The organism is Myxococcus virescens (assembly GCF_900101905.1).
GTDB lineage: Bacteria > Myxococcota > Myxococcia > Myxococcales > Myxococcaceae > Myxococcus > Myxococcus virescens.
Map to the genome: position 1 here is coordinate 57,672 of NZ_FNAJ01000016.1, position 57,671 is coordinate 115,342.

Genomic DNA, 57,671 nt, shown 5'->3' on the forward strand with positions numbered 1-57,671 from the left:
GTAGCTGCACAGGTAGGTCGGCACCCCGTAGCTCTGGCCAGCGATGGAGACGGCTTCTTCCGCCGCCGGATGCGCGGCCCCCGCCTCCAGGGCGACGGGCTGCACCCAGCCCTTCGACACGAGGTCACCCATGATGAGCGTGTCGATCTCCACCACCTGCGCGGCACCTGCTCCCGGACCGAGGAGTTGGTTCAGGGTGCCTCCTTCATCCAGGTCATAGAGGTCCAGCTTCGCGTCGAACACGATGTCCAGGTCGATGTCCGAATGCTCCTGCTCGAAATCCGCCTCCAGCCGCTGCTTGAGGCTGGCGAAGCCATCCCCTGCTGAATCCGGAATGTAGGGGAAGAGGACGACCTTCAACGGCCGCGGGGCCTCGGGTTCGGGGTCCGAGCAGGCCCCCAGGGACAGGGCGAGAACGCAGGGCAAAGCTCTCCATTGCATGGCGTGGCTCCGGCGAAATGAGGGGGGACCGCCCCGCACGGATGCGGGAGCGGCATTGCGCCTCAGTCTACCGTTTCCGCCCGACGAGGCCTGGGCAGCACGCCTGCGTCTGTCTTTGGAGCCGGTGGGCACCGACCGGGCCGGTCGATGCCCAGGTCTTCACCGCCCCCCGGGCGCGGCCAGGAAGCCACGCTGCACCAGCGAGGAGAGATACGTCGAAATCAACGTGGCATCCACGGACGGACACGACGTCCCTGTTCCCCCCAGCGCCTTCAGCGTGTGACCACTGTCGCAGACCACCATGCGCGGCCCACCCACGCTGCGGTCCTCGGGCGGCACCTGCTGGAGGAACAGGAGCAGGTCTCCCAGCTCACTATCAGACGGCGCCGCGAGGCCGAGCTCGGCGAGCCACTCGTCATAGGGGAGCACGCGCAGCCCGTAACCAAAGGCTCGCATGTGGCTCCACATCTCGTCCGCTCGCACGAACTGCGGGTTGACCAGGTGGAATGTCTGACCAGTGGACTCGGGACGCAGGGACAGGTCCACGATGGCGCTGCTCACGTAGTCCACCGGCGTCACGTCCAGCAGCGCGTCCACGCTGGGCGCACTCCCCAGTTGGACGCAGCCCTTGAGGGTCCTGCACACCAGGTCATCCGTGTTCCACGCCCCCGTCTGGCTGTGCCCCGTCACCCGTCCCGGCCGGTGAATCGTCACGGGGAGCCCTCGCCGCGAGGCCTCACGCACGAGCTTCTCCGCCACCCACTTGCTCTGGGCATAACCGCCCATCAGGCTCTCAGCCGCTTCCAACGGCTCATCCTCGCGGAAGGGAAGCTGGCGCCCCACCGGCAGCACCGACACCGTGGAGACATAGTGCAGGGGCTTGATGCGCGTGCGCATGCACAGGCGAAGAATCTCCCGCGTTCCGAGCACGTTCGCGGCGCGCATCGACTCATAGGGATAGATGAAATTGACGAGCGCACCGTTGTGGTAGACGGCGTCCACCTCCTCCGACAGCCGCTGGAACTCCGCTTCCGACAGGCCCAGCAGGGGCTGGCCGATGTCCCCTCGGACAGGGACGATTCGCGACACCAGGTCGTCGCGCCACAGCGAGTAGCTCTCCAGGTTCTTGCGAATCCGCTGCATCCCCTCCTGCTCCGACTTGGAGCGGACCAAACAATGAATGCGCGCCTGCGTCTTCCGGCAGAGCTCCTCGAGCAGAAAGGCGCCGAGGAAGCCCGTGGCGCCCGTCAGCAGCACGGCGCGCGCGGGTCCGGAGGTGGGCGGAAGCGCCGCTCCCGGCAGCAGCCCGGCCTCCAGCACGGCGTCCGCCTCCAGCTCCGCCACCACGTCGTGGACCGGCAGCGAGCCCGTCTTCGCGGCCTCGATGGCGCGCGCCATCTCTTCCAGCGTCGGCGACTGCAACAGGGCCCTCAGCGGGATGTCCGCGCCCGACGCGGACCGCGCGAGGACGAGCACCCGGTAGAGCAGCAGCGAGTGGCCTCCGAGCTCGAAGAAGTGGTCGTGCACGCCCACCTGCTCCACCCCGAGCACCTGACGCCAGATGTCCGCCAGCGTGGCTTCCCCAGGTGTTCTCGGCGCGACGTGGGCCTTCGCCGTCCCGGAGCCCACACGCTCCGGCGCGGGGAGCGCGGCGCGGTCCACCTTCCCATTCGGCGTGAGCGGCAGGGCGTCCAGGCTCACGAACACGAAGGGCACCATGTACTCGGGCAGCCGCGACTTGAGGTGGTCGCGCAGCTCACCCGGCTCGGGGGCCTTCCCTTCGCGGCCCACCACATACGCCACCAACTGCTTGTCCGCGCCCGGGCCTTCTCGCACGACGACGACCGCATCGCGGATGCCTGGGTGCTCCTGCAGCGCCGCGCCAATCTCACCCAGCTCGATGCGGAAGCCGCGGAGCTTCACCTGGTGGTCCATCCGGCCCAGGTATTCGAGTTGCCCGTCCGGCAGCCACCGCGCCAGATCCCCTGTTCGGTACAGGTGCGCGCCCGCGTCCCCGGCGAAGGGAGACGTAACGAACCGCTCCGCCGTCAGCTCCGTCCGGCCCAGGTAGCCCCGGGCGACACCATGCCCGCCGATGTAGACCTCGCCCGGCACCCCCACGGGCATGGGCTCCCGGTTCGCATCCAGCACGTAGACCTGGGTGTTTCCGACGGGCCGGCCGATGGTCGGCGTCTCGCCCCGGTTCACACGGGTGAACGTGGAATAGGTCGTCGTCTCGCTCGGGCCGTAGAGGTTGAAGACATCGCGCACGTGGCCCAGGGCGTAGATGGAGTCGACCAGCGCTCCCGCCAGCGCCTCACCCGCCAGGTTGACGGTGGTGACCGACGCCGGCACCCCACCCCCTCGCAGCAGCGCGCCCATCGCCGAGGGCACGGTGTTGATGAGCGTCACCTCCTTCGCGGCGAGCAGCTCGGGCAGCTCCAGCGCGTTCTTCGCGACGATGACCTTCGCCCCACAGCACAGGGGCGTGAAGATTTCGAAGACGGACAGGTCGAAGCAGATGGACGTCGACGCCAGCGTCCCCGCCAACGACTCCGGCGAGAAGACACTCTGGGCCCACTGCAAGAAGGCCACGGCGTTCCGGTGGTCAATCATCACGCCCTTGGGCTTGCCGGTGGAGCCCGAGGTGTAGATGAGATACGCGAGCGAAGCGGGCGTCGTGACACGCCCGGGGTTCACCTCCGGCTCGGCGCCGAGGGCGGCGGCATCCGCGTCCAGGCACACCACGCGTGCCTCGGTGGCGGGAAGCTCCGGGAGCAGCCGCTGCTGCGTGAGCAGCACGGGCACCTGCGCGTCCTCGAGGATGAGCGCCAGCCGCTCCTTCGGATAGGCCGGGTCCAGTGGCACGTAGGCACCGCCGGCCTTGAGGATGGCCAGCAAGCCGATGACGAGCTCCTCCGTCCGCTCGACGCAGAGCCCCACGCGCGCCTCGGGCCGCACGCCCAGCCGCCGCAGGTGATGGGCCAGTTGGTTCGCCCGACGGTTGAGCTCGGCGTAGGTCAGCGTCCGCGTTCCGCTCACCACGGCCATGGCGTTCGGCGTCCGCTCCACCTGCGCCTGGATGAGTTCGTGCATGCACAGCGCCGGGACGCCGAGCACCGGGCCATTCCAGGCCGTGAGCAGCCGCGTCCGCTCTTCCGTCGACAGCACGGGCAGCTTTGACAGGGGCGTCTCTGGTTTCGCGACGACGGCCTCCAACAACACCTGGAGGTGGCCCACCATCCGCTCCGCCGTCGAGGCGTCGAAGAGCTCGCGCGAGTATTCGAGCATGCCAGCCAGGCCCTGTTCGCCGGAGGCCAGGATGAGGGACAGCTCGAACTTGGCGACGCCTTCCACGCTGCCGTCGGGTGCACCGCCCAGGAATGACCAGCGCGTCCCGGGCAGGTCCAGCGTGGGCGCGGGGATGTTCTCCAGCGTGAAGCAGGCACGCACCAACGGGTTGAGCCCGCCCTCACGCGATGCGCCGACCGCCTTCACCACTTCGCTGAAGGGCAGCGCCTGATGGTCCTGGGCGTCGAGCACCGTCTTGCGCGCCCGGGCCAGCCACTGCGAAAAGGTCGGGTCTCCGGACACGTCACTCCGGAGCACCAGCGTGTTGGCGATGAAGCCGATGAGGTCCGGCGGCACGCTCCCCCGGTTCGCGGTCACCGTCCCCACGCCGAAGTCGAGCTGCCCCGAGTAGCGGTGCAGGAGCGCGGCGAACGCAGCGTAGAGCACCATGAAGAGGCTGCACCCTTCACGTTGGCCGAGCTCGCGCAGCGCCTCGCTCAACCCGGGCGAGAAGGCCACGGGCACGGTCGCACCTCGGTGGCTGGTGGCGCTGGAGCCCCCCCGGTCCACGGGGAGCTGAAGCGGCGGCAGTCCCTGGAGCTTCTCCTTCCAGAAAGCCCGCTCCCGGGCGCCCGAGGCCCCCGCCAGCCATGCCTGCTCACGCAGGGCCGACTCGGCGAACTGCATGGACACGGGTGGCAAGGACGCGGCCTGTCCCCGTACGAAAGACGCGTAGAGCGCCGACAGCTCCCGGACGAAGACGCCGAGCGACCAGCCATCCGTGATGATGTGGTGCTTCGTCACGAAGAGCGCGGAGTCCTCGGCGTCCAGGGACACCAGCGTCACGCGGAACAGGGGGCCCTGGGCCAGATCGAAAGGCTGCTGGGCCAGGGCCTCCGAACGCCGTTGGACCTCCTCGTCGCGCTGCGCCTCCGTCAGCCCCCGCACCTCCACGACGCTCAGCGTCGCGCCCACGTCGGGCGACGCGATGATCTGCCTTGGACTCCCGTCCACCTCCGGGAAGGACGTCCGGAGGACCTCATGCCGGCGGACCAGTTCGTCCAGGCTCCGGCGCAGCGCCACCGTATCCAGCGCGCCACGTACCCGCAGCCCCAGGTGGACGTTGTACTGCGCGGTGCCCGGTGACAGCCGGTCCAGGAACCAGAGCCGCTCCTGCCCGCTGGACAGCGGGATGACCTGGGGCCTCGTGACGGGCCGCTCAGGGCCGCTGCCTACCTCGTCGTGGGCGGTGTGCTTGCGCAGGAACGCGAGGATGTCGGCCTTGTTCGCCGCCAGCTCGGTCCGCAGCTCCGGCGTGAGGACGGCCTTGCCCGCCTCCACCACCAGCTTGTCACCGTCGACGCGCAGGCGAACGCCCCTGGCCGCGAGGGTGCCCAACAGCTCCCGTACACTCATAGGACGAAGACCTCGTTGTCGTTGGTTGCGACCGCCTCTGCCTGGATTGCGAGCGTCTCGGCCAGGGCGCGATCCATGACTTCACTCTGGAGATGCGCACAGAGCGCATCCAGCGTCGGGTGCTTCCAAACCAGCGACGCCGGGAGCGACAGCCCCAGTCCCGACGCCAACCGGTTGCGCAGCTCGAGCCCCATCAGCGAGTCGAGCCCGAACCCTTGGAGCGGCGCTTCGGCGTCGATGCGCGCGGAGTCGAGCCGGAGCACCCGGCCCAGCTGCTCGCGAACGAACTTCTCCAGCGCCACCCGCGCATCCCGAGGTGTCGCCGTCCGCAGGGCTTCAAGCAGCGCCACATCCCGGGCGGCCTGCGCGCCCTCCCCCGCGCTGGCCGGGACGAGCTCCGACAACCAATGCGAGGACTTCGCTCGCGGATAGAACTCCACCCACTTGCGGAGGTCGAGCGGCATGACCGCCATCTGCGTCACGTCGCCATCCAACAGCCGGCCCAGGATGGCGTTGCCTTCCGCGGGCGTCAGACTGTCGGAGCCCCGCTGAGCCAGGCGCTCTCCCCGGTTGGACTGCGCGGCGGCCAGACCGACCTCGGAGAAAGGTCCCCAGTTGATGCTCAAGCCCGGCAGCCCCAGGCCCCGGCGGTGATGGGCCAGCGCGTCGAGGAAGGCATTGGCCGCCACGTAGTTTCCCTGCCCTGGAGCGCCGAACAGGGAGGCCGCCGACGAGTACAGCACGAAGAAGTCGAGCGGCAGGTCGCGCGTCAGGACATGCAGGTTCCAGCCCCCGAGGACCTTGGGCGCCATCACCCGGCGGAAGCGCTCCACCGTCTGCTGCAACAGGACGCCGTCGTCCAGCACACCCGCCGCGTGGATGACGCCTCGGAGCGGTGCTCCACCCTTGGCGCTCTCCGCGAGGACCCGGGCCAGCTGAGCCCGGTCGGACACATCCGCCGCCATCACCCGCACGCGCGCCCCCGCCGCTTCGAGCGTGGCCACGTCCGCCTGTTGCGCTGGCGTCAACGAGGCGTCACGCCCAAGGAGGACGAGGTGCCGTGCGCCCTGCTCCACCATCCACTTCGCCACCGCGAAGCCCAGTCCTCCCAGGCCACCCGTCACCAGGTACGTCCCATCCACGCGGAGTCGCCGAGCCCCCGTGGCGGGCACCACCACGCGTGCCCCGGGATGTTTCAGGGTGAGCGTGCTCACCTCCTTCACGATGGAGGGCAGGCCCCCGGCCTCGGAGGCGTCCTTCACCTCGCGCCACAGCCGGGCGAACCGGTCGGGCTTTCGGCGCGCGAAGGTGTGCACGTCGACTACGCACCACGCGACGTTCGCATCCCCGGCCGAAGGCGCTTCGGACGTCCCTCTCAGGTCGATGACGCGAGCCCCCTCCGCCAGCACGGCGAGGCTCGGCTCAAGGCCGACAGCGCCCGGCGCGATGACGGCCAGGTCCAGCCCTCGGCCTCCCGTCGCATCCAGCAGCCCCGTGGCGAATGAGGCGTCCGTGGGGTCCACGACGTGGGCGGCGCCGAGCTCCCGCAAGGAGGCTCGCTGCTCATCCGTCGTGGCTTCGGCGAAGACCTCCGCCCCCATGCGCCGTGCCAGCTGGATGGCCGTTCGCCCGAGCCCGCTCGAAGCCCCCAGGACCCATACGCGGTCTCGCTTCTCCAAGCGTCCCAGGTGGAACAGGCCATACCAGACAGGCAGCACAGTCGCTGCCATCGCCGCGGCCTCTTCATGCGACGACGAGGGCGGACGCGGCGCGGTGTGCCCAACGGGCACGCACAGATGTGACCCGAGGCCCGACGTCACGAGCGCGATGCGCTCCTCGCCCACGGTGACGTCCTTCACACCCTCTCCCACCGCCACGATGCGCCCACTGCATGCGGTGGCACCCCCTTCGTCCCAGCGCTCCGGGCTCGACGCCCCGCCGAGCCCCGGACGCGCCGCCACTTCGACTTCGAGTTCGACCTCTCCAGGCCCCGGCGGACGGCGGGCCGCGGACCAGTACTCCTGGCGCCCCTGAGCATCACGCTCGACTCGGAAGGATTGGCCCTCGGCGGGGACGATGGCCTCATGGGAGGCCCTGCCGGGTGTGCCACGAACGATGCGGCCGACATGTCGCCCATCCGGCCGGAGGGAGATTTCCTCCTCCGCATCCGCCACGAGCAGCTCGCGCACCAGCGCGCCGGTGGCGTCCTCGGTGCTCATGACCGCGGACACGTCCACCCGTGTGCACTTCAGCTCGGCGTGCTCCTGCGCGAGCGTGCGCCCCAGGCCCCACAACGGCGCCTGCACGACGTCCGAAGCGGAGCGGCTGTCCGAACCATGGTGGACCCCCTTCGTGACCATCCACAGACGTGGCGGACTCGACAGGCCCATCCGGGAGAGCCCCTGCACGAGGTGCAGCACGCCGCCGCAGCCCATCAACGGGTCCACGTCGCCCGAATCCAGGCCCGTCAGGTGAATCACGCCGCGCGCAGCGGCCCCCTTGCCGAACGTCTCCGCCAGCACCTCATCGAAGGCCATCGGCGACGACGCGTCCACGGTGCGGCGGCCCGGCTTGGAGCCACCCAGGTCGATACGGGTGACTTCGCCCTGGCGCGCGCGGAGCTGTGACTCCACCGTATCCGCCAGCTCGTTGCCATCCGTGATGAGCAACCAACGTCCGCCTGCCTCGGTGCCCTGTGCGGGGAGCTGCTCGACGGAGGGGACATGGCGCCACGCCTGGGCGAAATAAAGGTCCCTGCCCTCCGCATCCGCCACGGGAGCATCCAATTGCTGAACCCGCAGCCCCAGCGCCTCCAGCAACAGCGTGCCGGACGCATCGCGCAGCACGAGGTCGAACTCGTAGACGCCCCGGCGTGTGCCCTCGGGTGTCCGCATCCGGACGTGGCAGAAGCCCTCCGTTGGGGGCGGTGCGTGAAGCCGCAGGTTCTCGAGTGCTACCGGGACGGCGGGCCCCGCGTCCTGCGGCACGTCCTCCGGAGGCACCGCGGCGGACACCAACTGGAAGCAGGCGTCGAGCAACGCGGGATGGATTCGATACGCCGAGGCCCGCGCGACCAATGACTCCGGGAGGCGGAGATGGCCGAGCGCCTCCCCTCGTCCTCGCCAGACCTGCTGCACGCCCTGGAACGCGGGCCCGTAGGCTACGCCGTTGCGTGCCAGCGTCTCGTAATGCGCTGCCTGGGTCACGACGTCGGGGCAGCGCTCGCGGATGGCCTCCAACGATTCGGACGCAAGCCCCGCCTGCCCTGCATCCAAGAGGCGGAGCCTGCCCACGACGTGCGTCATCCACCCCGCCGCTTCCGCCGTCTGGCTCGAAAGCTGAAACGTGAGGGTGCAACCCTGCTCGCCGTGCAGCGCCAGTTGGACGGTGCGCTCCTGGCCCTCGGGCAGGAGCAGCCCCTCCTTGAAGGAGGTGTCGACCAGCTCGTGCGCGGTGCCTCCTGACATCGCATGCGCCGCGGACAGCGCCATCTCCAGATAGGCCGCGCCCGGCACCACCACCGAGCCCGCCACGCGATGGTCCGCGAGGAACGGGGGCTCGCTCGCGCTCAGTGTGGATTCCCAGAAGCGGGTCTCCTGCTGCACGGAGGTCGTGAACGAAGTGCCCAGGAGCGGATGGCCCCCCGAGCGCACGAAGCGGCCTCGCGCTGCACGCGTGGGCCTCAGCTCCAGCCAGTGCCGTTCCCGCTGCCAGGGATACGCCGGCAGTGCGACTCGCCGCCGCTTGTCCGGATGCAGCCGGAGCCAGTCCACGCGGTCCACGCGGGTGGCCAGCGCGCCCAGTGACGCGAGCAGTGACGGCCACTCCTCCTGTTCCCGGAGGAGGCTCGGGACGACCAGGCCTCGGCCGGAGGCGTCGCCTTCCCGCAGCATCGCGTCCACGAAGGGCACCAGGATGGGATGTGGGCTCAGCTCGATGAACAGGACGTTCCCGTCCAGGATGAGACGCTGCACCGCGTCCGCGAACAGCACGGGCTGCCGCAGGTTGCGCACCCAATACGCGGCGCTCAGCTCCCGGCCGTCGATGGGGGCGCCCGTCACCGTCGAGTAGAGCGGCACCGTGCTCCCCGTCGGACGGATGCCAGCCATCCGCTCCAGCAGGTCCTGCCGAAGCGGGTCCATCTGTGGGCTGTGGGATGCCACGTCCACCTTGACCCAACGGCAGAAGACCTCGCGCTTCTCCAGGCGCTCCAACACCTCCTTCAGCGCCGCCGGGTCTCCGGAGAGCACCGTGGCCTTCGGGCCGTTGCTGACGGCGATGGCGATCCGGTCCTCCGCGCCCCGAATCTCCGCCTCGGCCTGTTCGCGCGAGAGGTCCACCACCGCCATGGCGCCCTGACCGCTGACCCGCCGGAGCAACTTGCTGCGCTCACAGATGATGCGCGCGGCGTCGTCCAGCGACAGCGCCCCCGCGACGTGGGCCGCGGCGACCTCGCCCATGCTGTGCCCCACCACCGCGTGCGGCTCCAGGCCCAGTGAGCGCCACACCGCCGCGAGCGACACCTGCAAGGCGAACAGCGTCGGTTGGATGACGTCGATGTCATTCCAGCGCGGCTGCTGACCGGGGTTCGTCAACAGCTCGCGCAGCGACCAGTCCGTGTAGCGGCCCAGTGCATCGTGGCACCGGTCGATGGCCTCACGGAAGGTCGTGTCCTGGGCGTACAGCTGCCGTCCCATGCCGAGCCACTGCGAGCCCTGGCCGGGGAACACGAAGACCACCTTCTGGCTGTTGCTCCGGCGCCCCACGGACAGACCGGGGTGGCTCTCTCCGGCGGCAAACGCGTCGAGCTGCGCGACCAGTTCCTGGGGGGACTTCGCCGCGAGCGCGAGCCGGTGGTCATGGTGCGTGCGGCACAGGGCCGCCGTGTAGCTGAGGTCCGCGAGCGCTCCCACGTCCTCGCGCTTCAGGAACGAGCTCCACGTCCGGGCCAGGTCGGCCAGCGCTGGCGCCGTCTTGGCGGACAGGACGACGAGCTGCGCGGTATCGACCTCGGAAGCGGCGGGCGTGGCCGCGGGCGCGGGGGCTTCCTCCAGCACCACGTGCGCGTTGATGCCACTCAGCCCGAAGGAGCTCACCCCCGCGATGCGCCGTCCCTCGTGGGCCGGCCAGGGGATTCGCTCGACGGGGACACGCGCGGGGATGCGGTCCCATTCCACGTGGGGATTGGGCGTGTGGAAGTGCAGGTGCGGCGGTATCTCCCGGTGCTGGAGCGACAAAATCGTCTTGATGACGCCGGCGATTCCGGCCGCCGGCTCCAGGTGGCCGATGTTCGTCTTCACCGAGCCGATGAAGAAAGGCCGGTCCTCCGGACGTCCCTTGCCCAGCACCGCCCCCAGTGCCCGGAGTTCAATGGGGTCGCCCAGCGGCGTGCCCGTGCCGTGGGCTTCGATGTAGCCCACGAGGGCCGGCGGCACGCGCGCGTTCTCCAGCGCCTTCGACACGACGGCTTGCTGCGACGGTCCGTTGGGCACCGTCAGTCCGCCGCTGGCCCCGTCATGATTGACGGCGGAGCCACGAATCAACGCGAGGATGTCGTCGCCATCGCGCTGCGCGTCCGACAGGCGCTTGAGCACGAGGATGCCGCAGCCCTCCCCGCGCACGTACCCGTCGGCCGCCGCATCGAAGGTCTTGCAGCGGCCGTCGCTCGCGAGCGCCTGCATGCTGCAAAGGCAAATCGTCGTCTCAGGGGACAGGATGAGATTGACGCCGCCCGCGAGCGCGAGGTTGGACTCGCCGCGCCGGAGGCTCTCGCAGGCCAGGTGGAGCGACACCAGGGACGACGAGCACGCCGTGTCGACCGGCATGCACGGCCCCTGCAGGCCCAGCACGTAGGAGATTCGCCCCGGGACGAAGCTGTAGCCGTTGCCCGTCGCCATGTACCCGTCGAAGCGGGTCGCGTCGTCTTCCTTGAGCAGGCGCGCCATGTAGTCGCTGGACATCACGCCCATGAAGACGCCCGTCCTGCTGCCCATGAGCTGACCCGGCGCCACGCCCGCGTTCTCCAGGGCCTCCCACGCCACTTCCAGGGCGATGCGCTGCTGCGGGTCCAGGCTCGCCGCTTCGCGCGGCGCGATGCCGAAGAACTCAGCGTCGAAGTGCTCCACGTCATCGAGGAAGCCACCGCGGGTGCCGTACATCTTCCCCGGCATCCCGCGCGTCGCGTCGAAGTAGCCCTGCACGTCCCAGCGGGACTCGGGCACCTCGCGCAGCGCATCCACGCCGTCTCGAAGGATCCGCCAGTAAGACGGTCCATCGACGGCGCCACCGGGGAAACGGCAACCCATGCCGATGACGGCGATGGGCTCGGTCCGGGCGCGTTCCACCGCATCGAGGCGGGCTTGCATCTTCTCCACGAGCAAAGCGGCGCGCTGCAACGCGGAGGGCTCAGCTGACTTTGGCGAGTGACTCATGTTCCTTCTTCCATCAGTGCGGCGAGCTTCGCTTCGAGCGAGGCGGCAAGCTCATCCGGCGACAGCTCCATGATTCGATCGAGAAGCGCCGTGTCCTGAGCCGCTCCCTGTCCTTCCTCGGCCGGCTGCGCCTCCTGGCCGAAGACTTCGCCCAGCAGGTAGGCCGCGATGGCCTCCGCCGTCGGGTAGTCGAAGACGAGCGTCGAAGGCAGCGACGCACCGACGGTCTTCTGCAGCCGGTTGCGCAGCTCCAGCGCCATCAACGAATCCATGCCCACTTCGAACAGCCGCTGCCGTGGCTCCAGCGGCGTGGATGCATCCAGGCCGAGCACCCTCACCGCCGCATCCAAGACGTGCTCCAGCAGCAGCGCCATGCGCTGTCGGGGTTCCGCGGTGTCGAGCCGGCGCCGCAACTCCGAGGCCGACGGGCCGTCCGCCTCGGACTCGGCACGCACCTGCCCTGCCACGTCGGCGAGCAGCGTGGGCGCCGCCCCCCGGGGGAACTGCGCCAGGTAGCGCGACCACTGCACCTGCAACAGCGTGAGTTGCGGCTGCGCACGGCTGAAGGCCTTGCCGAAGGCCTCCAGCGCCTCGGCCGGGGTGAAGGCCTCCACCCCTTGCGCCTGGTAGCGGGACGCGAGCTCCGCGGCCATGCCCACCTCGGCCCAGGGCCCCCAGTTGATGCTCAGCGCCGGAAGTCCCAGGGCATGTCGGTGATGCGCCAGCGCGTCCAGGAAGGCATTGGCCGCCGCGTAGCTTCCCTGCCCCGGCGCGCCCAGCAGGGACGACGCCGACGAGTACAGGACGAAGAAGTCGAGCGGCTTGCCCTGCGTCAGCGTGTGCAGATGCCACGCCCCGTCCACCTTGGGCGCGAGCACTCGGGTGAACCGCTTCCAGTCCTGTTGCAGGAGGACGCCGTCATCCAGCACGCCCGCCGCGTGGACCACGCCGCGCAGAGGCGCCAGCTTCTCCGCTTCATCCAAGGTGCGACGGACGTCCTCCTGCTTCGACACGTCCTCCTGGAGCACGAGCACCCTCGCGCCCGCCGTCTCCAGCGCGCGGATGGCCTCTTGCGCTTCCGGCCTGGGTCCGCCACGCCCGATGAGCACCAGGTTCCTGGCGCCCTGCTCCACCATCCACCCGGCCAGCGCGAGGCCCAGGCCGCCAAGCCCGCCCGTGAGCAGGTAGCTCGCCTCGGGGCTCAGGCGCGGCAACTCCGCCCGCGCCACGTCCCGCGAGGCGCGAAGGCGGGCCACGTGCCGTTGCCCTTCGCGAATCACCACCTGCCGCTCACCGTCGGTGGCGCCCAGCTCGCGCCAGATGGCGGCGGCCGCGTCACCCGGTCCAGAGGGCTCCAGGTCGATGAGCGCGCCAGCCAGCTCGGGGTGCTCCTGCGAGAAGACGGCGCCCAGGCCCCAGAGGGGGACCTGCTCCATCGCCAGCTGCGTGGGGCGCGTGTCGAGCGCGCGAGCGCCCCGCGTCACCCACCAGATGCGCGCGGTGAAGGCGGAGTTCGCCAGGGCCTGGGCCAGGGACAGCGCGCTGCCCGCCCCCAGTTGGTGCGCCTCTCGCAGGGCATCCACATCCTCGCCACCGGGCCCACGCAGCGCCCAGAGGTGGACGATGCCGCCCAGGGACTCGCCGGGAAGCACCGCCTCCTGGAGCAGCCGCGCGTAGTCCTCGGGCCGCTGGGCATCCAGCGTGAAGCGCCCTTCACCATGACGGACGAACGCCGCTCCCGGTTGGACCAACACCGGGCGGCCGCCTTGCTTCAGGATGCGCTCCGCGAGCGCCTCCGCGGTGCCCGAGGTATCGGCGAGCACAATCCAGCAGCCGGCTTCGGGCGAGGCCTCGGGCACGGGCTGCGGCTTCCAGCCCAGCTCGTAGAGGGAGTCCCGCTGGCCGTGGCGCAGCACCGCCATCAGGGCCTCTCGCGGCGCTCGCTTGTGCTTCAGCCCCTCAATCTCGATGAGCACCTGACCATCCGCGTCGACCACCAGGACGTCGCCGGTGATGACCTCGCCCACCGCCTCCTCCGCGTCCCGCCGCACGGCGTAGGCCCAGACGGAGCCGGTCGGCTGCGCGTGGAAGCAGAAGCGATCCACGGAGATGGGGACGTAGACGGTGCTCAGCATCGCGTCCTCGCGGATGAGGTCCGTTCCCATCGCCTGCAGGAACGAGTCGACCAGCCCCGGGTGGACGTACAGGCTCCGGTCATCCAGGTCCGTGGGCAGGCGCATCTGACACAGCGCCTCGCGGCCCCCACTGTGGATGCGCTCAATCCAGCGGAACGCGTGCCCCAGGTTGAAGCCGATGTCCCAGTTGCGCTCGTAGAGCCCTCCGTCGAGCTGACGCGCGCAGCGGGCCTCGATGTCCTTCCGCGAGAGGGGCGCGGGGCGTGCGGGGCCGTCTCCCACCACCAGCGTTCCCGTGCCATTCAGCAGCCATCCCTCGGTCTCCTCGTCGGCGGTGGCGGAGAGGCTGTAGAGCTCGAAGTCGTACCGGCCCTGTCCCTTGGGCGCGAGCACGAGCTGGACGAGCTGCTCCTCGTCGTCCGCGAGCACGATGGGCTGAGAGAAGACGCACTTCTCGATGGTGTACGGCCCCGCTCCGAACGACTGCGCCGCCGTCGCGATGATGCGCGCGATGTGACACGAGCCGGGCACGACGATGGTGCCGTAGAGCCGGTGGTCCTCCAGGAACGGCAGCGACTGCGCGCTGTAGCGTCCCTCGAAGACCAGCGACTTGCTCAAGGGCGAGCGCACCCGCCGACCGACGAGCGCCTGCGCGGTGGTGAGCGTGGAGGCCGTGCGGGGCGTCTTGGGGGCCTCCAGCCAGTGTCGCTGGTGCTGCCACGGGTAGACGGGCAGCGCGACACGGGCGCGGCGGCGCTCGCCATTCAGCGAGCTCCAATCCACCTCCACGCCCTGGGTGTAGAGCGCGGCCAGGCTGGAGAGAATCTGCGCCTGCTCGGGCTGTCCCTTGCGCAGCGACGGCAGCCAGGTGCCCGCGTCGTCCCCAAGGCCCTTGAGCGCCATGCCCATGAGCGTCGGATGCGGGCCGACCTCGACGAAGACGGTTCCCCCCAATGCCCGCAGCGCCTTGAGGCCGTCGTGGAAACGCACGGCCTCTCGGACGTGGCGGCGGAAGTACCCGGCGTCGAGCACCGTGCCCTCCTCGAGCACCTGCCCCGTGACATTGGACGCCACGTGGATGCGCGGCGCCCGGAAGGTGAGGTGTCCCGCCGCCATCTCGAACGCATCCAGCATCGGCTCCATCAGCGGCGAGTGGAACGCGTGGGACACGGTGAGCCGCCGGGCCTTGAGGCCCTGCGCCTGGAACGCGGAGGAGAGGGCCTCCACTGCCTCACGCTCGCCCGCGATGACGGTGTCCGCGGGCCCATTGATCGCGGCAATCGACACCCGGTCCGCGTACGGAGTCAGCGCTTGCGCGACGACCGCCTCGCTCGCCGTGATGGACACCATCTCCCCATTGCGAGGCAGCTCTTGCATGAGCCGCGCGCGCCTGGTGATGAGCCGGAGCGCATCCTCGAGTTCCAGCACCCCCGCTACACACGCGGCCACGTACTCACCCACGCTGTGCCCCAGCACCGCCCAGGGCTCGACGCCCCAGGAGCGCCACAGCTCGGCCAGGGCGTACTCCAGCGCGAAGAGCGCCGGCTGCGTGTACCCGGTGTCGTCGATGCGCGCGTCCGCCCCGTGCATCACGGAGAGGAGCGAGTCGCTCCACTCCCCCTCGAGCAGGGCATTGCACCGGTCCAGGGCCGCGCGGAAGACAGGCTCCGTTTCGTACAACTCACGGCCCATGCCCGCGTACTGCGCGCCCTGTCCCGTGAAGACGAAGACGACCTTGGGCGCCTCGCCCTCGAAGCGGTGCTGGGCCAGCCGGGGGACTTCCTCCCCTCGGGCGAAAGCCTGCAGCCGCTCCCGGGCCTGCTCCGCCGTCTCCACCACGAGCGCCATGCGGTGAGAGAACGACGTGCGCTGCGTGTTCGCCGCGTGGGCGACATCCGCGAGCGACAGCTCCGGCCGTTGAGCGATGTGCTCCCCGACTCGGACCGCGAGCTGCGCGAGCGCCCCCTTCGTCTTCGCCGACAGCGCGAGCACCTGCGCGCCGCGCTCGGCCTGCGCCTTGACGGGCTCCGGCCGAGGCGCCTCCTCCACGAGGATGTGCGCGTTGGTGCCGCTCAAGCCGAAGGCGCTGATGCCGGCGATTCGTGGGCGCGTCCGCTCCGGCCAGGCGGTGACTTGCGTCGGGATGTCCAGCGGGAAGCCATTCAGCTCGATGTGCGAGTTGAGCTTCTTGAGGTGCAGGTGCGGCGGAATCACGCCGTGCCGGTGCGCCAGGACGACCTTGATGAGCCCGGCGATGCCCGCCGCGGCCTCCAGGTGACCAATGCTGGTCTTCACCGAGCCCATCAGCAACCGCTGCTCGGGCGTGCGTCCCTCGCCGAGCACGTTGGCCACGGCGCGGACCTCAATGGGGTCACCGAGCGACGTGCCCGTGCCGTGCGCCTCAATGTAGTCCACCTCCGAGGGCGCGACGTTCGCGTTGGCCAGGGCGGCGCGGAGGACCTGCTGCTGGGCATCCCCGTTCGGCACGGTGAGCGCGCTGCTCGGACCATCGTGATTGACGGCCGAGCCACGGATGACGGCGAGGATGTCATCGCCATCCCGCTTCGCGTCCGACAGGCGCTTGAGGACGACCATGCCGCAGCCTTCGCTGCGCACGTAGCCGTCGGCGGATTCGTCGAACGTCTTGCACCGTCCGTCCGCAGACAGGGCCCGGAGTTGCGCCAGGTAGATGGTGGAGTGCGGCGCGAGCGTCATGTTGACGCCACCCGCCAGCGCCAGGTTCGCCTCGCCACCACGCAGGGCCTGGCAGGCGAGGTGCACGGCCACCAGTGACGACGAGCACGCCGTGTTGAGGCTCATCGCCGGCCCCTGGAAGCGGAGCAGGTAGGCCAGCCGGCCCGCGGCGAAGCTCGCGTCGTTGCCGGTGGCGATATAGGCGTCACCCGCCGCCGACGCGCTCCCCACGCCGTTGAGCATCGCGTACTCGTTGCTGCCGATGCCGACGAACACCCCCGTCTTGGTGTTGGCCAGCCGCGCGGGCGCGAGTCCCGCGTGCTCCAACGACTCCCAGGCGACCTCCAGCAGCAGACGCTGCTGTGGGTCCATGTTCGAGGCCTCGCGAGGCGCAATCCCGAAGAACTGGGCGTCGAACTGGTCGGCGTCGTCCAGGAAGCCGCCCCAGCGCGTGTACGTCTTGCCAGGGACGCCCGGCCGCGCGTCGTAGTAGTCGTCTACCTTCCAGCGCGAGGCGGGGACCTCGCGGATGGCATCCACGCCGCCCTCCAGCAGCTTCCAGAAAGCGTCCGGGCCAGAGGCCTGCGGGACACGGCAACCGATGCCGATGATGGCAATGGGCTCCGTCGCGTTGCTGACGACGCGGCTTGCCTCCTCCTTCGCCTCCACCTCCAGCCGGAGCACGTCCTTCAGCAGATACGTGGAGAGGGCCAGGACGGTCGGACGGTCGAAGGCGATGGTGGACGGGACCTGGACACCGAAGCGCGCCACCAGCCGGCGACGCAGCTCCACGGCGGTGATGGAGTCCATGCCTGTGTCGAAGAAGCCCTGCTCCAGCTTCACCGCCGCGCTGGAGGCGAAGCCCAGCACTCGGGATACCTCCTCACGCACCCACGACGTCACCAGCTCCTTGCGCCGCGCGGGCGTGGCGTTGCGCAACTGCGCCAGCGCCTCGCTGCCGTCCACCGGTGCCACCGGCGTAGGCATGGCGGGAGCACCGAGCCCTTCGAGGAGCGGCCGGGGCGCCCGCGACTCGTACACGGACTTGAAGAGGCTCCAGTCAATCTGCGCCACGCTCCGCTGCGTCACGTCCATGGCGAGCAGCGCTCCGAGCAACTGGAGCCCGCCCTCCACGGTGACACCGCGCACGCCGATGCGCTCGAACCAGCGCAGTCCTTCCTCGGCGACCATGCCTTCGGCCGCCCACGGACCCCAGTTGATGCTCAGTGCATGCTGGCCCCGCGCGCGGCGGTGGTGCGCCAGCGCGTCGAGGAACTGGTTACCCGCGGCGTAATGGGCCATCTGCGCCGAGCCCCACACGGCCGAGCCCGACGAGAAGTAGACGGTGAAGTCCAGGTCCAGCCCCTGCGTGAGCTGGTGCAACACCCAGCCACCCGCCACCTTCGGGCGCAGGATGGAGGCGAGCGCCGCCTCGTCCATGGCCTCCAGCGATACCTGCGTGGAGACTCCCGCGGCGTGAACGACGCCCTTCAGCGGAGCGGGTCCCCGCTGGACGGCGTCGATGACCTCCGACATGCGCGCCGCATCCGCCACATCCGCGCTGAGGGCGTGGACGACGGCGCCCTCCGCTTCCATGGCCTCGATGGCGGAGACCTGCCGGCCCACATCACTGTCGCGGGGAATGGCGGCCCACGCATCGCGGCTCGGCAGCCCCTTCCGGCCCAGCAGCACGAGGTGCCGCGCGCCCTGGGAGACGAGCCAGCGTGCCACGTGGAGTCCCAATCCGCCCAGGCCCCCCGTGACGAGGTACGTCGCATCCGCGCGAAGCGTGAGGCGGGCATCGCCAACCGCAGGCGCCGAGGGAACCAGCCGCGCCACGTAACGGGTGCCATCACGGAGCGCCGCCTGGTCCTCGCCATCCGCTCCGGACAGCTCGCGCCACAGCGCTTCCACCTCCCCCTCCGGCGCGGCGGGGTCCAGGTCCAGCAGGCCGCCCCAGACCTCCGGGTGCTCCAGCGCCAGGACACGGCCCAGGCCCCACAGCGGCGCCTGTACGGGCGAGCCGCTCGTGACGCTGCCCACCGGCTGGGTCCCCCGCGTGCACAGCCACAACCGGGCACCGCTCGCGGACGGTGACTTCACCAGCGCCTGCACCAGCCGCAGCGCCGCGTGGACGCCTCGTTTCTGCGCGGACTCCACCTCCACGAGTGGGGGCTCCGCGCCGGACACGGTATCCGCGCCCCACAGGTGCACCACGGCCTTCACGGGGCCCACGTCCTGGAGCAATTGCGCGTAGTGCTCCGCGTTGTCCGGGTGGAGGGACCGCACCTTCTGGCCTTCGACGGCCGCGACCTCCCCGGGAACGACCAGCCAGCACGGTTCGCCCAGGGCTTGCAGATGGGCCGCCAGCGCGGCACCAACGCCCTCACGGTTCCCGAAGACGAGCCAGGCTCCCTCGCCCCTGGGCGCACGCAGCGAAGGCGCCCCCCGCTCACGCGCGTGCCAGGTGATGTCGTAGACCCAGCTACCCGGACTTTGGACACGCGACGTGTCCGAGCTCCGGGCCACGGGGGCCCGGGTCAGCGCCTTCACGGGGGCATCGTCAATCCAGTACCGCGAGCGCTGCCACGGGTAGAGCGGCAGCGACGCGAGACGACCGCCATCCGGGAAGAGCCGACTCCACTCCACGGGGTAGCCCTTCACATGGAGCCCGCCCAGCGCTCCCAGCATCACCATCTGGCCAGCCCGCCCCTTGCGCAGCGACGGCACCACCGCGCCTTCCAACTCACGGCGTCCCAGCGCCTGCGTCACGTACCGGCCGAGCGCGGGCTGCGGCCCCAACTCGACGAAGAACCGGTGCCCTTGTTCCAGCAGCGCTTCCACCGCCGCTGAGAACCGCACGGGCTCTCCGACGTTGCGCGCCCAGTACGCCGCGTCGAGCGCCGTGCCGTCGATGGCCTCGCCACTCACCGTGGAGAACATCGGGACGGACGTCGGCCGCGCTTCGATGTGCCCCAGGACCTGGGTCAGCTCGGCCTGGAGCGGTGCCATCTGGTGGCTGTGGAAGGCGTAGTTGACGCCCAGGTCCCTCGTGGCGACACCTCGCGCACGCAGTGTTTCGAGCACCGCTCCGAGCGCCGCCGGCTCACCCGACAAGACGACGCTCCGAGCGTCGTTGATGGCACCTACCGACAGCCGGCCCGCGTAGGGCGCCAGCTCGCGCTGAGCCTCGTCGGGCGACAGCTCGACGGAGGCCATGCGGCCCTGCCCCGTCGCCTTCTGCATGATGCGGCTGCGGTGCGCCACCAGCCGAGCGGCCTCGGACAGGCTCAGCGCTCCAGCCACATGCGCCGCGGCCACCTCGCCCACGCTGTGCCCCACGACCGCGGACGGGACGACGCCCAGGGCACGCCATGCGGCCGCGAGCGCGACCTGGATGGCGAAGATGGCGGGCTGGGCCACCTCCGTCTCCTCCAGACGGGACTCGGGCCCGTCCGCCATCAGCGCGTCGATGATGGAGTTCCGGGTGTGCGGAGCCAGCGCCGTGTCCACGTCACGCATCGCGGCGGCGAAGTCTCCGTTGCTCGCGAAGAGGTCACGCCCCATGCCCTGCCACTGGGAGCCCTGGCCTCCGAAGACGAACACCACCTGTTCCCGGCGCCCCTCCGCGACGCCCGTCGTCAGGTACGGCGGTGCCCCGCCTTCGAGGAACGCCAGGAGCTGCTCGCCCCACTCCGCCGCCGTATGACCGGCCACCGCCAGCCGGTGTTCGTGGGGGTTGCGCCGCAGCGCCGCGGTGTAGGCCAGGTCTTCGAGACGCGGCGCCACATCCCCAGGTTGAGCCAGGAGTGCGTGGTACGAGCGAACCAGGGCTCGCAGCGCGCCCTCACTCCTCGCGGACAGCGTGAGCAGCCGCGCGGCGGTCTGGGTGGCCTCGGGCACGGGCGAAGACGCGGGGGCCTCTTCGACAATCACGTGCGCGTTCGTCCCGCTGATGCCGAAGGAGCTCACCGCCGCGTAACGGCGCCGCTGGGAGACGGGCCACGGCTGTTGCTGCGTCGGGATGGCGAAGGGCGTGTCCTCGATGGAGATGCGAGGGTTGAGCGCCTTGAAGTGCAGGTGCTTCGGAATGGCCTCATGCCGGAGCGCGAGGAGCACCTTGATGAGGCCCGCCATGCCGGCCGCTGCCTCCAGATGACCGATGTTCGTCTTCGCGGAGCCGAGGAAGCAGCGCGAGTCATCCTCGCGCTGGTGGCCATACGTCTCCCGAAGGGCCTCCACCTCTATCGGGTCGCCGAGCGGCGTGCCGGTGCCGTGGGCTTCGATGTAGCCAATGTCCTTGGGCGACACCCGGGCCGCTGTCAGTGCCTCGCGAATCAGGGCCTGCTGAGACAGGACGTTGGGCGTCGTCAGGCCGGTGGAGCCGCCATCCTGGTTCACCGCCGATGCGCGAATCACGCCCAGGACGTTGTCTCCGCTGGCCAGCGCATCGGAGAGCCGCTTCAGCACCACGACGCCGCAGCCCTCACCCCGAACGAAGCCATTCGCCCGCGAGTCGAAGGTCCGGCAGCGCCCATCCGGCGACAGCGCCGTCAGCTTGGAGAGCCAGGAGCTGGGCCGCTGCGACAGGAGCAGGTTGACGCCGCCCACGAGCGCCGCGTCGCACTCGCGGTTGCGCAGACTCTGGCCAGCCAGGTGCAGGGCCACCAGCGAGGACGAACAAGCCGTGTCCACCGACATGGCCGGCCCCCGCAGGTCCAGCAGGTACGAGAGCCGCCCGGCGATCACGCTGTTGGAGCAGCCGATGACGGAGTAGACGTCGCCCTCCACGTCGCGCTCCGCCTGGAGCATCGCGTAGTCATTGCCGCAGACGCCGACGAAGACGCCCGTCCGAGTGCCCGACAAGCGCGCCTTCGGCAGTCCCGCGTCCTCCAGCGACTCCCACGCGACCTCGAGCAGCAAGCGCTGCTGCGGGTCCATTGCCACCGCTTCGCGTGGCGCAATCCCGAAGAACTCCGGGTCGAAGCCATCCACCCGGTCCAGGAAACCACCCCAGCGCGTGCCCTTGTGCTCCGCCGCGTCCGTGCTGCTCTTCCAGCGGTCGGCGGGCACCTCGCGGACTGCGTCCACGCCTTCACTCAGCAGCCGCCAGTACGCCTCTGGGTCATTCGCGCCGCCCGGGAAGCGGCAGCCCATGCCGACAATGGCGAGCAGCTCGTGGCCCTGCGCCGTCGTCCCCACCGCCGGAACAGCCTGCGCCTCCTTCGCCACCGGACGCACCGTGACGCGCGACTCGGCGTCGAGGACGGGCTCCAGTTTTCCGAACAGGTGCGCCGTCAGCGTCTGCACCGTGGGATAGGCATAGGCCAGCGTCGCGGACAGCGTGAGCTTCAGCCCGGACTCTAGCCGGTTGCGCAGCTCCAGCCCGGTCAGGCTGTCCATTCCGAGGTCGCCAAACGGCTGCTCGGGGTCGATGCGCGCCGGCTCCATGCGGAGGATGCGTCCCAGTTGCTCGCGCAGGTAGCCCTCCAGCAATCCCCGCCGCTGGGAAGGCTCCGCCGCCGCGAGCATCTCCCGCGCGGTCCCCTTGCGCGAAGCCGGCGTGCTCACCCGTTCCTGCATCAACGCGGAGAGGAAGGGCGACTGCGCCGCGCTCAGGTAGAACTCGCGCCACTGTCGCAGGTCGAGCGGCACCACGGCCACCTGCGCGGCCTCCTTCGCCAGCAGGCGCCCCAGCGCATCCAGGGCTTGTGCTGGCGGCATGTTGCCCACGCCGCGCAAGGCCAGGCGGTCGCCCCGGTTCGTCGCCACCGCGGCCAGGCCCACTTCGGCCCAGGGGCCCCAGTTGACGCTCAACGCGGGGAGTCCCGCCGCACGCCGGTGGTGCGCGAGCACATCCATGAAGGCGTTGGCCGCCGCGTAGTTTCCCTGCCCCGGCGATCCGAGCATCGACGCGGCGGAAGAGAACATCACGAAGAAGTCCAACGGCCGGCCCAGCGTCTGGGCATGCAGGTTCCACGCGCCCTGGACCTTCGGCGCCAGCACCGTGCGGAGCCGCTCCGCGTCGAGCTGCGCGAGCACACCGTCGGCGATGACACCCGCCGCATGGACGATGCCGCGCAGCGGCGGCAGCTCCGCATCCATCGAAGCCAACAGGCGCGTCACGTCGTCGGCGCGAGTGACGTCCGCCGCGTAGACGCGCACCTCGGCGCCGCTCGCCCGAAGTTCGCCCAGCGTCCGGTTCGCCTCGCCGGCGGGCGCGCTCCGGCCGGTGAGCGCCAGGTGCCGGGCGCCCCGCCGAATGAGCCACTTCGCCACTTCCAGGCCGAGCCCGCCCAGGCCGCCGGTGATGAGGTACGTCCCCTCCGTCGAGAGCTCACGGGGCTCCGTCGTCTTCCCACCAGCGACACCCCGACCCAACCGGGCGACGTGGCGCTGACTTCCGCGCAACGCAATCCGGTCCTCCGCGCTGTCCGCGAGGAGTTCCGCGGCCAGCGACGTGACTTCCTCCGGGGACGGCTGCGCGCTCAGGTCCACATGGGCGCAGCGCAGCTCCGGGTGCTCATGGGTGATGACTGCCGCGAGGCCCGCGAGAGGAGCAGCCGCCGAAGCACCCGGCGCCGAATCCCGGACGGGGACGTGCAGACCTGACGTCACCAGCCACAGACGAGGTGCGTCGCGCCAGCCCCGTTGTGCCCACGCCTGGAGCAGGGACACGACGCTGGTCCCGCACAGCGTCACGGCCTGCTCGAAGGTCTCTGGCTCCGCCACGCTGGGCGCCACGTCGAGCCCGTACAGGTGCACCATGCCCTTACACGGTGACTTCTCGCTGAAGGCGTCTCGGAGGAGCGCCTGGAAGTCCTCCAGACGCGACGGGTTGACGCGGTAGTGGTCTTCGGAGAGCCGTGCGTAGCCAGCCCCCGCCTCCACCACGACGCTGACCTCGGCGTGCTCCGCGAACTGCCGGGCCAAGGACTGTCCGACGCCACGCGCATCCGCGAAGACGAGCCACCGGCCCGCCCCCCGCCCAGCCACGGCATCCTCCCGAGCCACACGAGGCTGCGGCTGCCACTGGACGGAGTACATCCAGCGGTCCACTTCATCGCCGGGCTGGCTGCCTGCGGAGACCTTCTTGCAGACCAGCCGTCGCACCTCGGCCACCACCCGGCCCTGGTCATCCAGGAGGGTGACGTCGCACTCGATGGCGCTCGCCCCCGAAGCGGCCCCATTGACGATGCGGACGTGACTCCAAAGCGCGGCCTCCGCCGGGGCCAGGGCGCGCAGCCGGGAGAAGGACGAAGGGACATACACGCCGCCTTCGCCGTCCACGCCGCCCAACGCCGCCGCCAGGACCTGGAAGCAACCGTCCAGCAATGCGGGGTGCAGGCTGTACCGGGCGTCCTCCGCCGTCCGCTCGCCCGCGAGCTGCACGCGGCCCAGTGCCTCACCCTCCGCGCGGTAGAGCTCCGTGACGACGCGGTAGCTGGGGCCATAGTCCAGGCCGATGTCGCGAAGGCCCTGGTAGTGCGCCTCCACCGACACCGGGGTACTCAGCCGCGCACGCAACGCCTCCAGCCCGGCGGGCTCCGCGATGGCCGAGTCGCCCTGGCGGAGGGTGCCTTCCGCGTGGAGCGTCCAGTTCAACTCATCTGACGGCGTCTCCCGCAGCACGGGCGCGCTGAAGAGCCGGAACGCGTGCGGACCTGAACGCTCCGTGGAGAGCCACAGCTGGAGCACCCGTTCCTCGTCCTCCGGGAACGCCATGAGCGCGCTGAAGCTCACCTCCTCCAGGGATACGGGCCCCCCCAGCGTCTGGCTGGCCGCGCTCAGCGCCATGTCAGCCATGGCCGCCGCGGGCAAGGCGGGCACGCCCTGGACGCGATGCTCCGACAGCAGCGGGAAGTGCTTCGGGCCCAGTTGCACCTGCCACAGCCGGGAGACATCTCCCTGCGCGGACAGGTCGATGCGCTCACCGATGAGCGGATGCCCAGAGGTGGACCTCCGCGTCCGCGCCTCACGGGACACGGGCTCCATCCAGAAGCGCTCGCGCTGCCAGGGGTACGTGGGCAGCGGCACGAGCTGGCCCTTGCTCGGGTACAGCCGGCTCCACGCGACGCGGTGGCCCGTCGCGTAGAGGGCGCCCAGCGAGGACAGCATCGTGTGCCGTTCGTCCGCTCCACGCCGCAGGGACGCCAGCACCACGCCCTCCGCGTCCGCGGCGCCCAGGGTCTGCTCGACGGCCGGGAGCAGCACGGGGTGCGGACTCACCTCGATGAACACGGAGTGCTCGCTCGCCAGGAGCCGCCGTGTCGCGGCCTCGAAGCGCACCGGGAGGCGGAGGTTGTTGCCCCAGTGGGCGGCGTCCAGCTTCGCGCCATCCAGGAACTCACCCGTCACGGTGGAGCAGACGGGCACCTGTGCGGCACGCGGGGAGATGCGCGCCACGCGGCCCTCCAGCTCGCGGCTGATGACCTCCACCAACGGCGTATGCGACGGCACGTCCATCTTCACCCAGCGGGTGAAGACACCGCGCTGCCCCAGCGCCGCGACTGCTTCCTGGACCGCTTCCGGCTCCCCCGACAGCACCTGCGACCGGGGGCCATTCAGTCCGCCCAGCCAGAGCTTGCCGCTCCAGGGACGGATGGCCTCCTCTGCCTCCTCCACCGACAGCTCGACCAGCGCCATGGTCGCGCCTCGGCCCCCCAGGCTCCGCATCAGCTTGCTGCGGTGGCATATGATGAGGCAGGCATCCTCCAGGCTCAGCGCGCCAGCGACGTGCGCGGCGACGACCTCGCCCATGCTGTGCCCCATCACCGCGTCGGGCTCGATGCCCCACGAGCGCCACAGGGCGGTCAGCGCCACCTCGACGGCGAAGAGGACCGGCTGGTTGATGTCAATCTCCGCCAGGCGCGAGCGCTGCTCGTCCGCGGCGATTTCGTCGAGCACGCTCCAGCCCAGATGGGGCCGCAGCGCCAGGTCCACCTGGACGAGCGCGTCCCGGAACACCGGCTCCTGCTCCATCAGTGCCCGGCCCATGCCTGCCCGCTGCGCGCCCTGCCCCGGGTAGACGAAGACGAGCTTCCGGCGCGCGCCGAACGCCTTGCGGCCCGTCCAGGTGCCCTCGGGCAGCTCGCCTCGCGCGAAGGCCCGGAGCCGCTCCGCCGTGCGCTCGGGAGCGTCCGCCAGCACCGTGAGCCGATGGGTGTGATGCGTGCGATGGGATGATGCCGTGTAGCAGACGTCAGAGAGGCTCGCCGCCCCACCCCGGCCCAGGCGCTCAGCATGACGCGCCGCGAGGGACTGGAGGGCTTCACGGCTACGCGCGGACAGGGGCAGCAGCTCCGGCCGCTGTGGCAGCGCCTCCTTCGCCGCCGGAGCGGGCGCCTCTTCGAGGATGACGTGGGCGTTGGTGCCGCTGATGCCGAACGAGCTGATGCCCGCGCGGCGGGGCTGTCCGGCGGCCGTCTCCCACGGGGTGAGCCGCGTGGGGATGGTGAGCGCGCTGCCCTCCATCTGGATGCGCGGGTTCACCTGCTTGAGATGCAGGTGCGCCGGGATGCGCTGGTGACGCATCGCGAGGACGACCTTCATGATGCCCGCCACGCCCGCCGCGGACTCCAGGTGTCCCAGGTTCGTCTTCACCGAACCGATGCCACACACGCCACCATCCGCGCGAGGCGCGCCGTACGTCTCACGCAGCGCCTCCACCTCGATGGGGTCACCGATGGGCGTCCCGGTGCCGTGCGCCTCCACGTAGCTCACCTGCTCTGGCTTCAGCCCCGCGCTGTCCAACGCCTGGCGGATGAGGGCCTGCTGCGAGAGCACGTTGGGCGTGGTGAGCCCGGTCGACTTGCCATCCTGGTTGATGGCCGAGCCGCGAATCGTCGCCAGGATGTGGTCGCCGTCCGCGAGCGCATCCGACAGCCGCTTCAGCACGACGATGCCGCAACCCTCGCCACGGGTGAAGCCGTTGGCGGAGGCGTCGAACGCCTTGCTCCGGCCGTCCGGCGCGAGCGCCTGGAGCTTGGCCACGAGCTGCACGGACTGCGGCGAGAGAATCAGGTTCACGCCACCAGCGAGCGCCATGTTGCACTCGCGCGCCCGCAGGCTCTGGCAAGCCAGGTGGAGCGACACGAGCGAGGATGAGCACGCCGTGTCCACCACCAGGCTCGGGCCCTGGAAATTGAAGAGATAGGACAGGCGGCCGGAGAGGACACTGGCGGCAACGCCCGTGGCGCTGAACGCGTCCCCTGTCTCCGGCTGCTCCACCTGCATGCAGTGGTAGTCGTCGTTGCAGGCGCCGATGAAGACGCCGCTGCGGCTGCCCGACAGCTTGTCGACGTCCAGGCCCGCGTCCTCGAGCGCCTCCCACGCCACCTCCAGCAGCAGGCGCTGCTGGGGGTCCATCCGCACGGCCTCGCGGGGGGAGATGCCGAAGAAGCCCGGGTCGAAGCCGTCGACCGCGTCCAGGTAGCCGCCCCAGCGCATCGCGCCTTCCGTGAGGCCGGAGACGTCCTCCCGAGGCCAACGGTCGAGCGGAATCTCCCGCACGGCGTCGACGCCCCCTTCGAGCAGACGCCAGTACGCCTCCACGTCGTCCGCCTTCGGGAAGCGGCACGCCATGCCCACGATGGCGATGGGCTCCTTCGCGGCGCCCTCCACGGCATTCAGCCGCGACTGCATCTTCTCCAGCGCCACCAGCATGCGCTTGGCGGGAGACAGCTCGTTCGACTCGTCAGTGCGATTTGCCATGTTGGAATCTCTTCAATCGGCCAGCGCGGCGAGCTTCTCCGCGAGCAGCGCCTCGGCTTCGTCGTCCGAGAGTTGCTTGACGTTGTTGACGATCGCGGCTTCGAGCGCGGCGGCTTCATCCCGCGGCGGCTCCGCCTGGGTCGTGATGGGAAGTTGCAGTTGTTCAGCCAGGTGCACGACGAGCGCCGCCACCGTCGGGTGCCGCCAGACCAGCGTCGCGGGGAGCCTCAGGCCCAGGCTGGCTTCGAGCCGGTTGCGAATCTCCAGCCCCATCAGGGAATCCAACCCCATGTTGCCCAGGGGCTCCTGCGGGTCGATTCGCGAAGGCGCCAGCCGGAGCACATGGCCGGCCTGTTCGCACAGGTGCGCCTCCAGCAACGACGCTCGCTTCAGCACCTCCGCGGCCCGGAGCGTCTCCACGAAAGCACCGCGAACAGCGGGAGTCTTCGCGGCGCTGGCCTGCTCACGCGCCAGCCGTGACAGGAAGGGCGAGCGCGCCGCCGTCAGGTAGAACTCGCTCCACTGCCGCAGGTCGAAACGCATCACCACCACGCGCGACAGAGGGCTGCTCAGGATGCGGCCCAACGCCTCCAGCGCTTGCGACGGTGGCATGGTGTCCACGCCGCGCTGGGTGATGCGTTCCCCGCGCGCCTCGGCCGCCGCGGCCAGACCCACACCGGCCCAAGCCCCCCAGTCAACGCTCAGCGCCGGCAGGCCAAGCCCACGCCGGTACGCCGCCAACGCATCGAGGAAGACGTTGGCCGCCGCGTAGTTGCCCTGCCCCGGCGAGCCCAGCAGCGAACCCGCCGCGGCGAACAACACGAAGTGCTCCAACGGCGCGGATGCCGTCAGCGTGTGCAGATGCCAGGCGCCGTGGACCTTGGGCTCCATCACCGTGCGCAGACGCTCGGCGGTGAGGTTCACCAGCACGCCGTCATCGAGGACCGCCGCCGCGTGGAAGACACCCCGGAGTGGAGGCATCTCCGCCTCCACCTCTCCCAGCACCCGCTCCAGGTCCGGGCGCGCCGCCACGTCCGCCTTGAACACCCGGACTTCGACGCCGCCGGCACGCAGCGCTTCCAGCACCGGCTGCGCCTCCGCGGACGCGCCCTTGCGCCCCAGCAAGGCCAGGTGGCGGGCACCCCGGTCGACCAGCCACTCCGCGAGCTTCAGGCCCAGGCCACCCAGGCCACCGGTAATCAGGTACGTGGCATCGGCTCGCAACTCCGCCGGCACCGCCGTGCTGCGCTCCATGCGCGACAGCCGCGCCACGAACCGCGTGGAGCCCCGGAGCGCGACCTGCTCTTCCGGACTCGACGCGAGGAGCTCGTCGGCCAGCGCTCGAGCCTGGACCTCATCCCGAGCCCCCAGGTCCACGCTGCAGCACCGGAGTTCGGGATGCTCCAGCGTGAGCACGCGTCCCAAGCCCCAGAGTGGCGCCTGCTCGACATGGGCCACCTGCTCACCCGGATTGACGGCCTGGACACCTTCCGTCACCAACCACACCCGAGGCATGTCCCGGAAGCCCGACGCGACCAGGGCCTGCGTGAGGTGGAGCGCGCTCGCCGCGCCAAGCGTGCGTGCCTTCACCAGCGCATCCGTGCCGGCCTCGAGACCGGGCACGTCCAGGCTGAAGAGGTGCACGACGCCACGGCACGCGGGACGTCCGGCGCCGAACTCCGCGTCGAGAATCCGCGTGAAGCCCTCCGCTCGTGACGGGTCCACCACGTAGTGGCCGGGCTCGACGAGCCGGGTCTCCTCGCCGTGGGAGACGAGGATGCAACGCTCCCCGCGCTCGGTCAGCGCGGCGCGCAGCTTCCCGCTGAAACCCGCACGGTCCGCGAGCACCAGCCAGGGGCCGGGCGTGGACTCCGAGACGGCCGTGGGCGTCTCACGCGGCGCTTCCTGCCAGTCCACCCGGTACATCCACTGGTCGATTTCATCCGCGGACCGGCGCCGCACCGCATCCAGACGGCGCGCCATCAGGCCGCGAGCCTCCATCAGGACGTTGCCCTCCGCGTCCAGCAACGTCACATCGGCTTCAATCGAGCCCGGGCCACTGCCCGTGCCCGGCCGGACACGAGCGTGACTCCACAGCGCACGTCCGGGCCGCCCGTGCATGCGCAGCGAGTCCACCGCCACCGGGACGAACGTCTCTCCCCTGCGGTCCCCCAGCCCCGCGCCGTTGATGGCTTGCAAGCACGCATCCAGCAGCGCCGGATGGAGCTGATGCGCCGTCATCTCCGCCGCGACGGAAGGTGACAATTCCAGGCGCGCCACCGCCTCGCCCTCCCCCTTCCACATCTCCTTCACCAGGCGGAAGCTGGGACCAAAGTCGACGCCCCGCTCCAGCATGAGGTGGTAGTGCTTCTCGCCCTCCAGAAGCTCGGGGCACCGCGCCCGCGCCTCGTCGAGCGCGAACGGCTCCGCGCTCGTGCTCTCACTCAGGCGCCCTTCAGCGTGCAGTGTCCAAGCCCCGGCGCCGTCCACCGGACGGCTGAAGACCTGGAAGCGACGGGTGCCATCCACCTCTGGGATGACGCGCATCTGAACCGACAGCGCCTCTTCCCGAGGGAGCACCATCATCTCCTGGAAGATGACGTCCTCCAGCGCGAGCCGCGCCGGCCCGAAGGCCTCGGAGGCCCCCGCGAGCGCCATCTCCAGGTACCCGGTGCCAGGGAGCACGACCTCCCCATGGACGACGTGGTCCGCCAGATATGAAGGGCTGTCCGCGTACAGCTCCGTCTGCCACAGGTGCGCGCCGTCCTGTCCCGCCAGGGACAGGTGCGTGCCCAGCAACGGGTGGTGGCCCGCGTCCCGGGCACGACGGGTCCGCGTGGACGACTCAATCCAGAAGCGCTCGTGCTGCCACGGGTACGTGGGCAGCGCCGCGAGCCGGCCTCGCACGGGGTGCTGGCGCGCGAGGTCCACCTCGTGCCCCACGGCGTAGAGCGCCCCCAGGGACGACAACATTGCCCCGCGCTCGTCTTCGTCACGGCGGAGCGAGGGCAGCACCGTCCCCTCTCGCCCGAGGTGCCGCAGGTGTTGTTCCACCGCGGGCAAGAGGATGGGATGCGGGCTCAGCTCGATGAAGATGTCATGGCCGTCGACCGCGAGCTTCTCGATGGCCTTCGAGAACAACACCGGCTCGCGCAGGTTGTCCGCCCAGTAGCCAGCACGGAACTCCGCGCCATCCGTCATCCGTCCCGTCACCGTCGAGCAGATGGGCACACGGGACGCACGCGGCGCGAGGTCCTGGAGCGCCGCGAGCAGGTCGGGCCGCAGCGGGTCCATTTGAGGACTGTGCGAGGCCACATCCACCTTCACGAAGCGGCAGAAGACGTCCCGTTGCTTGAGCCGCTGGGCGATGTCCTCCAGGGCCCCAGGAGCGCCCGACAGCACCGTGGAGCGCACGCTGTTGCTCACCGCGACCGAGACCTGCGACTCCCAGCCGTGAAGGGCCTGCTTCGCCTCTTCCAACGTCAGGTCCACCAGCAGCATGGAGCCCTGCCCGCTCACGCCTCGAAGCAGCCGGCTGCGGCGGCAGATGACCTTCGCCGCGTCCTCCAGACTCAGCGCTCCGGCCACGTGCGCCGCGGCCACCTCGCCCATGCTGTGCCCCACCACGGCGTCGGGCTCGATGCCCCAGGCGCGCCACAGCTCCGCCAGCGCCACTTCCATGGCGAAGAGAACGGGCTGGATGACGTCGATTTCATGGAGGCGGCCCTTGCCCTCTTCAGCGGCCAGCTCCGCCAGGACACTGAAGCCCGCGCACGCCTGGATGGCCGCGTCGCAGCGCTCCAGGGCCTCGCGGAACGCCGGCTCCTCCGCCAGCAGCTTCCGGCCCATGCCCAGCCACTGCGAGCCCTGGCCCGGGAACACGAAGACGACCCGGCGCCGGGTCTGCCCCGTTGCACGTCCCGTGGCCGCGCCCGGCACGGGCTCTCCACGCGCGTACGCCCCCAGCTTCTCCTCGAGTTCAGCGTGCGTGTGGCCCGCGAGCGCGAGGCGGTGCTCATGGTGAGAGCGCGACAGGGCCGCCGTGGCGCAGACGTCGCGGAGTGACACCTCCGGATGCGCGGCGAGCCAATGCGCGTGGCTCCCGGCCATGGCCTGGAGCGCCTCCGGACTGCGCGCCGACAGCACGAGCAACTCCGCGCCACGCGCGGGGACGGCAGGCCGTGATGACGGCACCGGCGGCTCCTGCAAGATGACGTGGGCATTGGTGCCGCTGATGCCAAACGCGCTCACACCGGCGATGCGAGGCTGGTCCGCGCGGGGCCACGGCTGAAGCGCCGTGGGAATGACGACGGGCGCGCCGTCCAGGACGATGTCCGGGTTGAGGCGGTGGAAGTGCAGGTTCGGAGGAATCGCCTCGTGGCGCAGTGAGAGGGCCGTCTTCAGGATGCCCGTGAGCCCCGCCGTCGCTTCGAGGTGCCCGACGTTCGTCTTCACCGAGCCGACGTACAGTGGCGTATCCGAGCGCCGTCCCGCGCCCAGCACCCGCGCCAGCGCTTGCAGCTCGATGGGGTCCCCCAGCGACGTGCCCGTTCCGTGCGCCTCGACGAAGGAGACCTGCGAGGGCTTCAGCCCCGCGCTCGCCAGCGCCTGCTCAATGACCCGCTCCTGCGCCGGCCCGTTGGGCACCATCAGCCCACTGCTGGCGCCGTCCTGGTTCACCGCCGAGCCCGCGACGAGCGACAGAATCTCATCGCCGTTGGCCAGCGCATCCGAGAGCCGCTTGAGCACCAGGACGACGCAGCCCTCCGCGCGCACGAAGCCATTGGCGGCGGCATCGAAGGTCTTGCACCGTCCGTCCGGCGCCAGCCCTCGGCTGCTGGAGAGAGCAACGGTCGGGTCCGGCATCAACATGAGGTTGACGCCCGCGGAGAGCGCCAGATCGCACTCGCGGTTGCGCAGGCTCTGGCAGGCGACGTGGAGCGCCACCAGCGACGACGAGCACGCCGTGTCGATGGACATGCACGGCCCCTGAAAGCCCAGCGTGTACGCCAGACGGCCCGCCGCCGCGTTCAGCGAGGTCCCCGTCAGGTGATAGATGTCCGGCGCATCGCCGAGCTGCCGCGCCTGGAGCTGCGCGTAGTCGCTGCCGATGATGCCCAGGAAGACACCGGACTTGCTTCCCGCGAGCTGGTCCGGCGGCTGGCCCGCGCGCTCCAGCGCTTCCCACGCGACCTCCAGCAGCATCCGCTGCTGCGGGTCCATGCGCGAGGCTTCCCGGGGCGAGACGCCGAAGAAGGCGGCGTCGAACTGGTCCACGCCGTCGATGAAGCCGCCCCAACGCGCATAGGTGCGGCCCCGCTTGCTCGGGTCGGGGTCGAAGAGCGCCTCCACGTCCCACCGCTCGCGCGGTACCTCGGTGATGGCGTCCACCCCCTGGCTCAGCAGGCGCCAGAAGGCCTCGGGTGTCCGCACGCCTCCGGGAACGCGGCAGGACGCACCGACGATGGCGATGGGCTCCGAGCGCGCGCGCTTGAGGGCTTCGCTCTCCGCGTGCAGGTCGAGCGCCAGCAACGCGAGCCTCTTGGGAGAGAGGCTCGAAATCTTCTCGTAGAATTCCTTGCTCATCGCAGTCGTCCGATTCAGCTCAGCTTCTGGGCAATCAACCGCTCGACTTCGTCGTCCGACAGCTCCGTGACTTGCGCCAGCCGCTCCGACAGGTCGCCGAGGTCCGAAGCCACCGGGGCTGACTTCTGCACCGGAGCCGCCGCCACCGTGGGCAACGGGATGTCCACCGCGGTGACGCTCCCCGCCAGACGCTTCGCCAGCGCCACGACGGTGGGGTGGTCGAACGCGAGGCTCGCGGGCAGCTCCTTCTCGAGGCCGCGCTGCAACACGTTGCGCAGCTCCACGGACATCTGGGACGTCATCCCCATCTGGAAGAAGCCGCGGTCCACGGGAGGCAAGTCGGTGGGCGCGAAGCCGAGAATGCGCCCCACCTCGCCCTGGATGCGCTGCACGAGCGTGTCGAACCGGCGCTCAGCAGGGAGCGCCTTCAACTCCGAGAGCAAACGTGCCCGCGAGGTGGCACCACCGTTCGTGGCTGGCGACGCCGCGCCCATGTTCAGCAGGAAGGGCCGGCGACGCCGCGCCTCCCAGATGGGCTTGAGCACGGACCAGTCCACGGAGGCGACCGTCTTGTGGCTCGCGCCCGACCGCAGCACCTGTCCCATCGCATCGAGCGCGCGCTCCGAGGCCATGGGGTTCAGCCCGAAGCGGGCATAGCCCCGCGCGTTGTCGGCGCGCTCTCCGCCAATCTCGTCCCACGTCCCCCAGTGAATGGTGGTCGCGGGCAGCCCGTCGGCCCGACGGTGATGCGCCAGCGCTTCCAGGAACTGGTTGCCCGCGGCGTAGTGCGCCAAGCCGGAGGCGCCCCACAGCGTGGACGTCGACGAGAACATCACGAAGAAGTCGAGCGAGAGGCCGCGCGTCAGCTCATGCAACACCCAGCTCCCGAGCACCTTCGGACGCATCATCGCCGTCGTGGCGACGACATCCAGGTCCTCCAGCCGGCACTCCGTGATGAGCGCAGCGGCATGAACCACGCCGCGCAACGGAGGCAGCGTCGCCGCCATGTCGCGCAAGAGCGCCGCCATTCGCTCTCGGTCCGCCACGTCCACGGCCATGGGCGTGACAGTCGCCCCGAGCGCTCGGATCGACTCGAGCGCCTCGCGGCGCCGCACCGACGCGGCATCGTCCGCACCGGAGACCCCACTGCGGCCCAGCAGCACCAGGTGCCGCGCGCCCCGCTCCACCAGCCACCGCGCCACCTTCAGCCCCAGCCCGCCCAGGCCGCCTGAGACGAGGTACGTCCCATCCGAGCGCAGGCGCAGTGCCTCCTCGACCGTCCCTGTTCTTCCCCGTGTGAGCCGGGGGACCAGCGAGCGCCCATCGCGGAAGGCGAGCTGGTCCTCACCATCCGTTCCGAACGCGGAGACTTCCCGCAGCACCGAGGTGACTTCATCCGGCGACCGAGCCGGCGGCAGGTCGATGAGGCCACCCCAAACGCCCGGCTGTTCCAGCGAGATGCTCCGGCCCATGCCCCACAGGGGTGACTGGGCCAGCGACACACGTTCGGTCCCCACGCCCGTGACCTGCGCGCCCCGCGTCACCACCCAGAGCCGAGCACGCCCTGGCGCCTCCATGAGGGCCTTCACCAGGTGCAGCGCCGCCACTGTGGACGCGGGCACTGCCGTCTGCCCATCCAACGTTTCGTCGAGGCCCCACAGAAAGAGCGCCCGGCCTTCGTGCCCAGCAGCGGGCGCTGGAAGCTCTCGCAGCAAGCGCGCCATGTCCTCCGGCCGCTGCGGGTCCACCTCGAAGCTCCGCGTCCCCAGGCGCTGGAAGGCGTCCCCCGCGGTCACCGTGACAAAAGGGGTGCCCTGGCGCCGCAGCTCCTCGGCGAATGCCGCGCCCCAACCACCCCGGTCCGCGAACACAAGCCAATCTGCGGGAGCCGGCTGGGGTGTCCCCGTCGGCCGCGGCTCCCACGACACGTCGTGGAACCAGTCCTGCGCGCGGACCTCTCCCAACACCTCGAGCAGCCGCTCCACCGCCACGTGCCGCAACCGGACACCGCGCGCCACCGCGACCGGGCGCCCCTCCGCGTCCAGCAGGGACAGTGTGCCCAGCCGCTCCTCAGGACGAGACGCAGGCGAAATGGATACGTGCGCCCAGTGGACGTCCGCGCTGCCAGGGACGCACTCGAAGGATTCGAGCCCCAGGGGCATGAAGAGCGCCGCCTGCCCCGGTTCGGCCGCCAGCGCGAGCGCCAGCGTCTGGAGCGCGGCGTCCAGCAACGCGGGATGAACCTGATACTGGGGCGCCTCCTGAAGTCGCTCCGCGCCCAGCACCACCCGGCCCAGCGCCTCCCCCGGACGCCGCCACGCCTCGCCCAGTGTCCGCAGCGGCTCGTCGTATTGGACGTTGCAGCGCTCCAGCTCGCCGTAGACCGCCGCGCCCGGGACATGCTCCACACAGCGCGCACGGACCGCGTCGATGGACGCCAACGCGCCCATCGATGCACTGAGCGCCTGGACATGGCCCCGGCAATGGCGTACCCAGCTCGCCTCGGACGAGGCCCCGCCCACCGCGCGGCTGTGGATGTGGAACTCGTGCTTGCCTCCTGCCTCGGAAGAGAGGTGGACCTGCACGAGCCGCCGTTGGGTCTCCGGCAGCACCAGCGCCCGCTCGAACTCGACGCCGGACAGCACCCGTCCCCCGGCGCCCAACGCATCGGCGGCGGCGCTCAGCCCGAGCTCCACCAACGCCGAGGCAGGAACGACCGCGACGCCACCCAACCGGTGCGCACCAAGCCACGGCAGCGAGTTGCTCCCCAGCTCCAGCTCGAAGACCTGGCCATCGACGCCGTGAGCCACGCTCACCGGCCGGCCCTTGAGGGACGTCACCGGCTCGACCATCGCCGCCACGGGCGTGGCCACTGCGTCCAGCCAGTACCGCTTGTGTTGCCAGGGATAGGTGGGCAGCGGGAGCGGCGCCCCACCCTCCGGGAAGAAGCGCTTCCACTGCACGGGGAATCCCGCGCGGTACAGCGCGCCCACGGACTCCAGCAGCACGGTGCGCTCTGCCTCCTCGCGGCGCAGGGACGGAAGCGTCACGCCCTCGCGGCCCGCGTGCTGCAGGCATCGCTCCACGGCGGGCAGCAGAATCGGGTGCGGGCTCATCTCCAGGAAAACGGAGTGCCCAGCCTCGGCGAGTTGCAGCACCGATGAGGAGAAGAGCACCGGGTCGCGCAGGTTGCGGACCCAGTAGGCGGCATCGAAGCCGGAGCCGTCACAAGAGGCGCCGGTCACCGTGGAGTGAATGGGCACGCTGGAGCGTCCGGGCCGCACCGCCGAGAGCACCGAGAGCAGCTCGTCACGCAACGGGTCCACCTGCGGACTGTGCGAGGCCACGTCGACCTTCACCCAGCGGCAGAAGACGTTGCGCGACTCCAGCTCGGCGCGAATCGCTTCGAGCGCGGCATTCTCCCCCGACAGCACCGTGGAGGTCGGACTGTTGCTGACCGCGATGGCCACGCGGTCCTCGCGGCCCGCCAGCGTCTTGCGCGCGTCCTCCAGGGTCAGCTCCGTCGCGAGCATGGCCCCCTGGCCGCTGATGCGGCGCAGGAGCTGGCTGCGCAGGCAGATGACGCGCGCCGCGTCCTCCAGGGAGAGCGCGCCCGCGACGTGCGCCGCGGCCACCTCGCCCATGCTGTGCCCCACCACCGCGTCCGGCTCGACGCCCCAGGAGCGCCAGAGCGCGGACAGCGCCACCGCCATGGCGAACAACACCGGCTGCACGACGTCGATGTCCTGGAGCCGGGAGTCCTCGGCGGGTGCGCGCAGCACGTCGTTCAGACGCCACGTGACGTGGGGCCGCATGGCCGCGTCGATGCGCTCCACGGCCTCACGGAAGACAGGCTCCTGCTCGAGGAGCTGCCGCCCCATGCCGGCCCACTGCGAGCCCTGCCCCGGGAACACGAAGACCGCCTTGCGCCGGTTGTCCGTGTCCGTCGCCGCCGGAGCGGGGCCCTCCAAGGCGAACTCCCGAAGCTGCCGCGCCACCGCCTCCGCCGAGTCCCCCGCGACCGCCATCCGGTACTCGTGATGGGTCCGCCGCAGCGCCGCGGTGAAGCAGACATCCCGGAGCGATATCTCCGGGGACGCCGTGAGGACGTCCGCGTACTTCCGGGCCAATGCCTGAAGCGCGGAGGGTGAGCGCGCGGACAGCGGCAGCAGGTACGCCCCGCGAGAAGGCGCGGCGGGCGCCGCCGCGGCCACGGGGGCCTCTTCGAGAATCACATGGGCATTCGTGCCGCTGATGCCAAACGAGCTGACCGCGCCTCGGCGCTTGCGCGTCTCCCGCGCGGGCCAGGGGTGCAGCTTCGTGGGGACGGTGAGGGCCTCACCGCCGAAGTCGATGCGCGGGTTGAGCCGCTGGAAGTGCGCGAGCGGCGGGACAGCCCCGTGTTGCATCGACAAGACCAACTTGATGATGCCGGCGATGCCGGCGGCCGACTCCAGGTGGCCGATGTTCGTCTTCGCCGCGCCCACCACCAGCGACTGCTCCCCGGTGCGCCCCTGGGCGTACACTTCGTGGAGCGCCTCCAGCTCGATGGGGTCACCCAGCGACGTCCCGGTGCCATGGGCCTCGACGCAGTCGATGTCGGCGGGCTCCAGGTTCGCGCTCTGGAGCGCCTGACGGATGAGCGCCTTCTGCGCGAGCACGTTGGGCGCCGTCAACCCCGCCGACTTGCCGTCCTGGTTGACGGCGGAGCCCCGGATGAGCGCGAGGACGGTGTCCCCCGCCGCCAGCGCATCCGACAGCCGCTTGAGGACGACTACGCCGCAGCCCTCGCCCCGCACGAAGCCGTTGGCGCGGGCATCGAAGGTCTTGCAACGTCCATCCGGCGCGAGCGCCTGGGCACGGGACACGCGGCTGGACGACAGCGGCGACAGGATGAGGTTGACGCCGCACGCCAGCGCCATGGTGCACTCTTGCTGCCGGAGGCTCTGCGCGGCCAGATGCAGCGCCACCAGGGATGACGAACACGCGGTGTCCACGGACAGGCTGGGCCCCTGGAAGTCCAGGAGGTACGACAGCCGTCCCGGCACCACGCAGTTGATGGCGCCCGTCACGCTGCTGGAGTCACGCGCCGCCGGATTCCCCATCTGCAACAGCGCGTAGTCATCGCTGTACACGCCCACGAACACGCCCGTGCGGCTCCCCGCCAGCCGAGACATGTCCTGACCCGCGTTCTCCAGCGCCTCCCACGCCACTTCCAGGAGGATGCGCTGCTGCGGGTCCATCCGGTGCGCTTCGTGCGGAGAGATGCCGAAGAAGTCCGCGTCGAACTGGTCCACCGCGTCGATGAAGGCGCCCCACTTCGCGCCCAGCTTCTCCTGGGCCTCGGGGTCCATCCGCGCCATGTCCTCACGGGTCCACCGCGAGGATGGCACCTCGGTGACGGCATCCACCCCGTTGCACAGGAGGTTCCAGTACGACGCCGGGTCGTTCCCTCCGCCCGGGAAGCGGCAGCCCATGCCGATGATGGCCACGGGCTCCGACCGGCTGCCCTCCACCGCGTCGAGCCGCGACTTGAGGTCCATCGCCAGCAGCGCGAGCCGCTTGGGGGAGTACTGCGCAATCTTCTCCGCGAACGTCGTCATGAGCCTTGCGCCATCCTCTGAGCGAACAGCCGCTCGACTTCTTCTTCCGACAGGTCGTCAATCTCGCTGGCCGTCACATCCGCATGGGGGGCCTTCGCCGGTGCCACCTCCAGCGCGGGCTCGGGGCGGGAGTCCTCCAGCGGGAGCGCCAGCTTCTCCGCCAGGAACGGCGCCAGCGCGGCCACCGTCGGATAGGTCCACACCACCGTCGCGCTGAGCTTCAGCCCAAGCGCCGCCTCCAGGCGGTTGCGAATCTCCATGCTCATCAGCGAGTCGAGCCCGAAGGTCACCAACGGTGTCCGTGGTTCGATGCGCGCGGGCGCCATCCGCAGCACCCCGCCGATCAGCTCGCGCAGGTGCGTATCCAGCAGGCCGCGGCGCTCGGACGCACGGGCCGCTTCGAGCTGCTCTCGAATCCGGCTCTTGCCCGCGCTCACAGCGGGCCGGGTGGACGGCTCCTGCGCCAGCTTCGTGAAGTATGGAGACTGCGCCGCGGCCAGATAGAAGCCCAGCCACTGGCGCGGCTCGAAGGCCATGACGCTGAGCTGTGGCCGCTCCTGTCCCAGCAGCATGCCGAGCACCGCCAGCGCCTTGTCCGGCGCCATGCCTCCCAGGCCACGTGCCTCCAGGCGCTCACCGCGGATGGACTGCGCCGCCGCGAGGCCCACCTGCGTCCAGGTGCCCCAGTTGATGCTCAGCGCGGGCAACCCCTCCGCCCGGCGGGCCTGGGCCAGCGCGTCCATGAAGGCATTCGCCGACGCGTAGTTCGACTGTCCCGGCGTGCCCAGCGAAGCAGCCACGCTGGAGAACAGCACGAAGTGCTCCAGCGGCAGGTGTCGCGTCTGCGCGTGCAGGTTCCAACTTCCCAGGACCTTCGGTGCCGACACCGAGGCGAAGCGCGCCTCGGTGAGGTTGAGCAACAGTCCGTCGTCGAGGAGCCCCGCGGCATGGAACACGCCACGCAGCGGGGGCATCGCGTCCTCCACCCGAGCCAACGCGCGCGTCACGTCCTCCAGCCGGGCGACGTCGCCCTGGAAGGACTCCACCCGAGCGCCGGCCTCACGAAGCGCCGCCAACGCCTGCTCCGCCTCCGCGGAGGGAGCGCGGCGGCCCATCAGCAGCAGGTGACGTGCGCCCTGGGAAACGAGCCAGCGCGCGAGTTCCAGCCCCAGGCCACCGAGGCCCCCCGTGATGAGGTAGGTGCCATCCTCGCGCAACAGCGTCGCCGGTTCATGAGCGGACAGCGCATCCGCCGCCCGAGCCAGCCGGGCCACCCGTCGCGTACCACCCCGCCACGCGGTCTGGTCCTCGAACGAGGTCGATGACAGCTCCCGCAGCAGCGCATCCGCCGCGACGTCCGCGCCGCCTTCCAGGTCCACACGGGTGCAGCGCAGCTCCGGTTGCTCCACCGCCAGCACCTGCCCCAACCCCAGGAGCGGAGCCTGCGCCACCGCGACACGTTCTGCCGCCTTGCCCGCGGAGCGTGCCCCACGCGTGGCCAGCCAGAGCCGGGGCGCATCCCGCCAGCCCGCCCCCGAAAGCGCCTGCACCAGGTGCAGCACGCTGGTGGTCCCCAGCCGCCGCGAGTCCTCCAGCGCCTGCGGCGTCAGCGCCTCCGTCGAGGCCAGGTCCAGGCTCCACAGGTGCACCACGCCGCGGCAAGGCGGAACGCCCGCGCCCAGCAGGTCCGTGAGCAACCGGCGCCAGTGCTCCGGATTCCGGGGGTCCACCTCGGCACTGCGCGGCCCGGTCAGCCGGTACGCCTCACCGGGCGCGACGAGCACGCACGTCTCGCCTCGCGTCCGGAGCTGCGCGGACAGCTGCTGCCCCACCCCGCCGCCGTCCTGGAGAATCAACCAGCTTCCCGGCGTGCGCTCGGGCCACGCCAGCTCCGCCGGCAGCGGACGCTCCTCCCAGTCCACCTGGTAGAGCCACGCGCCCAGCTCCTTGCGGGCGGAGACGCCCGCATCCAGGCGGTACAGGCGCAGCGCTTCGAGCTCCAGCAACACCTGTCCCTGCTCATCCAGCAACCAGAAGTCGAAGGTGCGCTCGCGCTCGCTCGCGGCCCCATCCCCACGGACCTTCACTCGCGCCCAGGCCGCGCGCCCGGGACGCTGGAAGAAACGAATCTGCCCGATTCCCACCGGCACATGCGTCGCTGGAGCGGACGTCGCGGTCAGCGGGGCAAGGAGCTCCACCGCCACCTGGAGTCCCGCATCCAGCAGCGCGGGGTGGAGCCGGTACGCCCCCGCCTCCAAGGCCACCGTGTCGGAGACCTCCAGGCGGCCCAGCGCCTCCTGCTCACTGCGCCAGATGCCCCGCAGCCCCTGGAACGTCGGGCCATACATGAGGCCTTGCGCCTGCCGGCGGTGGTAGTGCGCTTCAGCGGAGACCGCCACCGGGACGCGCGCCCGGAGCGCCTCGGGTGATTCAACAGCCGCGCCCGCACGTGCCTCCCGCCGCACCGTCCCCGCCGCGTGCTTGCGCCAGGACGTCTCACCCTCCGCGCGGCTCGCAATCTGGAAGGTGGCGCGGCCCGGCTCCTCCTCGGACAGCACCACCTGCACGCGCCTCGACTGGCCCGGCTCCAGCGCGAGCATCTCACTGAAGGAGACGTCCTCCAGCACGAGCCCCGTCTCGCCCAGCACCTCCGCGCCGGCGCTCAGCGCCATCTCCACGTAACCGGCGCCAGGGAAGACCACGTCCCCCCACACGCAGTGGTCGGCTAGATACGGGAACGCCGCCGTGCTCACGGTCCGCTCCCAGAAGTGAGTCCCGGGCTGGACGGACGAAGAGAGCGAACCACCGATGAGGGGATGTCCCTTCCGGTCCGCGAGGGCCACGCCCTCCGGCTGCGCATCCACCTCCGCCTCGTCCGGGAGCCAGAAGCGCTCCCGCTGCCACGGGTATCGTGGGAGCGCGACGACACGGCCCTTCACCGGGTGCAGCGCCTTCCAGTCCACCGCGCAACCCCAGGCGTACAGCGCCGCCAGGGACTCCAGCAGGCATCGGCGCTCGGGCATCTGTCGCCGCGCGGACGCGAGCGCGATGGCGCCCTGTTTCGACTCGCGCAGCGTCTCCTCGATGGGCGCGAGCAACACCGGGTGTGGGCTCACCTCGACCAGCACCGTGAAGCCATCCGCCAGGAGTTGCTCGACAGCGCCGTGGAACAGCACCGGCTCGCGCAGGTTGCTGACCCAGTAGGCCGGGTGGAAGTCCGCGCCGTCGCTCGTCTGGCCCGTCACCGTGGAGTAGATGGGCACGGGCGCCCCCTGGGGCACGACACCGTCGAGCACCCGAAGGAGGTCGTCCTTCAGCGAGTCCATCTGCGGACTGTGAGAGGCGACGTTGACCTTCACCCGGCGGCAGAAGACACCCTGGCTTTCGAGCTTCGGCAGCAGCGACTCCAATGCGTCGGTGTCACCCGAGAGCACCGTGGAGCGCGCGCTGTTGCTGACCGCGACGGAGAGCCGTGTCTCGTAGCCGGCCAGCGCCTCGCGGGCCTGCGCCAGCCCCAGCTCCACCACCGCCATGGCCCCCTGCCCGCTCTTGCGGCGCAGGAGCTGGCTGCGCAGGCAGATGATGCGCGCCGCGTCCTCCAGGGAGAGCGCGCCCGCGACGTGCGCCGCGGCCACCTCGCCCATGCTGTGCCCCACCACCGCGTCCGGCGCGATGCCCCAGGAGCGCCACAGTGCCGCCAACGCCACCTGCATGGCGAAGAGCACCGGCTGCACCACGTCGATGTCCTGCAGGCGCGAGTGCGGCTCGTCCGCCAGCAGCTCCGCCGTGAGCGACCAGTCCACGTGCGGCCGCATGGCCTGCTCGCACGCCTCGATGGCGGACCGGAACACCGGCTCCTCACGCAGGAGCTGACGCCCCATGCCCAACCACTGGGAGCCCTGTCCCGGGAAGACGAAGGCCACCTTGGCCCGTCCCTCGGGACTCACCCGTCCCTCGCTCACACCCGGCGGGAGCTCCCCCCGCGTGACGGCGTCCAGCGCCTCCGCCAGCTCCCGTCGCGAGCCGCCCACCACCGACAAGCGGTGGGACAAGTGGCCGCGGCGCACGCTCGCGGTATAGGTGACATCATCGAGCGGCGCGCCCGGCTCCCCAGCCAGGAAGTCGCGCCAGGTCGCGGCCAGCGCCTTGAGCGCCTCCGGGCTCCGCGCCGACAGGGGCAGCAGGTGCACCGCCTCCCCATCATCGTCCACCCCACGCGCGGCGAGTGCGTCCCACCGGACCGGCTGTCCCGCCGCGTAGAGCACGCCCAACGAATCGAACAGCGTGGCGCGCTCATCCTCCTGCCGCCGCAGGGAGGGCACCACGCGGCCCTGCCGCCCCAGGTGCTTCAGCGTCGCGTCGATGGGGTGCCGCAGAATCGCATGCGGACTGACCTCCAGGAACGTGTCGTAGCCCTCCTGGATGGTGTGGGAGAGCGCGCCGGTGAAGAGCGTGGGCCACGCGATGTTCCGCACCCAGTGGGAGGCGTCCGCGCTCGCGCCGTCAATCTCCGCGCCGGTGATGGACGAAATCAGGGGAACGCGCGCCGGGCGGGGCCGGATGTCCCGAAGCTCCTCGGTCAACGCGTCCGCCAGCACGTCCATGCGGGGGCTGTGCACCGGAACGTCGATGTCCACCTGCCGGCAGAAGACTCCGCGCTGTTGCAGCGACGCGAGCACCTCGGCCAGTGCGTCCACATCCCCCGACAACACCGTCGAACCCGCGCCCGAGTCGATGGCACGGAACAACCGCCCCTCATAGCCCACGAGCAGTTCGGCGGCCTCCGCCCACGAGACGCCCACGACCGCCAGGCTGCCCTTGCCCGCCTGCGTGTGCATCAGCCGGCTCTCGGCGCAGACGACGCGGAGGGTGTCCTCGATGTCCAGGACTCCCGCCGCATACGCCGCCGACACCTCGCCGATGCTGTGCCCCACCACGGCGCCGGGCTCGATGCCCCACGAGCGCCAGAGGTCCGTCAGGGCCATTTCCACCGACACAATCGCGGGCAGCCCGATGTCGAGCCGGCTCAGCCGCGCCGCCGCGTCGTCAGCGGCCAGCACTTCCAGCAGCGACCAACCTTCGTACTCCCGGATGAGCGCATCGCAGCGCAGCAGCGTCGCCCGGAACACAGGCTCGGTGTCCAGCAACGGCAGGCCCATGCGGGGCCACTGGCAGCCATGTCCCGAATAGACGAATACCGGCTTGCGGACCGCGTCCCCCGCCACCGTCCCCACGGACACGCTCGGGCGCGGCACACCCGCCAGGAAGTTCTCCAGGCCCGCACGAAGGTCCTTCCGGGTCCGGACCGTCACCGTCAGGCGGTGCGCATGCGTGCCCGCGTCCGCTTCGGCCGCGCGGAGCAGCTCGGCCAGCGGCAGGTGCTCCCGAGCCGTCACGCGGTCGAGCAGCCCCTGCGCGGCGCCCCGCAGCGCCTCCATCGTCTCACCCGACAGGTGGAGGAGCCGAGCCTCGGGGAGACTCGCCTCTTCCATCACGACGTGGCAGTTCGCGCCCCCGAAGCCGAAGGAACTGACGCCCGCGATGAGCTTCCGGTCGGGCTCCGGCCAATCTCCCAGGGTGTGGTGGACCGCCAGGCCCAGCGCCTCGAAGGGGATGAGCGGGTTGGGCTTCTCGTAGTGGAGGCTGGCGGGAAGCGCGCGGTGCTTGATGCACAGCGCGGTCTTGATGAGCCCGGTGATGCCCGCCGCGGCCTCCAGGTGCCCGATGTTCGTCTTGCAGGAGCCGATGAGCAGGGGCTTGCCCTCGGGCCGTCCCGCGCCGAGCACCTCGCCCAGGGCCTGTGCCTCCAGCGGGTCTCCCAACTGCGTGCCGGTGCCATGCGCCTCGACGTACTGCACCTCCGCCGGCTCGACACCCGCGCTGGCGCAAGCCTGGCGGATGACCTCCGCCTGCGCCTTCGGGTTGGGCGCGGTGAGGCCGTTGCTGCCACCATTGTTGTTGATGGCACTGCCGCGGATGACGCAGTAGATGGCGTCGCCGTCCGCGAGCGCCAGGGAGAGCGGCTTGAGCACCGCCACCCCCGCTCCCTCGCCGCGCACGAAGCCGTTGGCGCGGGCATCGAACGTGTAGCAGCGCCCGTCTGGAGAGAGCGCCCCCAGCTTGGACAGGGACACCGTGCTCTCGGGGGCGATGGTGAGGTTCACACCGCCTACCAGGGCCAGCGTCGACTCGCCCCTGCGCAGGCTCTCACAAGCCAGGTGCACCGCCGTGAGCGAGGACGAGCAGGCCGAGTCGATGGAGAAGCTCGGCCCCCGCAGCCCCAGGACGTAGGAGACCCGGTTGGCCAGGACGCTGTGGTGATAGCCCGTGGACGTGTAGGAAGAAATGCGCTTCATGCCGAAGCGCTGCAGCGTCATCTCGTAGTCCATCCACGCGGCGCCGAAGCAGACCGCCGTGGGTGAGCCCTGCAGCCGGTCCGCGGCGATGCCCGCGTCCTCCAGCGCCTCCCAGCTCAGCTCCAGCATGAGCCGCTGCTGCGGGTCCATGTGGAGCGCCTCCTTCGGTGAGATGCCGAAGAAGAGCGGGTCAAAGCCATCCACGCGATCCAGATAGCCGCCCCAGCGGGAAACCACCTTGCCGGGCGCCGCGGGGTCTCGGTCATAAAGGCGGTTGACGTCCCACCGGTCCGGCGGCACTTCCGTAATGGCATCCGTCCCGCCCACGAGCAGGCGCCAGAAGGCCTCTGGATCCGCCGCCTGGGGATAACGACAGGCCAATCCAATAATGGCAATGGGCTCATGGGCCCGGGCGATACGTGCCAGGGAATGCGACGACGCGCCATCCTGCTCACCCGCGAGGTAGCGGGCCAACCCATCCAACGTGGGATATTCCCAGGCGAGCGTGGGCGACAAGGAACGCCCCAGCATCGCCCCCACCTCCGCGATGAAGCCGGTCGCCTTCAGCGAATCAAGTCCATACAGACTGAAGCGCTCCCGGACATCCAGCGTGTGAGCCCCGACTCCCAATCGCTGAGCAAGGACCGCGGTCAAACGAGCCCGCACCTCGGCCAAACCCGCCTTCGACAACCCATTTTGTGGCGACACTCGGACCTCTAACTGGCACGCTCGAAAGCCGGGCTTTTCCTCGGCGAACGAGATCACGACGGACGCAGTCCGCCTCCCCCTCGATAGACCCGATACAAGGAAGGACGGATCAATGCCAAATCCCTAACGGCGGCGCAAGCCCGTCAGCACGAAGCCGTTTCGTGCACTTTCACGAGAACCGGACACTCCAAACGGAGCAACCCATGTCTCTCAATCACCAAGACTTCGAATGATGCATGCCTGACTTGAGAATCAACAAACCCCGAAGCAAACACATGGGTGACCCCAGTAGAACTAATTGCGAACAAAACACCCCCAGACGTGACACACCCGCCACTCAGAGCGCGCGCCGCCTCCATTTCGGGGAAATCGCAGAACCCATATACATAAAGCCTATCAGTCGCCCAGCGTCCCCCAGGGCCGATGCCCAGGGGATTCCACCAGCAAACGCAATGGCCTGGATGTGTCCTGCACACGCCAGCCGGCTCCACCTGATGGGCAGCCCGAGCTCCATGCCGCGAAGCAATCGCCGGGCGTATGAATTCTTATGATAAATCAATACAGTACCGCGCTGCGGGCGACGGGCCCCGGACCACGAGGAGGCACACCGAATGGAACTTTCCCCAAGCGACGTGGAGCAGTTCATCGAGCGTGGATTCGTCCGGCTGGACCAGGCGTTTCCCCGCGAGCTGGCGGACACGTGCCGCGAGCTGCTCTGGCGCGACACGGGGTGTGCCCCGGACAATCCGGCCACCTGGAAGCAGCCGGTCATCCGGCTCGGGGACTATGCGCAGGAGCCCTTCCGGCTGGCGGCGAACACGCCCCGGCTGCGAGACGCGTTCGACCAGTTGGTGGGCCCCGGACGCTGGCTCCCTCGCGGCAGCCTGGGCACCTTCCCCGTGCGCTTTCCCAGCCCGGACGCGCCTGGAGACGACGGCTGGCATGTCGATGCCAGCTTCCCAGGTGATGACCCGAGTTCATTTTTCTCCTGGCGGGTGAATGTGGCGTCGAAAGGCCGCGCCCTGCTGATGCTCTTCCTCTGCTCCGACGTGGGCGAGGACGACGCCCCCACCCGCATCCGCGTGGGCTCCCACCGGGACGTCGCCCGCGTGTTGGCCCCTGCGGGAGACGCGGGGTTGACGTTCATGGAGCTCGCCGGGAAGTTGGACGTGTCGGCCCACCGGCCGCTCGCGCTCGCCACGGGAGAGGCCGGCACCGTGTACCTGTGCCACCCCTTCCTGGTCCATGCCGCCCAGCCGCACCAGGGAACCCGGCCGCGCTTCATGGCCCAGCCGCCGCTCCTGCCCCGCGCCCCCTTCGCGGTTCAGGGCCCGGAGGAAGACGCCTCGCCGGTGGCACGCGCCATCCGGCAGGCGCTGAACGAAGCGGGCGCGTAGCCCGCGCGCCCCGCGTCGCTACTTCCTGGCGCGCTGGCGCTGGCGCTTGAGGCTCTCCAGCTGCCGCCTGGCCCGGTCCTGCGCGGCTTCCACCTGGGACTGCGCCGTCGCGGGCCCCTGCCGCGCGAAACGCGCCAGGGTGCTGATGGTGGGGTGCTCCAGCAGCTTCAGCAGGGGCAGGTCCTGTCCCAGCACCGACTTGAGCTGGGTGTGCACCTGCACCATCAGGAGCGAGTGGCCGCCCAGGTCGAAGAAGTTGTCGTGCACGCCCACCTGCTCCACACGGAGGACGCTGCGCCACACCTGGGCAATCTGCTCCTCCAGCTGCCCCTGCGGCGCCACGAAGGCCGCTTTCGCGGAGCGCACCACGTTCGGCGCGGGCAGGGCCTTGCGGTCCACCTTGCCATTGGGCGTCAGCGGGAGCGCCGGCAGCTCCATGACGAGCGACGGAACCATGTGCTCCGGCAACCGCTGAGCCAGGGCGTCGCGCAGCGCGGACGCCTCCACCGTGGCGCCCTGCGCGGGCACCACGTAGGCCACGAGCCGCACGTCGCCGGGCACGTCCTCGCGCGCCACCACCACCGCCTCGCGCACCGAGGGCTGGGCGGTGAGCGCCGCCTCGATTTCCCCTGCCTCGATGCGGAAGCCACGCACCTTGAGCTGGTGGTCCACGCGGCCGAGGAACTCCATGGTGCCGTCGGGCCGCCACCGTGCGCGGTCCCCCGTGCGGTACAGCCGGGCCCCGGGCTCACGGGCCCAGGCATCCGGGATGAAGCGCTCCGCCGTCAGCTCGGGCCGGCCCAGGTAGCCACGCACCACGCCCGCGCCGCCGATGTACAGCTCACCCGCCACGCCCACCGGCGCCGGCTGCAGCCGTGCGTCGAGGACGTACAGGCACGTGCGCAGCAACGGCGTGCCGATGGAGACGACGGCCGCCGTCTCCTCCGGGGCCACGCGCGCCGTGGAGGACCAGATGGTCGTCTCCGTGGGGCCGTACATGTTGAGCAGCTCGGCGGACTCCGGCAGCGCCTTGCGCAGGGACGCGGCCAACGCGCCCGGAAGGGCCTCGCCGCCCACCATCAGCCGTTGCAGGCCGCCCAGCGCCTCGACGGACTCGGGCTCGGACAGCAGCGCGCGCGCCAGGGACGGCGTGCACTGCAGGTGCGTCACGCCGTGCTCGCGGAGCTGCTCGGGAATCGTCTTCGCCGTGCCCGCGCGGCGGCTGTCCCGCACGCAGCGCTGCCGCACCTCGTCCAGCAGCGGCAGGCTGGCCAGCACCGTGTCGGCGGGAATGCCGAAGTCGATGAGGCAGCCCACCTCGTCCACGCCCAGGGCCTGGAGCTGCCCGACGCGCTCACGCACCGAACGCGGCGTGCCGAACAGGCCGCTCGTCTCGAAGTAGCGGTCGAAGGCATGGCCGGCGAGCCGGTCCAGGTCCGCCTCCGTGGCCGAATCCATGTCGATGCCCAGCGTGCTCCCCAGGCCCCGCATCAGGTCGGCCGAGCTCTTGAGGTAGTTGCGGAAGGGCTGCTCCACCACCTCGCGCACCTTCGCCATGTCCTCGCCGATGAAGGTGTGCAGCATGAGGGTGACGTGGCCCTCGCCCGCGTGGCCCGCGTCTCGCCAGGCCTGACGGTAGAGCGACAGCTTCTTCTCCAGGTCCTCCCACGTCTGCCCCAGCAGGTGCGTGAGGATGTTGCACCCCAGCCGGCCCGCGGTGATGAACGTCTCCGGGTTTCCCGCGGCGGTGAGCCACACGGGCAGCTCCGCCTGCACGGGACGAGGGCGCAGCTTCACATCCACCTGCGCGCCGCCACCGCCCGGGAAACGCACCGTCTCCCCACGCCACAGCCGGCGCACGGTGTCGATGCCTTCCATCATCAGCTCGCGGCGCTTCTCGTACTTCTCCGGCGCGAAGACGAAGTCATTGGCGTGCCAGCCAGAAGCGACGGAGATGCCCACGCGCCCGCCGGACAGGTTGTCCACCAGGGACCACTCCTCCGCCACGCGCACGGGATGGTGGAGTGGCAGCACCACGCTGCCCGCGCGGATGGCCACGCGCTTCGTCACGGTGGCGACAGCCGCGCCCACCACGGAGGGATTGGGGTACAGGCCGCCGAAGGCGTGGAAGTGGCGCTCCGGCGTCCACACCGCCGCGAAGCCGTGGGTGTCCGCGAACTTCGCGCCCTCCAGCAACAGCCGATAGCTGCTCTCTCCGCGCGACACCTCCGCGTCATCCGCGAAGTAGAACAGGCTGAAGTCCATGGGGCGCTTCCGGGCCCCCGCCGCGCGAGCGGGCGCCTTGAGTGAGGCCCCCTCCCCTTGCACCACCACCTTGAAGCCACGGGTGAGCGTCCACAGCAACTCCAGGACGGAGATGTCGAAGGAGATGCTGGTGACGGCCAACCAGGCGCCCGCGGGCGGGTGGCCCACGCGCACGTCCATGGCGGCGAAGAAGTTGGCCACGCCCCCGTGCGGCACCACCACGCCCTTGGGCCGTCCCGTGGAGCCCGACGTGTAGATGACATACGCCGCGTTGTCGGGCGTGGTCCCCAGGGCCAGCGGTGACGCCGGCGCCGCCGCGTAGGGCTCCGCCGTATCCAGCAGCACGGTGTGCAGGCCGGACACGGGCAGCGTCCCCGCCAGATGGGACTGCGTGACGAGCACGCGCGCGCCCGAGTCCTCCAGCATGTACGTGAGCCGCTCCCGGGGATAGTCCGGGTCCAGGGGCACGTAGGCGCCGCCCGCCTCGAGGATGCCGAGCATCCCCGCCACCATCTCCACCGAGCGCTCGGCGCACAGGCCCACGCGCACCTCGGGGCCCACGCCCAGGCCTCTCAGGTGCAAGGCCAGCGCGGACGCACGACGCGCCAGCTCCGCGTAGGTGAGCGTCCCGTCCTCGGCGACCACCGCCACCGCGTCGGGCGTGCGGGCGGCCTGCTCACGGAACTGCGCGTGGATGCAGTGCGAAGGGTCCTGGGAGAGCGGCGCCGTGAAGTCGTTCCAGCGCTCCAACAGAGAACGGCGCTCCGCCTCGTCGAGCAGCGGAAGGTCCTCCACGCGCGCGTCCGGAGCAGCGACGATGCCCCTCAGCAACGCCTCCAGGTGGCCCGCGAGCCGCGCCATCGTCTCCGCCGAGAAGAGGTCCGAGCGGTACTCCAGCGCGCCCTCCAGCCCTCCTGGCGTCTCCACGACGGCGAGCTGCAGGTCGAACTTCGCCGTGCCCTCCACCGCGCCGTCCGGCACGGGCAACACCGGGCGCCACTGCATGCCCGGCACGTCCAGGTCCACCGGCGGCAGGCTCTCCAACACCAGGTTCGCCTGGAACAGCGGGTTGTCGCCGCCGCGGACCGCGCGCGACGCGCCCACCACTTCCTCGAAGGGCAGGTCCGCGTGGGCCAGGGCCTCGTGGAACGTGTGGCGCATGCGGCCCAGCAGCTCCCGGAAACGGGGCGCGCCAGACACGTCCGCGCGGAGCACCAGCGTGCTGGCGAAGAACCCCACCACGTCACGCAGCTCGGCCCGGTCCCGCTGCGCGAAGATGGTGCCCAGGCCGAAGTCGTCCTGACCGCTGTAGCGGTGCAGCAGCGCCGCCCAGGCCGCCGCCAGCGTGACGAAGAAGGTACAGCCCTCGCTCCGACCCACCGCCTTGAGCGAATCCACCAGCTCGGCCGGCAGCGCGAAACGGTGGAGCGCGCCGCGGAAGCCCGGCTCCCGGGGACGCGGGAAGTCCGTGGGCAACTCCAGACGCGGCAGGTTCTCCAGCTTCCGCGCCCAGTAGGCACGCTGCCCGTCCAGCGCGCCGCCCAGCCCGCGCTGCCAACGCGCGTAGTCCACGTACTGCAAGGCGGGCGCGCCCAGCGACGCGGCGGCGCCAGCCACCTCCGCGCGGTACAGCGCGGCCAGCTCCCGGGCCAGGACGCCAATGGACCAGCCATCGGTGACGATGTGGTGCTGGGTCATCAGGAGCACGTGCTCCTGGTCCTCCAGCGCCACCAACGCCGCACGCACCAGCAGCCCCTCCGACAGATTGAAGGGCGCCTCGCCCTGGGCCCGGGCCAGCAGATTCAGCCGTGCGTCACGCTCGGCGGGCGACAGCGCCCGCAGGTCCTCGCGGGCCACGTCCAGCGGACGCAGGGACGGCAGGAGCTGTTGCGGCTGGCCCTCCACTTCGGGGAAGGCCGCGCGCAGCACCGCGTGACGCGACAGGAGCCCTTGCAGCGCACGCTCCAGCGCGGACACGTCCAGCGCCCCGGAGAGCCGGAGCTGGAAGTGGACGTTGTACAGCGCGCTCTCCGGCACCAGCCGGTCCAGGAACCACAGGCGCTGCTGACCGGGAGACAGCGGCAGTTCGCCCTCCAGCGAGCCGGCCTTCAGCGGCGGCGCGGCGGGCGCGGCGGTGCCCTTCCACGCGTCCACCAGATGCGCGGCGGCGGCCCCCAGCGTCGGGTGCTGCCAGAGGAAGGCCACGGGCAGCGACACACCGAGTTCCTCTTCCAGCCGGCCGTGCAGCTCCAGCGCCATCAGCGAGTCGAGCCCCAGGCTGGCCAGCGACGTCTCCGGCGCCAGGGACGCGGGCGCCGTGCGCAGCACCCGCACGGCCTCCCCGCGGAGGAAGTCCACCAGCAGCGCCGGACGGACCTCCTCGGACGCCAGGGCCAGGCGCTCGCGCAGGGGCGCGGACGGCATGGAAGGCTCGGTCTCCGGCACCGGAGCGGCCTCCTCGCCCGACACCTCCACCACCTCCAGCGAGCCCGCCAGGAAGCCATCACGACAGGCGCGGCGCTGAATCTTCCCGCTCGACGTCTTCGGGATGCTCCGGGCCTGGAGCAGCACCACCGTGTGCGCATGCACCTGGTGCTCATCGGCCAGCGCGCGGCGCAGGGCGCCCACCACCGCCGCGCCGTCGAAGCCTTCGCGCACGTCGACCTCGGAGACCACCACCAGCCGCTCCTCCCCCTCCACGTCCACGGAGAAGGCGGCGCTGCAGCCGGGACGCACCGCGCGGTGCGCGCGCTCCGCGGTCATCTCCAGGTCCTGCGGATACAGGTTCCGGCCCCGGACGATGAGCAGATCCTTGAGACGGCCGGTGATGAAGAGCTCGCCCTCCGGCGACAGGAAGGCCAGGTCCCCGGTGCGGAGGAAGGGCCCCTCGCCATTGGCGAGCCGCGCGCCGAACGCATGCGCCGTCTCCTCCGGACGATCCCAATACCCACCCGCCACGCTGGGGCCAGCGACCCAGACCTCACCCACCTCGTTCGAGGCCCGAGGCACCCGCGTCTCCGGGTCCACGATGAGCAGCCGCTGGTCCGGCGCGCCCTGACCCGAGGACACCAGCGTGCGCGCCGTGGGCCCCTCCGCCGCGTCGGACGCGGGCTTCGCGCGCCCCAGCTCCAGCGAGCCGGTGTCGTAGCGCTCCTGCACACACAGCGTTCCCTTCACGCCGCCGCTGACGATGAGCGTCGCCTCGGCCAGGCCGTAGCAGGGATAGAAGGCCTCGCGCCGGAAGCCAGCGGGCGCGAACGTCTCCGCGAAGCGCTCCATCGTCTCGCGCCGCACGGGCTCCGCGCCGTTGAAGGCCAGGTCCCAGTGGCTCAAATCCAGACGGGCCACGTCTTCGGCGCGGGCCTTTCGCACGCACAGGTCGAAAGCGAAGTTGGGTCCACCACTGACCGTCCCCTTGAAGTGGGAGACGGCCTCCAGCCAGCGCAAGGGCCGCTGAAGGAACGCGATGGGTGACATCAGCATGCACGGGAAGCCCAGGTAGAGCGGCTGCAACACCTTTCCGATGAGCCCCATGTCATGGAACATGGGCAACCAGCCCACGCCCACCGAGCGCTCCGCCTGCAACCCGAAGTCACGCGTAATCAACGACTCGTTGTGGAGGATGTTGGCGTGGCTGACCTTGACGCCCTTCGGGTTGCCCGTGGAACCCGACGTGTATTGCAAGAAGGCCAGCGAGTCGGACGTCAGGTCCGGGCGCTTCCAGTCCGCGGCCTCGGCTTCCGGCACCGCGTCACTGGCAATCCACTGCAACTCACCCAGCTCGGGCGCCTGCGGCGTGAGGAACTCCGCCATCTCCTGGATGGTGCTCGTCGTCAGCACATAGCGCGCGCCACAATCCCGGGCGATGGCGCGGAGGCGCGGCAACGTGCGCTCCAACCGCGTGGGGTCCGGCGGGTAACACGGCACGGCGATGACGCCGCCATACAGACAGCCCATGAAGCCCGCGACGAACTCCAGGCCCGGCGGGTAGAGCAGCAGCGCCCGCTCCCCCTGCGCCCCCAGGGCACGCAGCCGAGCCCCCAGCGACCGCGCCCGTGAATCCAGCCGCCGGTAGGTCCACTCCTCCACCGGGCCGTCCACGTCTCCCGTCTCCAGGAAGCGATACAACAGCGCGTCGCCTTGAGACTCGGCGCGTTGACACAACACGTCCACCAGGGTGGGGAAACGGTGAGCTCGCGGCTCGATGTGCTCGGTCATGTCTTCTCCTGCGCTGGACACGGCCCGGGCTGACACACGGCCACGACATCCGGCTGAGCACGGAGAACCCCCCGGCAAACATCTTCCGGCCAAGGCCCCCCGAGACAACGTGCCGCTTCGCCCGGAAGAGGAAGCACGCTCGTACCTCGCTTGAGCCCGCCCCCTTGATACAGCGCAGCTTGTGCCACCGCCCTTGCCTGTTTGTCCATATAAACGATAAGAACGATTATTACAGCGATAGCGGTTCCTGATAAAAAGAACGCGGTATCCAGGTAGACGTCCTGGCCGTGCTCACGAAGACTCTAGCCATGCATCTGACACCGAGCGGCGCACGCCCGCGGAAGGCCCGCTGACGGCATGGCATTCTCAAGCAGGAACGTCGTCACGAACCCTGCCCGGGTCTTCAGTCTCATCTGGCTGGGTCAGCTCATCTCGTCGCTGGGGACGGGGCTCACCCAGTTCTCGGTGGGTGTCTACGTCTACCAGAACAGCGACTCCGTCACGGAGTACTCGCTGGCGTCGTTCTTCGGGTTCCTCCCGATGGTGTTGCTCGCCCCCGTCGCGGGCTCCATGGTGGACCGCAGCAACCGTCAGCGGGTGATGTTGCTGGCGGACCTGGGCGCGATGACAGCCATCGGGTTGATGTGGTGCCTTGTCGCGGCGGACCGCGCCGGGCTGTGGCCCCTTCAAAACTGGCACTTCTATCCCCCGCTGGCGATGAGCGCCGCCTTCAGCACCTTCCGCGTCCTGGCCTTCTCCACGACCACGCCGCTGCTGGTCTCCAAGCAGAACCTGGGCCGGGCCAACGGCATGGTGGAACTGGCCATGAGCGCGGGCCAGCTCCTGGGCCCCGCGCTGGCGGGCGTGCTGGTGGTGCGCATCGGCTTGCAAGGTGTGCTGCTCATCGACATGGCGACCTTCCTCTTCGCCGTGGCCACGCTGCTGAGCGTGCGCATCCCCCAGCCCGAACCAGACGCCGCGCGGACCGAGGCCAGGAAGTCGCTGTGGACGGACATCGCGCTGGGCTGGCGCTTCATCCGCGAGCGCACCGGCCTGCTCGGACTGCTGGGCTTCAGCTCCGCCGTCAACCTGATCACCGTGCTGGTGACGGTGCTCATCACCCCGCTGGTGTTGAGCTTCACGGACCCGACGACGCTGGGCCTGGTGGTGTCCTGCTCCGGCGTCGGCATGGTGGCGGGTGGAATCACCATGGGCGTCTGGGGCGGCCCGAAGCGGCGCATCCGGGGCGTGCTGGGCGCGGAGCTCGTCGCGGGAGTGGCCTTGCTGGCCGCGGCGCTCCCCGCCAGCGTGTTCGTCGTCGCCTGCGCCGCCTTCGTGTTCATGTTCACCGCGCCGGTGGCCATGGGCTGCTCGCAGGCCATCTGGCAGAGCAAGGTGCCTCCCGCCATCCAGGGACGGGTGTTCGCCACGCGCCGGATGCTCGCGCTGGTCGCCCCACCCATCGCCGCACTGCTCGCGGGCCCGTTGACGGACAAGGTCTTCGACCCCTGGATGGCAGCGGACGGCGCCCTGGCCAACACCTTCGGCCAGATTCTGGGCACCGGCCCGGGCCGGGGCATCGCCCTGCTCTACGTCGTCCTGGGCCTCCTGCTGGCAGGCTGCGTCATGCTGACCGCGTCCTCCCCGCGCGTGCGCGGCGTGGAAGACGAGCTCCCAGACGCGCTGCTGCCCCAGGGTATCCCCGCAGCGCAACAGCAAGCCTGAGCCGCCGCCGCGCGTCCGCTGGTCAACGCTTCGCGCCCGGCGGCACCGACAGCTTATTCTTGTTTTACAGACTGCCGTACAGTCCTTGCGGCTCCGGCCCCGGAGCCAAGGCCTCCGCCCGCCCCAGGCGTGGCGCGCCCGAGAAACCCTCGACCGCAAGGAGCACAAGCATGTCCGGCAAGTTCGTGTCACGCAGTCTGGCCCTGCTGGGAATCTGTGGGGGCCTGAGCGCCCTGGGAGGCTGTGGCGGCGCCGAGCCAGTGCCCGCCACCCTCGAACCAGTGGGTCAGGTGGAAGGCGCCGCCATTGTCGACACCATCACCGAAGGCACCTACGTCATCCGCTCGGTGATGACGAACAAGTGCATCGACGTCGCCTCGTCGAGCACGGCGGACGGCGCCAAGGTGCAGCAATGGGATTGCAACGGCACGAATGCGCAGCGCTTCCGCGTCACGCCCACGTCCGGGGGCTACTTCAGCATCATCAACGTGAACAGCAACAAGGCGCTCGACATCAAGGAGGTGAGCACCGCGCCGAACGCGCGGGTCCACCAATGGAGTTATGGCGGCGGAGCGAACCAGCAGTTCCGCTTCGTGAAGGAAGTGGGCAGCGAGTTCAGCATCCGCGCGCGTCACACGGACATGGCCATTGACGTGTACTGGGGCAACACGGCCAATGGCACGGAGCTGGTGCAGTACCCCTACGAACAGCGCACGAACCAGCGCTGGACGTTCGACCGCATCGACGGGGGCGGTGGCAACCCCGGCACGGGGCTGGCCGCCATCCTGAGCGAGTCCACGTTCAACGCCATGTTCCCGAACCGGAACCCCTTCTACACGTACAGCAGCCTCATTGCCGCCGCGAACACCTTCCCGGCCTTCGCCAACACGGGCTCGCTGGAGACGCGCAAGCGCGAGGTGGCGGCCTTCTTCGCCAACACGGCCCATGAGACGGGCAACTACGTGTACGTGGAGGAGATCAATCGCGGTGACTACTGCGGCTCATGGGGTCCGCCGGGCTGCTACTGCGTCGCGGGCAAGAAGTACTACGGACGTGGGCCCATCCAGTTGTCCTGGAACGGCAACTACTGCGCCGCCGGCGCCGCGTTGGGGCTGCCGCTTCACACCAACCCGGACCTGCTGGCCCAGGACGCCAACGCCGCGTGGCGCTCCGCCTTCTGGTTCTGGACCACGCAGGCCGGCGCCGGAACCATGTCCGCGCACCGCGCCATGGTCGACGGCCACGGCTTCGGTGAGACCATCCGCACCATCAATGGCTCGCTGGAATGCAATGGTGGCAACCCGGGCCAGGTGCAGAGCCGCATCAACAACTATCAGCACTTCACCAACATGCTCGGCGTGAGCCCTGGCGGCAACCTGGGCTGCTGAGCCGCGTCACCAAGGTGGGGATGGATCGCACCTCCACCTCACGCCGAACGCCGGGCGGCCTCCTGCTCCAGGCCGCCCGGCTCCAGCACCTCGCCCCGGCAGCACCCGCGTCCGGCACCGGGCAGCCCCCTGCCCCGTCTCCCGAAGGAACGCGCTGCCGCGCCTGACGGCGCTCCCCGCGTCGACCGCGCTCCCGGAACGTCCCCCCCGAGCCGCCCTGGGTTGCATCGGACAACGCCCGTATCCGCCCCGAAGAGTGCAACTGAGGGATGGGTCTGTCTTTACCACCTGGGTGGTATGGGCAACGCGCGCCAGAACTCCTGAACAGTCCGTGTCTCGCGAAGCCCCCGCTCCTCCCCGGCTGGCAGGGCAGGAGACCACGCAGTGCATCACAACATCAGACACGGAAGCAGGGTGTCTTCGCAGACGCCGAGTCCGCGACGACCTGCGCCGTTGGCAAACCTGACTCGCCCAAGCCAACGAATGGAGCCCAGGTGCATTGACTCCACTGTCTGCATTACCGTCCATGAACATACCACCCGGGAGGTACAGACACGCGGCGCGCCTGCCAGGAACCATTTGGGTGGCGCAGATGCATGTTTCCGTCGAACTCACCAGTGCGGCTCCGAAGGAGCACATGCGCGCACGTATTGAGCGCGTCCACGGAAACTTCCGATGAGGAGTCAGGATGGGAATTCCAACACGAGACGAGGACGTCGCGTTGCATGCGCGCATCCTCCAGCGAGAGTCGGTGGCGAACGTGGACGCGTTTGCGGTCTTCGTCGACCCCATCATCGCGGCCGTGAAGTACGCCCGAGGATGCACCCACGAAATGGCCCGTGACGCCGCCATCGACGTGTTGCTCGACTACCTCGAGGCCCCCGAGCGCTTTGACCCGCAGCGAGGTCGCCTGTTCGCCTACCTGGCGCAATCCGCGAAGAACACGGTCACTGACTGGCAGCGCTCGGCGACGAGGCGCCAGGCGCGCGAAGAAAAATTCGGCCTCCTTTTCGAACTTCTGGGGAGGTCTCCGAAAGACTGTTTGGAGCAATCCGCGGAGGTGAAGCGCGTCGTGGAACGCATCGAACAATCCGACCTGTCCCAGGTGGACCGCGCGTTCCTCGGACTCATGCTCCAGGGAGAACGGTCGACCCAGCGGTTCGCCGAGGTGCTCGGCCTGGGCGCGCTCCCCGCAGTCGACATCCAGCGCGAAGTGAAGCGCAACCGTGACCGCATCATGAAGTGGCTGGTGCGCTTTGGAAGGGAGGTTTTCGGTGACGAATCCTGATTGGCTTGAGACTGCG

At 70.4% G+C, this 57,671-nt stretch carries 12 protein-coding genes (1 of these 12 only partly in view); 4 read left to right on the forward strand and 8 right to left on the reverse strand.

From position 1 onward, the window contains the following. From BLU09_RS31345 to BLU09_RS31375, 7 genes are all read right to left on the reverse strand, one after another. On the reverse strand, positions 1 to 441 hold the start of the coding sequence (locus tag BLU09_RS31345) for an extracellular solute-binding protein (RefSeq protein ID WP_090494057.1). The gene continues 759 nt to the left of window position 1, outside the view; the window shows 441 of its 1,200 coding nt (coding positions 1-441); the start codon lies at positions 439 to 441; the stop codon falls past the left edge of the window. Between the two features lie 159 nt (positions 442 to 600). Continuing rightward, a complete protein-coding gene (locus BLU09_RS31350) occupies positions 601 to 5,148 on the reverse strand; it encodes a non-ribosomal peptide synthetase (RefSeq protein ID WP_090494059.1) in 4,548 nt (1,515 codons plus the stop codon). Next, entirely contained in the window at positions 5,145 to 11,513 is a 6,369-nt protein-coding gene (locus BLU09_RS31355) for a type I polyketide synthase (protein ID WP_244172186.1), read from the reverse strand. Before BLU09_RS31355 ends, BLU09_RS31350 begins: the two co-directional genes overlap by 4 nt. 62 nt (positions 11,514 to 11,575) lie before the next feature. Next, entirely contained in the window at positions 11,576 to 27,121 is a 15,546-nt protein-coding gene (locus BLU09_RS31360) for a type I polyketide synthase (RefSeq protein ID WP_090494064.1), read from the reverse strand. 12 nt (positions 27,122 to 27,133) lie between these two features. Then, positions 27,134 to 32,707 carry a type I polyketide synthase gene (locus BLU09_RS31365; RefSeq protein WP_090494067.1) on the reverse strand — a complete coding sequence of 1,858 codons (5,574 nt, stop codon included), beginning with the start codon at positions 32,705 to 32,707 and terminating at the stop codon, positions 27,134 to 27,136. Between the two features lie 14 nt (positions 32,708 to 32,721). After that, positions 32,722 to 38,310: a type I polyketide synthase gene (locus tag BLU09_RS31370; protein ID WP_090494069.1), complete on the reverse strand. Its 5,589-nt coding sequence runs from the start codon at positions 38,308 to 38,310 to the stop codon at positions 32,722 to 32,724. After that, positions 38,307 to 45,320, reverse strand: a complete 7,014-nt coding sequence (locus tag BLU09_RS31375; protein WP_090494071.1) for a type I polyketide synthase — start codon at positions 45,318 to 45,320, stop codon at positions 38,307 to 38,309. Before BLU09_RS31375 ends, BLU09_RS31370 begins: the two co-directional genes overlap by 4 nt. A gap of 665 nt (positions 45,321 to 45,985) precedes the next feature. Between BLU09_RS31375 and BLU09_RS31380 the strand changes: the two genes are divergently transcribed. Next, positions 45,986 to 46,771 carry a phytanoyl-CoA dioxygenase family protein gene (locus BLU09_RS31380; RefSeq protein ID WP_090494073.1) on the forward strand — a complete coding sequence of 262 codons (786 nt, stop codon included), beginning with the start codon at positions 45,986 to 45,988 and terminating at the stop codon, positions 46,769 to 46,771. An 18-nt stretch (positions 46,772 to 46,789) separates the two neighbouring features. Here the strand turns inward: BLU09_RS31380 and BLU09_RS31385 are convergent, their stop codons facing one another. Further along, positions 46,790 to 53,254, reverse strand: a complete 6,465-nt coding sequence (locus BLU09_RS31385) for a MupA/Atu3671 family FMN-dependent luciferase-like monooxygenase (protein WP_090494075.1) — start codon at positions 53,252 to 53,254, stop codon at positions 46,790 to 46,792. A 357-nt stretch (positions 53,255 to 53,611) separates the two neighbouring features. On the opposite strand from BLU09_RS31385, the gene BLU09_RS31390 reads away from it, so the two are divergent. The 3 genes from BLU09_RS31390 (at position 53,612) to BLU09_RS31400 (ending at position 57,655) form a co-directional block, all read left to right on the forward strand. Continuing rightward, positions 53,612 to 54,979 (forward strand): MFS transporter, encoded by a 1,368-nt coding sequence (locus BLU09_RS31390; RefSeq protein ID WP_090494077.1) that lies wholly within the window; start codon positions 53,612 to 53,614, stop codon positions 54,977 to 54,979. A 170-nt stretch (positions 54,980 to 55,149) separates the two neighbouring features. After that, complete coding sequence (locus BLU09_RS31395) at positions 55,150 to 56,367, forward strand: glycoside hydrolase family 19 protein (RefSeq protein WP_090494079.1); 1,218 nt, start codon at positions 55,150 to 55,152, stop codon at positions 56,365 to 56,367. 721 nt (positions 56,368 to 57,088) lie between these two features. After that, a complete protein-coding gene (locus tag BLU09_RS31400) occupies positions 57,089 to 57,655 on the forward strand; it encodes an RNA polymerase sigma factor (protein ID WP_244172187.1) in 567 nt (188 codons plus the stop codon). Positions 57,656 to 57,671: the final 16 nt, after the last annotated feature.

Bases quoted from the DNA above. Each gene is read 5' to 3' on its own strand.
- BLU09_RS31350 (WP_090494059.1), bottom strand. From the start codon at position 5,148: ATGAGTGTACGGGAGCTGTTGGGCACCCTCGCGGCCAGGGGCGTTCGC.
- BLU09_RS31355 (WP_244172186.1), bottom strand. From the start codon at position 11,513: ATGCAAGCCCGCCTCGATGCGGTGGAACGCGCCCGGACCGAGCCCATC.
- BLU09_RS31360 (WP_090494064.1), bottom strand. From the start codon at position 27,121: ATGGCAAATCGCACTGACGAGTCGAACGAGCTGTCTCCCGCCAAGCGC.
- BLU09_RS31365 (WP_090494067.1), bottom strand. From the start codon at position 32,707: ATGAGCAAGGAATTCTACGAGAAGATTTCGAGCCTCTCTCCCAAGAGG.
- BLU09_RS31370 (WP_090494069.1), bottom strand. From the start codon at position 38,310: ATGACGACGTTCGCGGAGAAGATTGCGCAGTACTCCCCCAAGCGGCTC.
- BLU09_RS31380 (WP_090494073.1), top strand. From the start codon at position 45,986: ATGGAACTTTCCCCAAGCGACGTGGAGCAGTTCATCGAGCGTGGATTC.
- BLU09_RS31385 (WP_090494075.1), bottom strand. From the start codon at position 53,254: ATGACCGAGCACATCGAGCCGCGAGCTCACCGTTTCCCCACCCTGGTG.
- BLU09_RS31390 (WP_090494077.1), top strand. From the start codon at position 53,612: ATGGCATTCTCAAGCAGGAACGTCGTCACGAACCCTGCCCGGGTCTTC.
- BLU09_RS31395 (WP_090494079.1), top strand. From the start codon at position 55,150: ATGTCCGGCAAGTTCGTGTCACGCAGTCTGGCCCTGCTGGGAATCTGT.